Raw genomic sequence first — 55624 nt, forward strand, 5'->3', positions numbered from 1 at the left:
CGCTTGATCAGTCGTACCTGGCTTCACCGGCAGGTCTTTTGCATTCAGCTTCACCGCTTGATCAGTTGTAGCTGGCTTCACGGGCTGGTCTTTTGCCTCCAGATCAGGCGTAACACTTTTTCCCAAAAGCATCTCCCGCATGGATTTGAAGAACTGCTCGAGCATGTCAAATACTCTGGTGAGCGCCGTCGCACTCACCATGACCTCACTGTTTTCATTGCGTGCAGATGCGGGGTTGAGGTTGAAATGGCTCGTCGGAGGTTTAGGTTGCATGTCGACTTTCAACGGGGTCGGCAACTGCCCGCTCAGAGGTGATGTATCAACTTTGACAAAGGGCGAATTATTGACAGATAGAGACATTCATAAACTCCTTAATCGGCGCCACCTGACTCCGTTAAATGGCCAGGGAAGCAATAGCCTTAATGAACTGCAAGCAACAACACTGCCTGACAGCTGCTAATTTGTGGGAGTTAACGCTGACCAGTTCCTAAAATCGCGCGTCATATAAAGAAACCAAACCAAATTTTCAGACTTTGCCTCGTGCTTTTTAAAGAACACCTCGATTTGCCGCCCCCGAATGTGTGCGTGGCAGAAATACAGATTAATAACTCACCTGAAACGCAACTTGTCGATACAATTCAAAACGCCGCGTAACCGCCCACTTTGATATTTCGCGCGAACATATAAGACACAACCAGAACCACGCACCGAAGACATATATTTATAAATAAACTTACACAGAGAAACTTTTGAATTTAAAAAACCTATAACGTGCCTGTTTATTACCGAGCAACATTCAACCTATGTGAGAACAAACTGCGAGCGCTCTATAAAGGGCGTCAAGTTCAGCCATAGATAATCCCAACAAACAAAAAAATGCCCCATATCTCTCAATATGGGGCATTTTTTGAAACAGGACGCCGACTCAAATAATGTTGCACCCACCATCAACGGACATTGAAGCGTTACAACTCATAACGTTGCCGGTTGTGGGTGAGGCATGCCAAGCAAGCGGCTAACCTGTTCCAATGCGGTTTCACGACGCAGGGCCGTAAACAGTTCGACCGCCTCCGGGTAATTACGCGTCAACATCGCCAGCCATTGCTTCAAACGGCCCGGCGCCTGCTTTTCAGTCAACTGGGCTACCGATTGACGCCAGAACTCGTGGAGCATGGGTTGCATCTGCGCCCAAGTCATCTCCACTACTTCTTCGCCAGCGCGCGCAGCAGCGATTTGCCGGGCCAGGTCAGGCCGCGCGACCAAGCCGCGTCCCAACATGATGTCTTCTACGCCGCTGATTTCCCGGCACCGCCGCCAATCTTCAACACTCCATATATCACCATTGGCAAACACTGGCACCTTCACCACGTCTTGCACACGCGGGATCCACTCCCAATGGGCGGGGGGCTTATAGCCATCGGTTTTGGTACGCGCATGTACCACGATATGCGCCGCACCACCTTCTGCCAGGGCCGTTGCACACACCAACGCGCCATCCGGGCTGTCGAAGCCCAGACGCATCTTGGCGGTCACCGGGATATGGGCAGGTACGGCACGGCGCACATGTTCGACGATCTGGTTGAGCAGCTCCGGCTCCTTGAGCAGCACCGCACCGCCGCGGGACTTGTTGACGGTCTTGGCTGGGCAGCCGAAGTTCAGGTCGATGACTTGCGAACCCAGCTCGCAGGCCAAGGCGGCGTTCTCCGCCAGGCAAACCGGGTCGGAGCCCAGCAATTGCACACGCAACGGCACGCCCGCAGCGGTGTGCGCACCGTGCAGTAGTTCCGGGGCGAGCTTGTGGAAATAGGCAGGTGTGAGCAGGCGGTCGTTGACCCGGATGAACTCGGTCACGCACCAGTCGATACCGCCCACGTGGGTCAACACGTCCCGCAGGATGTTGTCGACCAACCCCTCCATGGGCGCCAAAGCAATTTGCATGGAAAACACTCAACAAAAATCGTGGCGCAGTTTACTGGGTTTCCTGCGGCAACCGTTAACCCCCTGTCAGGGCGGGGCCGTAACCTTCAATAAACTCGGCGGGCATACGCTTGGGCTTGCCGCTGGACAACTCAATACATACGAAGGTTGTTTGCGCACGCAGCAGGGTCGCGCCGTCACGGGGGCGCACAAGCTGGAAACGACGGGTCATTTTCAGGCGTTGGTCCCAATCGACGATCCAGGTGGCAAGTTGTAACTCATCGCCCTCATAGCCTGCGGCCAGGTAGTCGATCTCATGGCGCACCACGGCCATGGCGCGGTCGAGGCGGCGGTATTCGGTGAGGTCCAGACCCAGGCGCTGCGAATGGCGCCAGGCGCAACGCTCCAGCCATGAGACGTACACCGCATTATTGGCGTGCCCCAGGCCGTCGATGTCCTCAGCCGTAACCTGCAGATCAATGATGAACGGCGTTGCCAAATCCCAGCCCATGCCTTGCTCCAGTCGATTGATGTCGGCGGGGCAGTGTATCAGGCGCTTTGGCGCTCCTGTAGACGGCAGCCGGCCAATAGGGCGAGTACAGCGTCGATGACCTGCGGGTCGGCGAGCACTTTCTGGTGGCCACCCTGCTCCAGGCGCAGCAGGCGGCTGTCGAACCAGGCTTCGTGAATGGCTTGAGCCGCCCTGACCGGAACGAAGGTGTCGTCTTCGGCGTGCACGATCAGGCCGGGAATGTTCAGTTGGTAGTGGGCCACGTCCAGATGCTTGAGCGGCATGCCCATGCTCAACTCCACCTCTTGGATAAAGGCTGAGCGCGCCCGTGGCGGCAAGCCGACCATGCGGGTGAACCCGCGTAGCACATCCAGAAAGCGCGACGGTGCGGCAATGCTGACCAATGCCTGCGTACGCAACCCCAACTGCACCGCCAACATCGCACTGGCGCCGCCCATGGAATGGCCGACCACCGCATACAGCGGTGGCAGCTCGGCCGCCGCCTCAAGCATGGCGCGGGCAAACAGCAGCACATGGGCTTCACGCCCTGGCGAACGACCGTGGGCGGGACCGTCCAGGGCTATCACCGAATAGCCGTTGTCGACCAACGCCGTAATCAAACTGGCGAATTGAGTCGGGCGGCCTTCCCAGCCATGCATCAGCAGCACCGCCGGGCCATGCCCCCAACGCAATGCCGACAGGCCGAAACGCAGAGTGATGCGCTCCGACTGGGCCAACAGCGGCAACTCCCAGTCACGCGGCGGCAGATCGCGCGGGGTCATGAAGGTGCGACGCATCTTGCTGGCGACAGCATGCGGCGCAAGGCGCCCCACCGTGCCATTGAAACCACGAACCCAGGTCAATGCGCCCATCTTGCATCCCCTTTTTCAGCGTACCGCCGACTTGGCCGCACGTATCACCCGATCCGATAACTCGCCGGGCCCGAGTGCCCGCGCCAGGGTCAGCCCCCCTACCATCAAGGCCATGTCCGCCAGGGCCTTGTCGATGTCTTCGGGGCTGCCGGCCAATTGCGCGGCCATCAACTCGACGTGCTCGTTCAAAACCTCGCGAAAAGCGTCCGGCAAGCGCCCCATCTCCCCCACCGTCGCGGGCAACGGGCAGGCCTGGGTCGTGGAGTCGCGGTGCTTGCGCGACAGATAAAACGCTGCGACCAACGTGCGGCGCTCTTCGCCGGTCAGTTGTTCGTCCAAGTCATCGATGGAGGCGCGACGCTGCGCCAGCAACTGGCTGAACGCTTCCAGCATCAGCGCGTCCTTGCTTTCAAAGTGCGCGTAGAAGCCGCCGACTGTCAGCCCCGCCGCCCCCATTACTTCGCCCACACTGGGCTCAGCCGGGCCACGCTGGATCAATGCCGCGCTGGCAGCCTGCAAAATACGTTCGCGGGTTTGCGCTTTTTTATCGCTCATCGAAGCCTCCGTCTTTCATGGGTTGAATATTATTACCATAATAATATTTGGCAAGCGATAAGCACGACCGCCGGTCAGAACAGAAAATGGGTGATAAAGGAGGGAATTGGCCAAACGCCAGACAAACAAAAGGGCCATTCAATAATTGAATGACCCTTAAAAATCCCGCAGAGCGGGTAATCGTGGCGTCCCCTAGGGGACTCGAACCCCTGTTACCGCCGTGAAAGGGCGGTGTCCTAGGCCACTAGACGAAGGGGACACAAACCTTCTATACAACAGATCAGCGCTGAGAACTGATCGATCCAAGGACGGTGTGGCCGGAACCTTGAACCTGTAAAATTGGTGGAGCTAAACGGGATCGAACCGTTGACCTCTTGCATGCCATGCAAGCGCTCTCCCAGCTGAGCTATAGCCCCGGATTTTTCGTCTCGCGACGCAGCAGACCTTTCGAGCTGCTTGTTGAAACTGGCGTCCCCTAGGGGACTCGAACCCCTGTTACCGCCGTGAAAGGGCGGTGTCCTAGGCCACTAGACGAAGGGGACAAAACCTTCTGTACATCTGATCAGAGCTGAGACCTGATCAATTCAAGGACGGTGTGGCCGGAACCTTGAACCTGTAAATTGGTGGAGCTAAACGGGATCGAACCGTTGACCTCTTGCATGCCATGCAAGCGCTCTCCCAGCTGAGCTATAGCCCCTCATCGGTGAGGACGGGGCGAATCTTAATGGTGGTTTGGAAACGTGTCAAATTTATTTTCAACAATTTCCAAAATTTTTTGCCGGGATAACAATCACTTACCGACGAAACCCCGGAAAACCGGGGTTTCGTGCCCTAAGCGGCCTGCTTAGGCGATAGCGCCCAGCAGCTTTTCCCATTCCTTGTTTTCTTTCTTCGACACACCACCAAGCAAATCAAGGGCTTGGCGCAGACGGAAACGGGTCAGGTCCGGGCCGAGAATTTCCATCGCATCGAGCACCGACACCGAACTGGCCTGCCCGGTGATGGCGGCAAACATCAGCGGCATGGCATCGCGCAGTTTAAGCTCCAGGGATTCCACCACCGCCTGGATGGTCGCGGTAATCGCATCCTTCTCCCACTGACGCAGGCTTTCAAGCTTCCACAGGATCAACTGCATCAGCTGGCGAACCTGGTCACCGGAGAGCTTCTTCGACTCGAACAGCTTGGGATCAGGATTCACGCCGCCAGCAAAGAAGAAACTGGCCAAGGGCGCGACCTGGCTGAACGTCTCTACCCTGCCCTGCACCAGTGGCGCTATCTTCATCATGTACTCGGGGTTCAACGCCCACTGCTGCACACGGCTGGCGAACTCTTGCACCGGCAGGTCACGCAGCCACTGGCCGTTGAGCCACGAAAGCTTCTCGATATCGAAGATCGGGCCGCCGAGGGAGACGCGGGACAGGTCGAAGTTATCGACCATTTCCTGCAACGAGAACTTCTCGCGCTCGTCAGGCATCGACCAGCCCATGCGGCCCAGGTAGTTGAGCATCGCCTCGGGCATGAAGCCCATGCGCTCGTAGAAGGTCACCGACGTGGGGTTCTTGCGCTTGGACAGCTTGCTCTTGTCCGGGTTACGCAGCAGCGGCATGTAGCACAGCTGCGGTTGCTCCCAGCCGAAGTATTCGTACAGCAGGATCAGTTTCGGCGCCGATGGCAGCCACTCTTCGCCGCGCAGCACATGGGTGATGCCCATCAGGTGGTCATCGACCACGTTCGCCAGGAAGTACGTCGGCAAGCCGTCGGTCTTCATCAGCACCTGCATGTCCATGCGGTCCCACGGGATCTCGACGTCACCGCGCAGCATGTCCGGCACCACGCAAACGCCTTCGCTTGGCACTTTCATACGAATGACGTGAGGCTCACCGGCGGCCAGGCGCGCAGCCACTTCTTCCTTGGACAACAGCAACGCACGACCATCGTAACGCGGGGTCTCGCCACGGGCCTGCTGCTCGGCGCGCATCTGGTCCAGTTCTTCGGCGGTGCAGAAGCACGGGAAGGCATGGCCCATGTCAACCAGTTGCTGGGTGTATTGCTTGTAGATGTCGCTGCGCTCGCTCTGGCGATACGGGCCATGCGGGCCGCCGACATCCGGGCCTTCAGCCCAGGTAATGCCCAACCAGCGCAAGGCATCGAAAATCTGCTGTTCCGACTCACGGGTGGAACGCAGTTGATCGGTATCTTCGATCCGCAGGATGAATTCACCACCATGCTGCTTGGCAAAGCAGTAGTTGAACAGGGCGATGTAAGCAGTACCGACGTGGGGATCCCCAGTAGGCGATGGCGCAATGCGCGTGCGGACGGTGGTCATGGCAGGTCTCGAATGGGCGATAAAACTGAAAATTGAAACAAGGGGCGAATGGTAACAGCCTGGGGGATATCTGGAAAACCGAGGCGCGGCCATCGCAGGCAAGCCAGCTCCCACATTTTGACCGCATTCACAGATCAATGTGGGAGCCGGGCTTACACGCGATGGGGCCAGCCCAATCAACGCAAATCAAACAGCCAGCAGGCGCTCACGCAACTTGCCAATCTCATCACGCGTCTGCGCCGCCGCTTCAAACTCCAGATCCCGCGCCAACTGGTACATCTTCTCTTCCAGCTGTCGAATCCGCTTGGTGATCTCACTCGGTGAGCGCAGTTCGTTCTCGTACTTGGCGCTCTCCTCGGCGGCCTTGGCCATGCCCTTGCGCTTCTTGCTGCGCGAGCCGGGCACGGTGGCGCCTTCCATGATGTCGGCAACGTCCTTGAACACACCTTTGGGGGTAATGCCGTGTTCCAGGTTGAACGCGATCTGCTTGTCGCGACGACGCTGGGTCTCGCCAATCGCACGCTCCATGGAACCGGTGATGCGGTCCGCATACAGGATCGCCCGTCCATTGAGGTTACGCGCCGCTCGGCCGATGGTCTGGATCAACGAGCGTTCGGAGCGCAGGAAGCCCTCCTTGTCTGCATCCAGGATCGCCACCAGCGATACTTCCGGCATGTCCAGGCCTTCACGCAGCAGGTTGATCCCCACCAGCACATCAAAGGTGCCCAGGCGCAGGTCGCGGATGATCTCCACCCGCTCCACGGTGTCGATATCCGAGTGCAGGTAGCGCACGCGCACGCCGTGGTCGGCCAGGTAATCAGTCAAGTCTTCGGACATGCGCTTGGTCAGGGTGGTGACCAGCACCCGCTCTTCCAGGGCCACGCGCTTGTTGATTTCCGAGAGCAAGTCGTCGACCTGGGTCAGCGCCGGGCGAATTTCGATTTCCGGGTCCACCAGGCCAGTGGGACGTACCAGTTGCTCGATGACGCGGCCCGCGTGCTCGGCTTCATAGTTGCCGGGCGTGGCAGAGACGAAGATGGTCTGCGGGCTGATGGCTTCCCACTCGTCAAAGCGCATTGGTCGGTTGTCCAGCGCCGACGGCAGGCGGAAACCGTATTCCACCAGGGTTTCCTTGCGCGAACGGTCACCCTTATACATGGCCCCCACCTGCGGCACGCTGACGTGGGATTCGTCGATCACCAGCAAGGCGTCCGGCGGCAGGTAGTCATAGAGGGTCGGTGGCGGCGCCCCGGATTCGCGGCCCGACAGGTAGCGCGAGTAGTTTTCGATGCCGTTGCAGTAGCCCAGTTCCAGGATCATCTCCAGGTCGAAGCGGGTGCGCTGCTCCAGGCGCTGGGCTTCCACAAGTTTATTGTTGGAGCGCAAGTATTCCAGGCGCTCGGCCAGCTCGACCTTGATGCCCTCGATGGCGCTCATCAGGGTTTCGCGTGGGGTCACGTAGTGGCTTTTCGGGTAGAAGGTAAAGCGCGGCAGCTTGCGGATCACCTCGCCGGTCAACGGGTCGAAGGCTGACAGGCTTTCGACCTCATCATCGAACAGCTCGATGCGGATCGCTTCCAGGTCGGATTCGGCCGGGTAGATGTCGATCACATCGCCGCGCACCCGGAAGGTGGCGCGGGCAAAATCCATGTCGTTACGGGTGTACTGCAGGCTCGCTAGGCGGCGCAACAGTTCGCGCTGGTCGAGTTTGTCGCCACGGTCGACGTGCAGCACCATCTTCAAATAGGTTTCCGGGCTGCCCAAGCCGTAGATGCACGACACCGTGGTGACGATGATCGCGTCTTTGCGCTCCAGCAGTGCCTTGGTGGCCGACAGCCGCATCTGCTCGATGTGGTCGTTGATCGACGCATCCTTCTCGATGAAGGTATCGGAGGATGGCACATAGGCTTCGGGCTGGTAGTAGTCGTAGTAGGAAACGAAGTACTCCACCGCGTTGTTGGGGAAGAACGCCTTGAACTCGCCGTAGAGCTGCGCCGCCAGGGTTTTGTTTGGCGCCAGCACCAGGGTCGGGCGGTTGGTCTGGGCGATCACATTGGCGATGCTGAAGGTCTTGCCGGAACCGGTCACCCCAAGCAGCGTCTGGTGCGCCAGGCCGGCCTCGATGCCTTCGACCATCTGACGAATGGCTTCCGGTTGATCGCCGGCGGGTTCAAAACGGGTAACGAGCTGGAAATCCGACATAACGTACCTCGTGAAGTCACCCCAGACTCGACACCGCCAGGGACGAAATAGCTCAGCAACCCGCGATTAGTCATCGCAGGTTGCAGGAAAAAACCATGATAGCTGTAGAAGTGGTGTCGAATGTGACGGGTTTCAAGGCCGTCTTCCTACACGACCTTTATCGTCAATGTTGCAATAAGACTAACGGTCAGCAAATAAACCGAAAAACTTGGCCGAAAAGCCGTTTCCGTTGTCGCTCTCAGCCGTGATGGCCTCTATACTAGCTCCCCGTTTGTGCACCGCTCTAGTGCATTCGGCTGGAGCGCGACACGTCCCTCCTACCCCCCATAGAGCTGCCGCAAAAATGAGCCTGTTCTCCGCTGTCGAAATGGCACCACGCGATCCAATCCTGGGCCTCAACGAAGCATTCAACGCCGACACACGAACCACCAAGGTGAACCTTGGCGTGGGCGTTTACTGCAACGAGGAGGGGAAGATTCCACTCTTGCGTGCCGTTGCCGAAGCGGAAGCCATTCGTGTGGCGCAACATGCCGCCCGTGGCTACTTGCCAATCGACGGCATCGTGGCGTACGACCAGGCCGTGCAAAAGCTGCTGTTTGGCGCTGAGTCGCCACTGTTGAGCGCAGGCCGTGTGATTACCGCCCAGGCCGTGGGCGGCACTGGCGCGCTGAAAATCGGCGCCGACTTCCTCAAGCAACTGCTGCCCAACGCCGTCGTCGCCATCAGCGACCCAAGCTGGGAAAACCACCAGGCGCTGTTTGAAAAAGCCGGTTTCCCGGTGCAGACCTACCGCTACTACGACGCCGCCACCCACGACGTGAACCGTGCCGGCCTGCTCGAAGACCTCAACGCCCTGCCGCCACAGTCCATCGTGGTGCTGCACGCTTGCTGCCATAACCCGACCGGCGTCGACCTCAGCCCGGCCGACTGGCAAAACGTGCTGGACGTGGTCAAGGCCAAGAACCTGGTGCCGTTCCTCGACATGGCCTACCAGGGCTTCGGCGATGGCATCCACGAAGACGCCGCCGCGGTGCGCCTGTTCGCTGAGTCGGGCCTGACCTTCTTTGTATCCAGCTCGTTCTCCAAGTCGTTCTCGCTGTATGGCGAACGCGTAGGCGCGCTGTCGATCGTCAGTGAGTCCAAGGAAGAAAGCGCGCGCATCCTGTCCCAGGTCAAGCGTGTGATCCGCACCAACTACTCCAACCCGCCGACCCACGGCGCAGCCATCGTCGCCGCCGTACTCAACAACCCGGAACTGCGCGCCCAGTGGGAAGCCGAACTGGCCGAGATGCGCCTGCGCATCCGTGGCATGCGCGAGCAGATGGTGGCCGAACTGGCCAAGGCTGCTCCAGGCCATGACTTCAGCTTCGTCGGCCGCCAGCGTGGGATGTTCTCCTACTCCGGCCTGACCGTTGAGCAAGTCACCCGCCTGCGCACCGAATTCGGGATCTATGCGCTGGATACCGGTCGCATCTGTGTGGCGGCGCTGAACCAGTCGAACATTGGTGCAGTGACCAAGGCGATTGTCCAAGTGCTGTAAGCGGACACACGTTATACGAAGGGGGAAGCCAATGGCTTCCCCCTTTTTATTGGCGAACGCACTAGACTGAACACCGACTGCCCCTTGCTGTGAGAGCTTTATGAGAAACGACGACCTGGATCTGCGCGCCGACCGCGACGAACTGCACGACTACGCCCCACGCGCACCGCAAGCCAAGCGGCAGAAGAGCTTGGTGCTGCAGGTAGCGCTGGGAGTATTCCTCGGTGGGTTGGCGTTATGGCTGGTACAACTGGGCGCCACGGCAATCATGGCCAAACTAGCCATGGGCACCCTGCAATTTGGTGGCTGACCCGCTCTCCTGTAGGAGCGAGCTTGCTCGCGAAAAACCCAAAGACACCGCGTTCATCCAGAATGCCCGCGTTATCGTTAACGGTCTTCGCGAGCAAGCTCGCTCCTACAAAACCCGCGTTCTTCCAGCAGTTTTACAAAGCTGTTCAAACTCTGCGACACCGTGCCCCGCCGCCAGATCAGCCAGGTATTCAAGATACGGAACGTGTCGGGCAGCGGCCACACGCTCACCGCCGCACACCCCGGCATACTCTCCAGCATACTGCGCGGCATCAGCGCCAGCCCGGCCCCGGCGCTGACACAGGCCAACATGCCATGGTACGACTCGATCTCGAAGATCCTGCCGGGCACCGCGCCATCCTGTGAGAACCAGCGTTCGAAGTGATGCCGGTACGAACAGTTGGAACGAAACGTATAGATGTTCTCGCCATTCACATCCTGGCCGCGGGTGATCGGCGCGTGATGCAGCGGCGCAATCACCACCATCTCTTCCTCGAACACCGCCACACCCTCCAGCGTGGAATGCAGCACCGGCCCGTCGACAAAGGCCGCCGTCAACCGACCCGACAGCACGCCTTCGATCATGGTGCCCGAGGGGCCAGTGCTCAGGTCCAGCTCGACTTTGGTGTACTGCTGGTTATAGGCCGCGAGCAACGCGGGGATGCGCACCGCCGCCGTGCTTTCCAGCGAGCCCAAGGCAAACGCGCCCTGGGGCTCCTCCCCCGCCACCGTGGCGCGGGCTTCCTGCACCAGGTCGAGAATACGCCGCGCATAACCGAGGAAATTCCACCCGGCCGGGGACAACCGCAAGCGGCTCTTCTCGCGGATAAACAACTCCACGCCCAAATCCTGCTCCAGTTGCTTGATGCGCGTGGTGAGGTTCGACGGCACCCGATGAATCAACTGGGCGGCAGCGCTGATGCTGCCTTGCTCGGCAACGGCCTTGAAGATTTCCAGCTGCACCAGATCCAAATCATTCTCCAATCATGCACATGATCGTTCCCACGCTCTGCGTGGGAACGCTGCCTCGGACGCTCCGCGTCCGATCGTTGGCGCGACGCGGAGCGTCATGGGATGCATTCCCACGCAGAGCGTGGGGACGATCTAACATTCTCGAATTGAGAACATATTACTTATTATTATTCAGTTTCCAGAAAACATACAACACCGTACGCTGGCCCTATTCCACTCATTCAGCCGGACGGTGCCATGAACAATGTTATCTCCCACCAGACCCACGCCCTGTCGTTCAACCCCGCCAACGGCGAAACAGTCGGCAGCTACCCCTACGAAAGCGCAGAACAACTGAACGCCGCCCTCGCCCGCTCGACCACTGCCTTCCGCACCTGGCGCCGCAGGCCTGTGAGCCAGCGCGCCGAATACCTGCTGGCCCTGGCTGCCGCCCTGCGTGAGCAAGCTGAAGACATGGCGCAAATGATCACCCTGGAAATGGGCAAACCCATCGCCCAGGCCCGGGCCGAAATCGAAAAATGCGCGCAACTGAGCGAATGGTACGCCGCCCACGGGCCGGCCATGCTCGCCCCGGAGCCCACCCTGGTGGACAACGGCAGCGCCCGGATCGAATACCGCCCACTGGGCCCGATCCTCGCGGTAATGCCGTGGAATTTCCCGGTGTGGCAAGTGCTGCGCGGCGCGGTGCCGACCCTGCTCGCCGGCAACACCTATGTGCTCAAACACGCGCCAAACGTGATGGGCAGCGCCTATCTGATCCAGCAAGCGCTGCGTAAAGCCGGTTTCGCTGAAGGCGTGTTCGAAGTGATCAACGTCACCCAGGAGGGCGTGTCCGCTGCCATCGCCGACCCACGCATCGCCGCTGTGACCCTCACCGGCAGCGTGCGCGCCGGCATCGCCATCGGCTCACAGGCCGGGGCCGCATTGAAGAAATGCGTGCTGGAACTGGGTGGCTCCGACCCCTTTATCGTGCTCAACGACGCCGACCTCGACGCCGCCGTGCAAGCCGCGGTCATCGGCCGCTTCCAGAACAGCGGCCAGGTCTGCGCCGCCGCCAAGCGCTTGATCATCGAAGCGGGCGTGGTTGAAGCCTTCACCGCCAAATTCCTTGAAGCCAGCCGCGCCCTGGTGATGGGCGAGCCCACCGCGGACGCCACCTATATCGGCCCCATGGCGCGCTTTGATCTGCGTGACGAACTGCACGGCCAGGTCCAGGCGACCCTGGAAGAAGGCGCCACGCTGCTGCTGGGCGGCCATAAAGTCGCGGGCGCGGGCAATTACTATGAACCGACCATCCTGGCCGACGTCACCGACCACATGACGTCGTTCAAACAGGAACTGTTCGGCCCCGTGGCATCGATCATCACCGCCCGCGACGCCGAGCACGCCGTGGCGCTGGCCAATGACAGCGAGTTTGGCCTGACCGCGAGCATCTTCACGGCCGATTCCGCAAAGGCGCGGGCGATTGCCGATCAGTTGGAAACCGGCGGGGTCTTTGTCAACGCGTTCAGCGTCTCAGACCCGCGGGTGGCATTTGGCGGCGTGAAGAAAAGCGGGTTCGGCCGCGAGCTGTCGCACTTCGGCGTACGCGAGTTCTGCAATGCGCAGACGGTATGGCTGGATCGTAAGTAGCCTGCCAGCATTGGCGCTTCAACAATTAATATGCCGTCGCACGCACTGCACCAAACCGTCCAGTGCCGGGGGATTCACCGGCGCGAGTACACAGACTGTGTGCTCGCGCTCGCCCTCCGCTACTGTCAGGGTGTAATGCACTCGGCCTGGGTTGCCAGGCTCGGGATCGGTGCTTTGCGGCAACTGGAAAAAATCGCACGCTTCAATCAGTTGCCGCAACTCCTGCTGGTCGGGCTCGGGCAACGCGTCCAACTCTACCGTGCGCGGCTTGGCCAACCCCGGAAAAAACGCCGGTCCGCCGCTTTCCTTGATTGAAATTCGCATGGCTGTTCCTCGCCGCGCAGGCGGCTTCGTCAAACGTTTATACCTACCGCTTTCCAGCCTTCCTTGACTGCCTTGTGCTCAGCTTTGTTCACACCATAAAGCTGACCGGCAATATCGTGGGTAATGCGCGCAAAACGCAAAAACCCGGAATTGGGCCGCAGCCGCGAATCGCGCAGTGCGTCATACCAGATACGCCCGGCACGCTCCCAGGCGAACCCGCCAATCCGGGTGGCCACCTGATAGAACGCGTGGTTGGGAATGCCGGAATTGATATGCACCCCGCCATTGTCCTCGTAAGTTTGCACAAAATCATCCATGTGCCCAGGCTGTGGGTCTTTGCCCAGCAGCTTGTCATCAAACGCAGTGCCTGGCGCCTTCATCGAGCGCAGCGCCGTGCCCTTGATCTTTTTGGTAAACAGCCCCTTGCCGATCAACCAGTCGGCGTCCTCGGCCGTTTGCTTCAGCGCGTACTGCTTGATCAACGAGCCAAACACATCCGACAACGACTCGTTCAGCGCACCGGACTGGTTGAAGTACATCAGCTTGGCCTCATCCTCGGTCACGCCATGGGCCAACTCATGGCCAATGACGTCGAGTGCCACGGTGAAGCGGTTGAACAGCTGCTGGTCGCCATCGCCGAATACCATCTGGGTCGAATTCCAGAAGGCATTGTTGTAGTCCTGGCCGAAGTGCACCGTGGCGTCCAGGGCCATGCCCGCATCGTCGATGGAATTGCGATCGAATACCTGGTCAAAAAAATCGAACGTCGCGCCCAGGCCGTCATAGGCTTCATCCACCGCGGCATCGCCACTGGCGGGCTGCCCTTCACCGCGAATCAGCTTGCCGGGCAGGCTGTCGGTGTTTTCGGCGCTGTAGATCGAGCGTTGCTTCTCGGCGCCCACGGCCAGTGCCATGCGGGCCGGGCCCTTGGCGGGTACCGCGACCATGCGCAATGAGCGAAACGTGCTGTCCTTGGCACGCGTGCGTAATGCGACTTCCCGTTGGGCTTTGTCGCCGTGGCGGGCGATCTGGTCGAGCATGTACGGCGGGATCAGGCAAAAAATCGGGTTGCGCGGTTGGCGAACACACATGAGCTGGCTCCTTTTTGGCGTGTGATGAACGTCCGGGTAACGGTTTTCAGGATAGTCCTGAGTTCGCCACCTGGGCCAAATTGTCATGGTTTTGTGTTTCAGTGGTGTTTATCCCAGGCCTATAAGGAACATGCCCATGCCCGCCCGCGCAGCCAACATCGACCTTTCCCACCGCCCAAGGCTTGCCGACCTGCGCCCATTGGTCGCGGCCAGCCCCACCCTGCTGGAAGCCAGAGCCGCGACGCCGCGCGTCACCGCGGCCAAGGACCTCAAAAACCGCGCGGGCTATGCCGACGACTTCCTCAGCGACTTCGTGGTGCCATGGCCCACGGTTGACCAGCCACTGGCGGGCGATGTGCAACCCAAGCGCCTGGACTACACGCATTTCTCCATCACCATGTCGCGCGCTCGACGACTGGCGCTGTACGTGGGGGTGAATATCGACGGCGCCAAGCATGTGGACATCAAGCGCAGCAACGACACCTGGGCCTACGATGGTCGCCTGCCTCTGGAGGCGCAGGTAGGTGAAGACCTTTATGCCGGCAATGGCCTGGACCGCGGCCACCTGGTGCGGCGCCAGGACCCCAACTGGGGCGACGAGGCCAACACCGCCAACTTCGACACCTTTCACTTCACCAACTGCTCGCCACAGATGAGCGGCTTCAACCAGAAGACCTGGCTGGAGCTCGAAGACTACATTCTCGACAACACCCAGCGCTGGAAAGCCCGAGCCACGGTGTTTACCGGGCCAGTGTTCGCCGATGACGACCGACTGTACCGTGGCGTGAAAATCCCCAAGGCGTTCTGGAAAGTAGTGGCCTACCTCAGCGACGATGGCAAGCCGTCCGCCAGCGCCTACATGATTGACCAGAGCCGCGAACTGGGCCAACTCGACCTGGTATTCGGCCCGCTTCGAACCTACCAGCGCAGTGTGATTGCGATCGAACAATTGACCGGTATCCGCTTCGCCAACCTGGCCGACTACGACGGCTTCAGCAACGAAGAGCGCGCCACAGGCACCCGGATCGAAGCGCTGATCCGCGGCCCCCAGGATATTCGGCTCTGACGCTTCTTTTGTAGGAGCGAGCTTGCTCGCGAAGCACCTGAGAACGCCGCGGCGCATCAGGCTCCCCGCGTTATCGTTAGCGACCTTCGCGAGCAAGCTCGCTCCTACAGGGGGTGATCGCTTACCATACCGCCGCCGGTTCCCGTATGGGACTAACAGGGAATTCGAAACGCCGCACGCGACGTGAACCGAAACTGCCCCCGCAACTGTAGATGCCGAGCCTGCCCTTGAATGCCACTGGACCACGTCCGGGAAGGCGGGGCATGGCGACGACGCATCAGTCAGGAGACCTGCCGGCCCAGCTAACTCACTAACCGGCGGGGTGTCCGGGAAGGACATCCTGGCCCTGCGCATCAGCAGCCTCCATGGGCGTATTTCCGAGCCGTACCTCCCCTGCTGCACCTACGGTTCACAAGGAGATCGCCTCATGCTGCCACGCGTTACCGCCCTGATCGCAGGCTTGGGTATGTGTGCCCTGGCGCAAGCCGCGCCCACTCAGTACCCGCTGACCCTGCAAAACTGCGGCAGCACCCTGACCTTCCAGCACGCCCCCGCCCGCAGCGTTACCATCGGCCAGGCCGCCACCGAGATGCTGTATGCCCTGGGCGTGGGCGACAAGGTGGTCGGCACTTCGCTGTGGTTCAACAACGTGGCAGCGCAGTACAAGGCCCAGGACGACCGCATCGAGCGCCTGGCCAACAACGAGCCCAGCTTCGAAGCCGTACTCGCCAAGCGCCCGCAACTGGTGGCCGCCGAGCTGGAATGGGTGGTGGGCCCCCAAGGCGTGGTCGGTACCCGTGAGCAGTTTCATGAACTGAAGATCCCCACCTACCTGTTGCCGTCCGATTGCGAAGGCAAGGACAACCTGGTCGGCGCCGACGGCACGCGATTGGAGCCCTTTCGCATCGAGACGATCTACCAGAGCCTCCAGCAACTGGCGCAGATTTTCGACGTGCAGGATCGCGGCCAACAACTGACCGACGAACTCAAGGCGCGCCTGGCCAAGTCCGTCGCCACGGCCCAGGGCAAGGGCTTGCAGCAAGCCAGCGCACTGGTGTGGTTTTCCAGCGCCGAAATGGCCAGCGACCCTTACGTAGCCGGCCACAAAGGCGTGCCGCAACTCATGCTGCAAACCCTTGGCTTGCGTAACGTGGTGCAGTCCGATGAGGAGTGGCCTGCCGTCGGCTGGGAAACCATCGCCAAGGCCAATCCCACCTTCCTGGTGATCGCACGCATGGATCGCCGTCGCTACCCGGCCGACGACCATGAAAAGAAACTCGCCTTCCTGCGCAGCGACCCCGTGACCCGCAACATGGACGCAGTGAAGAACAACCGCATCATCATCCTCGACGCTCTGGCCTTGCAGGCGAGCCTGCGCACCTTCGAGGGCCTTGAACAACTGGCGGCCGCCATTGACGGCTACCACCTGGGCCAATGATGCGCACCCTACTCGCCCTGGCGTTGCTGCTGCTCGCCCTGCTCGCTGGCGTCGCCATCGGTGAAACCGCCATCGAACCGCAGGTGGTGCTGCAGGTGCTCGCCAATAAACTCTGGGGCGCCAGCTATGCACTGGACCCCATCGACGAAGGCGTGGTGTGGAACTACCGCCTCACCCGTGCCCTGGTGGCCGCAGCTTGCGGCGCAGGGTTGGCGACGTGCGGCGTGATCCTGCAATCGCTGCTGCGTAACCCGCTGGCCGACCCGTACCTGCTGGGCATCAGCGCCGGCGCGTCAACCGGCGCGGTGCTCGTGGCCTTGATTGGCGTGGGCGGTGGCCTGGTGTCGTTGTCGGCGGGCGCGTTTGTGGGGGCGATGGCGGCCTTTGCGCTGGTGACGCTGCTCGCACGGGCCAGCGGATCGTCCAGCGGTACCGGGCAGATCATCCTCGCAGGTATCGCCGGCTCGCAGTTGTTCAATGCCCTGACCGCGTTCCTGATCACCAAGTCGGCCAGCTCCGAACAAGCCCGCGGCATTATGTTCTGGCTGCTGGGCAACCTCAGCGGCGTGCGCTGGCCTTCGGTGTGGTTGGCGGTGCCGGTGGCGGTCGTGGGGCTCGCGGTGTGCCTGTGGCACCGGCGTGCACTGGATGCGTTCACCTTCGGCAGCGACTCGGCAGCCTCCCTCGGCATCCCGGTGCGCCGCGTGCAATTTGTGCTGGTGGCCTGCGCCGCGCTGGTGACGGCGGTGATGGTGTCTATCGTCGGCTCCATCGGGTTTGTCGGCCTGGTGATTCCCCATGCGGTGCGCCTGTTGCTTGGCACCGGGCATTCGCGTTTGCTGCCAGCCAGTGCCTTGGGTGGCGCGCTGTTTTTGATCGCTGCAGACGTGCTGTCGCGCACCTTGATCAAGGGCCAGGTGATTCCGGTGGGTGTGGTCACCGCATTGGTGGGCGCGCCGGTGTTTGCGCTGATCCTGATCGGCCGGAGGAATGCCCGATGAGCGTACTCAGTTGCCGCGGCCTGGGCTTCAAAGTGCGTGACGCGCAGTTGCTGCGTGACATTGACCTCGACGTGCAGTTGGGTGAAACCCTCGGTATCGTCGGGCCCAATGGTTCAGGCAAATCCACCCTGCTCAAATTGCTGGCCGGCTTGCGTGTGCCGGCCAGCGGCGAAGTTCGCCTGGGTGGCAAGCGGCTCGGTGAGTTGTCGCGCCGCACCATCGCGCAACAGCTGGCGGTGGTGGAGCAACAGGCCGACACCGACGACGCCATCCGCGTGTTCGACGCCGTGGCCCTGGGCCGCACACCGTGGCTGTCGGCATTGAGCCCGTGGTCGCGTGAAGACGATGCCATCGTGCACCAGGCCCTGCATGACGTAGACGCCACCCACCTGAGCCAACGCGCCTGGCGCAGCCTCTCGGGTGGCGAACGCCAGCGCGTGCACATCGCCCGCGCCCTGGCGCAACGCCCGCAGATTTTGTTGCTGGATGAGCCGACCAACCACCTGGATATCCAGCATCAACTGGCAATTCTCAAAGGCGTGCAAGGCTTGCCCGTGACCACCTTGATTGCGCTGCATGATCTGAACCAGGCGTTGACCTGTGATCGCCTGGCCGTGCTGGATCGCGGGCAACTGGTGGCGCTGGGCGCGCCGCTAGAGGTGCTGACGCCACAGCGCTTGCAGGAGACATTCGGGGTGCAGGGGCATTACCTGACGGACCCGTTCGACGGCGCGCAAATCCTGCGCCTGCGCTCCAACTGAACCTGTAGGAGCGAGCTTGCTCGCGAAAAACTTCCAGGCGCCGCGTTCATCCAGAAAACACGCGTTATCGTTGACGTTTTTCGCGAGCAAGCTCGCTCCTACAGAAGTTGGTGCATATGGGTTGTCTGCCAGATCGGGTCAGCCTCGGCATCCACCACCTCGAACCCCTGCCGCTGCCAGAAATCAATCGCACCGGGCAGAAACGGATGGGTGTGCAGGTACATCACCTCTACGCCATCCGCCCGCGCCAGCGCTTGCAGCGAGCGGTATAACCGGCCCGCCAGGCCCAAGCGTCGCACAGCCGGGAGCACATACAGGCGCACCACTTCCACTGTCTTGCGCCCCTGGTAGTTCAACTGCGGGAAGCGGCCGTCGTAGGGCCGATAAGCCACCGAGGCAACGATCCTGCCTTCGGCACGAGCAATCAAAAACCGCCCGCCGCCCTCAAGGTAGATGGCTTCAAACTGCGCCAGATCGTGGGGGACACCGGTGGCACTGAGCGTGGGAAACAGTTCATCACGCGCCTGCAAAGCAAAGCTCAGCACCTGGGGAATGTCAGCGGCCTGCACCGCATCAATGCTAACGCTCATCGCCAAGGATCCGGCCCGTTATCCACTGGCGAGCGTAAGCCAACACGTGATCGGCCATCGCCACCGGAAAGTGAATAAACCCATGGGCCGCTTCCGGCAGCAAATGAGCCTCCGCCGTTGGCCATCGCTCGGCAATCAGCAGGGTGTCATCCTTGAGCGGATCCAGTTCGCCCACGAACATCAACGCTGGCGGCAGCCCCTCAAAGTCCCCATACAAGGGCGACAACGGTGGCTGTCGGCGCGTCTCGTCGCTGATCCCCGGCGTCAGCAGGCGCAGCGCCTGAACCATGCCCGGCCCGTCCAGCAACAAGGTGTCCGGCCCGGCCGTGCGCACACTGGGGGTGCCGGTCAAATCGTAGACGCCGTAATACAACACCGCGCCGCTTACCCGCTGGAGCAACTCGGGCCATTGCTTGAGCGCCAACAAAGTGGCCGCCGCCAGGTGCCCGCCGGCCGACTCCCCGACAAAAAACACCGGCAGGTCGGCAAATTCCGGGCAGTCCGCCAACAGCCAGCGCACAGCCGTCAGGCAGTCATCCAGCAGCCCTTCGATCGGCGTATCCACCGCCAGCCGATAATCCACCGACACCACCGCCACATCGCACGCGTTGACCATGCCAAGGTTAAGGTCGTCATCCATTTGCGCATTACCGATCACCCAGCCACCGCCGTGGATATCCAGCACCACGCCTCTTGGCGGGCCAGCGGGGCGCAGGATGCGCAAGGGGATCGCCCCGAGCATTTTGCGTTCCGCCAGGGGCGCCTTCTTGAAGGTCTGGCTGGCACGCAGCAGCGCCTGGATCAGGCGCGGCATCACGCGGTTGCGGACCTTGAAGCGCGGCATCCACGCCAGTTTGCGATTGAAGCGGCGCATCTGGGCCAGTTCGGGCTCGCTGGCGGGCCAATGCTGGTAGGCCATCAGCGATTATTACGCAGGATCGAGAAGTTCAACGCCGCGGCCACGCACAGCCATGCCAGGTACGGGAACAGGATCAGGCCGGTGATCAAATCCAGGCGCACGGCCAGCACCACCATCGCTGCCACGGTGAGCCACAAGAGCACGATAATCACCATCCCGGCGAACAACCGATGGGCACCAAAGAACACCGGCGTCCACAGGGTATTCAACGCAATCTGCGCCGCCCACAGGGCCAACACCATTTCGCTGCCGGGGATCAGGGTCAAGCGGTAACCGGCCCAGGCCAACAGCAGGTAGATGATCGTCCATGCCACCGGGAACAGCCAATTAGGCGGGGTGAAGCTGGGCTTGACCAGGGATTCGTACCAGGCGCCGGGTTTGAAGATCACGCCAGTGCTGGCGGCGGCGGCGCAGGCGAGCAGGAAGATGAAAAAGGTCATGGTCGGTCCTTGAGGTCCAGTGGATGGAAAACAGTACACTGCTTTTAAGTGACTCGAACAACCGCGGATAAATTCAATGGGGCGGCAAAATACCCGCGCTTCTACGCGTCATGAAAATTGGTTATGGTCGGCAACATCCAGCACCGTTGCCCGAGACATCCCCTTGCCCCAGCTTGCCGATCACCGCAGCCGCCCCTGGTCAGTGTTCCTGATTTTCCTGCGCCTGGGCCTTACCTCCTTCGGCGGGCCGATTGCACACCTGGGTTATTTTCGCCAAGAGTTCGTCACCCGCCGCCGCTGGCTCAGCGAGCGCAGCTATGCCGAACTGGTCGCGCTGTGCCAGTTCCTCCCAGGCCCGGCCAGCAGCCAGGTCGGTATCGCGTTGGGCCTGTCCCGCGCAGGTTACCGGGGCGCGGCGGCAGCCTGGGCCGGGTTCACCTTGCCGTCGGCCATCGCCCTGATCCTGTTTGCCCTGGGGCTGGCCCACTACGGCAGCGCCCTGCCCCCTGGCGCGCTGCACGGCCTTAAGGTGGTCGCCGTAGCCGTGGTGGCCCAGGCCGTGTGGGGCATGGCGCGTAACCTGTGCCGAGGTGTTTTACGGGTGGCGTTGATGTTGATCGCCGCCTGCGTGGTGGTGCTGCAACCCTCCGCCTGGGCTCAGGTCGGGGTCATGGTGGTCGCAGGCGTGGCTGGCCTGCTGTTGTTCAAGCCCGAGAGCAGTGCCGAGCCCGACGCCCTGCCCATCGCCATCAGCCGCCGTGCCGGAGCCCTGTGGTTGATGCTGTTTTTGCTGTTGCTGGTGGGTTTGCCGATCCTCGCCGCATGGGCGCTCAACCCCACACTGGCGCTGGTGGACGCCTTCTACCGCACCGGCGCACTGGTATTCGGCGGCGGCCACGTAGTGTTGCCGCTACTGCAAGCCGAAGTGGTGCCCAGCCAATGGGTCAACAACGATGTGTTCCTCGCCGGTTACGGCGCCACCCAGGCCGTGCCCGGCCCGCTGTTCACCTTCGCCGCCTTCCTCGGCGCCTCGATGACCCACGCCCCGAGCGGTTGGCTTGGCGGAGTAATCGCGCTGCTGGCGATCTTCGCCCCGTCGTTCCTGCTGATATTCGGCGCTTTGCCCTTCTGGGCCAACCTGCGCAGAAGCCCACGTACCCAGGCCGCACTCGCCGGGGTGAACGCGGCGGTGGTTGGCCTGTTGTTGGCGGCGCTGTACCAGCCGGTGTGGACCAGCGCGATCTTCAACGGCTACGACCTCGCCCTGGCGTTGCTGGCACTGGTCGCGTTGATGGTGTGGAAACTGCCGCCATGGCTGGTAGTGATAAGTTGCGGCCTACTCGGCACGTTACTGTAGGAGCGAGCTTGCTCGCGAAAAACTCACGGGCGCCGCGTTTAATCTGAAGGCACGCGTTATCGTTAACGATTTTCGCGAGCAAGCTCGCTCCTACAGCATTGGGGCTCAGCCCGGCTCGACTATCTTGAGCCACGGCCAACGCGCCTGATAACTCCTGGCCTTGTGCAAAAACAGCTCCGGCTCCGGATGCAAAGGGTTGATACGCAACACCCCCTGCTCCACATCTTCCAATCCATAAGGCGCATACACCTCACCGCAAGCGATATCCAGCGCAACGCACGTACCCGCCACCAGGTAACGGTCAACCCCCTGCCGAGCCGAATGCAACTGCGGGTAAGGACGGCCAAACCGCTGACCATACCAAAGGTGCACCCGCGCCTGATTCCTGACCTCCACATTCACCCCCAGGTCTTGGAACAGCCCCTGCGCCGCACGAATTACCGCGTCTTCCGCCTCGTAGGACAGGTCCTCGTCAAAGTAAAAAACGTCGTAATCCTTCACGCCCTGAGCCGCCGGCAGATTCGCCTGATGGTTCCACACCGCCTGGAACAAACAGCCCGCCGTGAGCATGCACTGCTGCACACCCAGATCCGGCAAGCGCGCGGTGAGTTGCGCATTGATAGGGTTGGCCATGGCCAATTCGAGCAGGGTGTCGACCGTCAATGTCATGTTCAGTCCTCCATAATCTGGCGCAACAATACCACCCCAACATGTCACTTCTGTAGGCGCGGGCTTTTAACACCGAAACGAATCAGAAGTTTGACGAAATCACCTCGCGCCCTGCGCACAACTCGGCGCGAAGCCGAACAAATGAAACCAACATGAAGAATGCCCCCACTTGCTTGTAAAGCAACTTTACGCAGCACTACCCTTACACGCCCTACCTCAGCTGCCCCCGCTGAAATTGATCAGGACACCGGCTAAATGGAGTTCGCCCCTTGCACGCCCCACCGCTCACTCTTAAAGGTGCGTATCGCGATACCTGCAACGCCTTCTCGCGCCAAAAGTATGAAGGCCGAGAGCGCTGCATAAATGTGTCTAACTTTAACGCCGAGCATCTAAACCCACGTCGTTGATGACACCGGCGTAGTGCCGTCATCGTTTTCGGCGCAGATAGAGCGTAAAGGTCAATTCAAGGAGAATGACAGTGAAGTGGATGGATGATGTGCTGGACACGATCGACAATGCCCGAACCGAAGCTGAATTGTTGGCTCGGATCGTCAGCACGGCAAAACACCTGGGGTTCGACTATTGCGCCTATGGAATCCGAATCCCTATCCCCGTCACCCGCCCTAAAATCGTGATGAGCAATAATTTTTTGCCTTCATGGCGACAACGCTACGCCCACTGCAAATACATCGCCGTGGACCCGACGGTACAGCACTGCACGAAATCGACGATACCGATTGTCTGGGACGAGCAAATGACCCGGCAAAACCCGCAGATGTGGGAAGAAGCCCGTGGCGCCGGGCTGGCCCATGGTTGGGCGCAATCCTGCCTGGACGGCCGCGGCAGCGGCGGCATGCTGACACTGGCGCGCTCCAATGACCCTATTACGGCCCAAGAGCTTGCCGCCAATCAAAAATACATGCGGTTTTTGGTGCATGTCGCTCATCAGGGGTTCTTGCGCGTGCTGACGCCGCACTGGCAGTTACCGCAGGAAAAAACCCTGTCGCAGCGTGAATGTGAAGTGCTCAAGTGGGCAGCCGACGGCAAGACCGCCCACGAGATCGGTTTGATCCTCTCGCTATCGCGGGAAACCATCAAATTTCACCTGCGCAATGCAGGCTCGAAACTGGGCGTGCATAACTGCACCGCTACCGTCGTGCGCGCCACTTCACTGGGCTTGCTTGTCTGACACATACCTGATTGGCGCACCCCTGATGCGTTAATGCCGCTCAGTGTGAACAACAACAATAATACGCGCACCCTCACGACACACCTGCCCAAAAGAGCAGTACCTAAGTGTTCGATTATTCTGCCGAATGGCCCCTCGATTTTTTGCCGAGGGTTCCTCATGTATATAACCACGGGTACGCGCCTGACATTACCGACCGAACTGTGGCAGGCCCTGTTGCTGTATCGCTATCGCGTATTTGTCGAAAAACTTGGGTGGCATCTGGACTGTGCGGTCGGTGAGGAACTGGACCAATTTGACCGCGACGACACGGTGTACGTAATCGCCCGTCAAGGCCCGCACATCGTCGGTGTGGCGCGGCTGCTGCCCACGCACAAGCCCTATCTGCTCAAGGAAGTGTTCCCCCAGGTGCTGGGTGGCCAGGCACTCCCTCATTCTGCGCACATCTGGGAAATTTCCCGGTTTGCCGCCGTCGACCTGCAACAACAGACCTTCACGGGCCACTCCCTGTCATCGCCCAACGCCGTGGCGCTGCTGCATGAAGTGCTCAAGGTCGCCGCTTGCCACAAGGTTCGCCAATTGATCACGGTATCGCCGCCGGGAATTACCCGCTTGTTGCGCAACGCGGGTTTCGACGCTCATTGCGAGGGCAAGCTGACCGTGATCGACGGGCACAAGATCATGGCCAACTGGATCAGTGTGCCGCCCTGCCTGGCTGATCGAGAAGTGGCCTGAAGCAGCGCAAATGGCCTGCCGCTGCGGGCAAGTCGGCCGAGCCGACTCCCCAAAAGGTTAGGTTACAACCTCAGGCGCCTGCTCTTAAATAACGCTGCATCGGCATTCCAACCGACTATAAATGGGACACACGATCTACATGAAAAAAGTCATTGTCATTTCTGGCCATCCTGATCTTTCGGTTTCCCGCGTCAATACCGCGATCATGGGCAAGATCAGCCAGCGTGGCGTCAAGGTCCATAGTCTGGCCAGCGCGGTGACGCCCACCGGGTTCGATATGGGTGCAGAGCAGGCATTGCTCAATGCCCATGACCGCATCGTGTTGCTGTTTCCGTTGTACTGGTATTCCTGCCCGGCAATCATGAAACAGTGGATCGATGAAGTCTTCACCCCCGGCTATGCCTACGCACGCGGCGGCGACAAGCTCAAAGACAAGGAATTCATGATCATCACCACGGTGGGTGCGCCCTCCACCGGCTACCGCGCTGGCGGGTTCAACCGTTACACCCTGGATGAATTGCTCAGGCCGTTGCAGCAGACGGTGGCGTACGTCAAAGGCATCTACCTGCCTGTAGTCGGGATTTACGAATCGGTGTTCATCGATGACGAATCAATCGACGTCACCGCTCGGAATGTCGCCGCACAAGTGATTGAGGACCAGGCCAGCGCCGACCAACTCTACGAGAACATGCTGTTGCAGGCCGAGCAGGCACAAATTGCGCTGCTGCAATAAGGTGCCCTCACCCATGAAGACGTCAAATAACCAGATCCCACCGTGCGCCAGCCTGGTGGCCGCGCGCAACGAGCTGGGTTTTCTGCACTCTGCCAGCGCACTCATCGACACCCAAGCCACGCCCCTGGAACTGTACTGCCAGATGACCGCCGCGACGCCCGCCTGGCTCAAAGGCGCGTTCAGGTTGCGCGACAGCATCTCACAGCACTTTCACGTCGAGCGGATCGGCGGGTTCTCGGGTGCCACACCCCAGTGCGCCCCGGTGGTCGGCGAAAAGCTCGATTTCTTCACCATCGAAGCCATCAGCGCACAGAAGCTGGTACTGACCTCACGCGATACCCACCTGGCGGTCATGGTCTCGATCGATACCACACTCACGCAACCGCGTTGCCTGCATATCACCACCTCCGTCAAGACCTTCAACACGTTCGGCCGCCTGTACATGCTGCCGGTGGCGCCGGTACATGGGCTCATCATCAAGCGTTTGCTGTCCCGTCTCCCCCTACATTCCCCAACTCGCTCACTTGGAGATCGCAACTCATGAACAGCGCAGACTCAATTGACCCTCATCTGTTGCACAAAGACACACCCAGGGATGTATTGATCGGACGACCCAGGCTGATTCTGCCCAGCTTTCTCAGTGCTTCGATCGGTGCCGACATACTGGCTGGCAACCCCCCGGATCAGGACCTGTTCAAACAGCTGTACCGTGCCCAAGACGGCCGGTATGTGCTGCGCCATCTGCCCCTGACCCTCAGCGCGGAACAGGCCGGCACTCTCTCCACCTTCGAGATCCGCCTGACTGACTTCTATACCGAGTGCGACGACCACTTCATCCTCACGGCTGAATTCATCCCCCACCAGGCCCAACGCTACCTGGCCCAGCATTTTCAAGGCGGTGATGCCCACATACCGCCCGACCAAGTAATGCGCATGATCGAATGCCTTGAGGCGCTCGCGCAGTGGGACAAGGCCAGGCAGGGCTCTTACTTGTTGATCAACGACACCAAGAATTACTACTTCTACAACAAGCAGCACGAACATGTACCGGGCCTGATGTTGATCGAAGTGGCCAGGCAAGCCATGTACCACTACGTCTACAACTACTTGGGCCATCAGCGCGGCGCGGTTTCCATTTCCATCGAAGACTTGCGCATTTCCTTCAACGCCTACACCGAATCGGCTTACGAGGTCGAAGTCGTGGTGCAACAGACCCACGGCCTGAAGCGATCGCAACCCAAGTCCATCGACAAGTGCGCTAACTTCTATCAGAACGGCCGGCTGGTATCGCGTCTCTGGCTGCAAGGCGCAGTGATCAAGTTACCGCTGTTCAAACGCATGCGTTCGTTGAACTACCCTCAGGATCACTGGTTCACCCCTTCCGATCGCTTGCCCAAGAACATCCTCGTGCATCACGCCGACAGTGCACTGCAAGCCAGGCTGAGCCTGCTCTCGGTACTGGGCGTGCTGGTGACTCACCAGGCCGAGGGCATCAATTGGAGCACGGTCACGACCGTATCGCTGTATATCGAAGGGGGCGGCTTCCTCAGCCTGCCCGTTGCTTCGACTTGCTCCACTGGCGAACCCGACCAGCGCGTGCTGGTGTTCGACAAACTGTCCAAGAGCCAGGCCAGCGAACTGCGTGAAACGATCAAGTGCCACTGCTTCTTTGCCGGGCAGATGCAATGGAACGCTGGCTCTTCACCTGACCCTCTGGCCCCCGAGCAAATCGTGGCATGAGGATCCTGCGCCCATGAGCTATGAGTTATCACAACGCCCACTGATGATCGGTCAGGGCGTTTCGCTGAAAAACCGCGTGTACTTCGCGCCGATGGGCATCGACCTGGCCACCTCGGACGGTTCTCTGTCCGAGGAAATGCTCAGTTTCTATCACCATGTGATCGACGGTGGCTGCGCCATGGTGGTGCTGGGCAACTCCTCCATAGCGCCCTCCACGCGCCTGCATGCGCGTGGCCTGTGCCTGCACAGCCATGCCAACGTGGAAAAGCTCGCGCCGCTGGTGGAGTACGGTCGCCAGCGGGACTGTCCAGTGGTGGTGCAACTTCAGCATTACGGCGCCCAAGGTGGCACACAGATCAGCGGCCAACCGCTGCTTTGCCCGAGCCGCAGTGCGTTATCCGGCAGCCGCAGCGCCGAGGCATTGGAGATGAGTGTCGAGGACATCGACGCCGTTTGCGATCAGTTTGCTCAAGCGGCTCTGCGAGCCAGACAGGCCGGCGCCAGGATGGTCCAGCTTCAGGCCTCCAATGGCTACCTGCTGAGCAGTTTTCTATCGCCCTGGACCAACCATCGCCATGACGCTTACGGCGGCAGCCCGCTCAAGCGAGCACGGTTTCTGTTGGAAGTCATCGACCGCATTCACAGGGTTACCGCAGGAGAGCTGGAGGTTTCCGTGCGCCTGGGCATTGATGATTGCGTAGGCGCCAACGGGCAGCAACCGGAACTGCTCCAGGATGTGGTGGCGGCCCTGGAAAACGCCGGGACCTCGGCAATCATGTGCTCGATCACCATCAAGGAAACCTTCCGCTACATGCTGTCTGCCCATCCGACGATTCAGCAACAGTTCGTCGAAGGGGTACGCCTGATCAAGTCATTCACCTCGCTGCCGGTCGGCTATGCCGGTTTCATTGGCTCCCTGCAGGAAGCAGAAAATCAACTGCAGCTGGGTCACTGTGACCTGATCGGTATGAGCCGAGCCCTTTTTGCCGATAACGACCTGATCAGCAAATCGCTCGCCGGCCATGAAGACAAGGTTCAGCAATGCCGGTTTGACGGTAACTGCTTTCGGGACAAGAGCAACCCGCAACTCGACCGGGTGTATTGCTGCGTGAATGAGCACTACAAGCGTCCCGCTCACATCCACTACGGAAATCAATAACATGGAATTTCAAGACAAGAACATCGTCATTACCGGCGGTGCCAGCGGCATCGGCCTGGCGGTGGCAAAACAACTGGCCAAAGCGGGCGCACGCCTGTTCCTGATGAGCAGGAACCAGCAAAAGGCCGACGCCGCTCTAGAGATACTGGGGGCTTCGGCGCAGTTCATCTTTTGCGATGTGGCGTCGCACACGTCGGTAGCCGCGGCATTCGCGACGGTGGCTGGCGAGGTGGATCAGTTGCACTTTGCAATTAACAACGCCGGCATTACCGCCCCCTACGCACCGATCGCGACCAGCGCACCGCAGGATTGGGACAGGGTCATCCACACCAACCTGAACGGCCCCTTTTACTGCCTGCAAAAAGAACTGGAACTGATCAGCCGGTACCCCGATGGAGCGATCGTCAATGTGTCTTCGTGCGCGGGCGTGATGCCTATGGCCAATCAGGCCGCCTACGTCGCCAGCAAGACCGCGCTCAATGCCTTGACGCAGGTCGCCGCGATGGAGAATGCCTGCGACAGCGAATCCGGTTTTGCCGTACGCGTCAACGCCGTAGCGCCCGGGCCGACACTGGGCGGTATGAACTCTGCGGAACGGCTGGCGGCCCATCCGGAAAACACCCAGCGCAAGCGTGACGTGACCGCCATGAAACGCTTTGCCCATCCAGAGGAAATCGCCGACGCGATCGTGTTTTTGTTGAGCCGCAGATCCAGCTACATCACCGGCTCGGTGCTCAGTGCCGATGGCGGCTATCACATCGGCAAATTCTAGGGGCAATCATGGCTAGCATATTGATCACCGGTGTGAGCACCGGTATCGGCAACGCTCTGGCGCGTTATCACTTGGCCAGGGGCGACGAGGTGCTCGCGGTATCACGCAATCCTGCGGCCAATATCCCGTCACAGGAGCGCTTTCACTTCCTCAGGTGCGATTTGACCGATATCGACCGCGCCCCGGCAATCTTGCAGGCGTTGCTATCGCGCTCCCCTGCTCCGGTAGACACCGTCTACCTGAATGCGGGTCGGTTCGGCAGCCCTCCACAACTGGCCACGCAAACCTCGATGCAGGAGTTCAACAACGTCCTGGCACTTAACCTGGGCGCGGTGAAAATGGTCCTGGATATCCTGTTGAGTGCGACGCAGCCTCCCAGCACCGTGGTGTTTTCATCATCGATTTCGGCCGTGCGCCAACGGGCCGGGATGCTCTCATATTCGGTCTCCAAGGCGGCGCTGAACGCTCTGGCAAAGATCTATCACCTGGAAAACCCACACACATTCTTTGCCGTGCTGGGGCTCTGCAACGTCCAGACGACGGTGGCGAAGACCATCATGGCGGCGGATGAACGCTTCGGTGATCTTGTCGCACTCCGCCAACGGGCGGCAGTGCCCGGCTACATCGTCGACGCAGAATCCCGCGCTGCGCATATCGTTCAGGTCTTGGCCGAGCGCCATCATCTTGGACTGAAATCGGGTGAGTTCCAGGAAATCCGCGACTTGTTGACCCAGCCACTCCAGGAGGAGACCCGCAATGACCCAATCCACCCATGAAAAAATCGTACGTGTCGGCGCTGCATACGACATTCTCGCGATGGCTCCCTTCGCCTTGCCGATCGTGTCCGTCTGGGCCTATGCACTGATCCAATGGGTTGATTTGCAACTGGGCTTCGACAGCCACTTCTCGGCGCTCGACCCCACCGCCATGTTCCTGCTCAACATCGGCGCCTGGGCATACCTTGTATGGGGCGTTGTACGTTGGCGAGCCCCTACCCGCGAACATGCCCGTCTCAGCGCCCTGCTACGCGTAATCGTAGTGGTAGTGCAGGTAGTGGCCGTCAGCAGTGGCGCTTCACCTTTCCTGCTGGTGCTGGGTGCCGTTCAATTGTTGCTGGCGGTGCTGGAGTTTTCGCATAGATTATTCGAGCGCAGCGGTGCCCCATCCAGCCGAGAAGAGGCACGCGCTTACTGATGCCGCCGGAGGCCAACCTGGCGCTTGATGAAGGCCCGCCCTCTTCTCCTCGACATCGCCCCGGACCATCCACCCACTGAGCGTTCCTGCTTACCCCTAGCTTTTTCTAGGGGTTCAAGCGCGACGGCTAACAACCCCACAATGCCGCGGTAGTGTGGGGTTCTTCTCTGTCGGCAAGTTGGCTTTGGATGATGTTGGGCGGGTGGTTACCGTGCGGTTGCCGGCAGCTCCTGGCACCACTTGATAGAACGCAGCGCTTCCTCGGCAGGCACAAGCGCGTAGCGCGAGTAAAACATTGTTCCGCTGAAACGACGGCCGTCGACTTCACCCAAGGTCTGCCCATCCTTGTAGTCAGAAGTGCTGAGTTGATCGGCGATGTAATACACCTTGCCATTCTCGACGGTGATATCGAAACGCTGGTTAACCATACCGCTGATGATCGGTGGCGAGGTGGAGGCAACGCTGTGCTTGCCGGCGGGAATGCCGGCCTTGAAAAAACTACCGGAAGGCAAGCTGCCGATGGTGCGGCCATCGACCTGAATAGTCGGGGCGACCCCGCCACCGATGCTCGCCGCCGTGCGATAAAAGTAAACCGTGGCCTCATCCGCACGAGGTTCCGCCGGTGACGTGAAGAACGGTTGGCCTTTGAGGTCCGGACCGCTGATGCAACCGGTCAGTGAGACCAAGCCTGCGAACAGGCTGGCCCAGAGTAGCGTAGAGCGCTTCATGCATGAATTCCTTGAACGTGGATCAATGGGCGTCGGGGTCGATGACTGTCACCGGTACCGGCTTCAAATCGTGCACAGCCCTTTACCGAAGTCAGTGGCATCAGAACTCGGCCAAGGCGCAAAACCGCTCTTCGGCGTCAGATTCACGATGTTCCGGTCCTTGAGCATCGGGTACTTGCGCTTGAGCGCCTGCACCGTGTCATCGGCATTGTTCACGTTGGACAGGCAAAAGCGCAGGGCATCGACGCGCAGATCACCGATATAGAGAGTTTCCCCGGCCTTCACAGAGAAAACCGCAGGCACCGGGCGCGGCATCGACTTACCCGCGTAATACACGTAATGCCACTGCGTGTACTCATACTCACCCGGTGGCACTTCATACATGAAGTAATGGCCCAGCACAGAGGGGGATGGCTGATCATCTTCATTGCCCAGCGTCGTCAGCCGTAATACGGTGCCCGGGGCTCCCTGTTGCTTGATCTCAACCACCAGCCCATGGGGCTGCATCATCGGAAAGCTCTCACCAACCGAACCCACGATGATCGCCTTACTCGGGTCCGGTGCGTGCTTGCCGTCGTAGCGTGACGTCGCGCACCCGGATAGAAGCGTCGCGCAAAGTGCGACTGCGGCCCAGACAAGATGTTTACTGCTGACTTTCCCTAGCATTGGTTTTTTTCCGATCAGTAATCTTGCAGTTCGTAGAGCCCAGCCGAGCGAACCAAACGTTCGCACATCTGGTGCTTCGTTGCTGGCTCGTCGGCCTCTATTGTCCAGCTACCCGCACCTTGATAACAACCCACGCTTGACCCACTCCTGTAGGAGCGAGCTTGCTCGCGAAAAACCCAAACGATAACGCAGCGCCTGAAGGCAAAATCCGATTCCCCTGCCGCACCTTGCGCCATCGTGCCAGCTTGTGCGCTGGGGTGGCCGCCCCTAAGGTGGCTCGGGCGCTGAATTGTTCAGTGATCGGGTTTAGTAGCCTGAGGGTTTGTCCACGCCATTTGCACAAGCGTCATCGACCAGCAGCTATCGGTCGACTGACTGGAGTGGGACGGTTACGCTGAAGTTGCTTTCAGTCCCTATTCAGTTAGTTACGGTAGGCAGCAAACGATACAGAGCGCTTTACACAGTCTCGACCAGCACAAGACGCTCATTAGCACTCAAGGCAAAATATCGATTTGTGTCATTTCAAGGAAGGCAAGAGTGTCCATCATTAAAATGAAATCACGGGCCGATTGTCGGCTCATTGCCATGCTGCTGTTATTGGCAGGTTCAGTGCCCCTCTCTGGTTGCCATCGGTTGACACCCGAGCAGCGAGTGAATGCCTGGGTTGATAGCGGTGGTAAGTCCGCTCCAACTTATCTCACCTCAGAAGAAATCAAGCGCATAGAAGAGAGGCGTTATGGCAGGGTTTTAGGCACTACCTTGGCTCAAAATGTGTTCTGGGCGAATGGCGAGGGACTGCGAGGCAGCGTGAAGCTACGTATGAAGCTTGATCGACAGGGCGACGTATTGCGCTGCGAGGCGCAGCCAATGGACGCTGGAAGTCCACCAGGCTTTACGAATGTCGTCACGGATGTGTGCTGGAGCAGTATCTGGGAGAGCGTTCCGGAAGGTCTTCGGAATCCAGTTGATGGCACCTTTGAGGTCACCGTGCCTTTGATAGCTTCTGGTAATACCTCACCCATTTCTGATTACGAACGCAGACACCAGAGGTCTGCTGTTGAAAGCCGTTTTTTCTGGGACAACGTGGTGGCCAAGCAATCAATAAATGCGTTCGGCCAAGCACGCTTCGAATTCACTGCCAACGCAAAGGGCCAAGTCGCACGTTGCGATGTCACGTTGAAAAAAAACTATCTGCGCCCTGAACATTTCCACCCGGATCCGGCGTTACAAAAGGCACTTGCAACTCAATGCTTGCAACTCGATCTGCAACAAATGTCAGGGTTTCGTGTAAGGGAAGATGGAGTAGCCCACCGCGTCGTTTTTGTGGAGTACTTGCCTTGGAAAAAACAGGTGGGGAGATATTCAGAGTAAGGCCCGCACTTTATGCGCGATCCTGCTTATCCATACCTTTAGTCGGATATTTCTGGCGGTTCAAGCGCAACGGCTAGCCTTCAGCCTAGCGTAAGGGATAACGCTGAACTATCGGTCCATGAAGGGCCAGTACGCCTCGTCGTCCCGACGCTTTATCTGCTGAGGAGACGATAATGAAAATAACCTTGAAACGGTTGGCGTGCCTGGGTGCAAGCTTCACCAGCGTGCTCGCCATGGCCGATGCGGCCAGCCCGCCGCCGCTGTCACCTGCGATTCCCTTCGACGTCACCGCCAATGCCCCCTTCACCCTGGACAACCTGCAACACGATTTCGACGTGCTGTCGTGGCAGACCTTCGTCGCGCTGAACTGGCCCGCCAACGCCGACGGCAGCGCCAATACCTCGGCGCAGATCGGCGCGCCGGGGCAGACGGTGTGGGAGTCGTGGAAGGAGAGCTACGAGATTTTCCTGCCCCAAGGCCAGAAGCCTGTCGCCTGGAACCAGAAGGCGCCGCTACCCCCGGCCTGCCAAGGCAAGGGTGACCTGCCCGTGCTGCAGCAGATGGGTAAGGTTGCTGGTGTGCTCGACGAGACCATCCAGCCGTTCAAGACCGGCCCACTGGTGGACCAGAACGGCACTTACACGCGCAACGCGATCATGGTCAACCAGCCGATGTTCGACGACATCGTTAATAAGGGTCTCTACAGCAAGGAAGGCCAACAGGCTTTCTTCACCAAGGCCGACAACCGCATCGCCTTCTCCTGCGGCTCGCAGCAAGACAAGCATGTCGGCGCGATCATGGTCAAATCGGCCTGGAAGGTGCTCGGCGGCAACGACAACCCACAGGAATTCCATGCCATCAATGCCCTGGTCTATACCCCCGGCAACGCCGACACGAACAAGGGCGCGGTGATCCCCGAATCGTGCAACGTGCAGAAGGTCGGGCTGGTCGGCCTGCACATCGTGCACAAGACCAAAGATGCGCCGCAGTGGGTGTGGTCAAGCTTCGAGCACGTGCGCAACGTACCGGAAAAGACCACCCCCATGAACGAGCGCAAGGGCCCCTACCTCTTCTACAACGCCCAGGCCAGCAACCTCCCGGTGAACGAGCCGCCCGCGCAGCCGTGGGACCCGTCGAAGAAAGCCACACCCTCGCAGATCGTGCGGGAAATTCCGCTCACCGCCGCGACCCACCAGCTCAACGCGCAGTGGCAAGGCGCGCTCAAGGGCACGGTGTGGGCCAACTACCAGTTGATCAGCACCCAATGGCCAACCGCCCCCGCCGATGACTGCCAGGTGCCGTCGCCAACCAACCCGCTGGGCACGCCTGCGCCGAACTTCCTGGCCAACGCCACGCTGGAAACCTACAACCAGGGCACTACGCCGCAGGCTTCATCCAGTTGCATGGAATGCCACAACAACGCGACCAGCCGGGTGACCCAGTCACCGCGCACCAGCTTCGCCGATTTCACCTTTCTGCTTGAACGTGCCCAATCCACCGGTGCCAAGGAGTGATGCCATGAGCGACCCGAACCTGCAAGACTTCATCGACCTGTCTGCCGAGCTCACTGGCCTGTCAGCCAAGCTGCTGGCGCCTGCCGTCGACCCGATCAACCTGCCTCCGGTGTTCTTCGACACCGCCCAGCAAGGCATGGGCACCGAAGCGTTCAGCAAACTGCTGAACCTGTACGTTTCTATTAAAGGCCAACCCCATGAGCAGATCGCCAGCGCCATACTCGGCAGTTCGGACCCGCAGATCGCCAAAGGCGCCCGCTCGATCATGAAGCTGTGGCTGCTTGGCAGCTGGTACCAGCCTTATGACCAGGGCACCGCCAAAGAGCATGACATCCGCGTAGTCTCCGACCAGGCTTACAAGGAAAGCTGGGCGTGGAAAATCGCCCAATCCCACCCCATGGGCTACAGCGAGTACCACTTCGGCTACTGGGCCGAGCAGCCACCGACCCTCAAGCAATTCACCGGTGTCGACGCCAAGGAAGGGCAGCAGCCATGAGCACTCTAAACACCCAGAACATCGAAACCGCCGACGTGATCGTCGTGGGCGCCGGCATGGCCGGCAGCGTCATGGCCTACCAGCTGGGCCTGGCCGGCTTGAAAGTGCTGGTGCTTGAGTCGGGCCCGGCGATACCGCCTAACCGCAGCGAGTACCTGGAGCGTTTCTACACCGCCGTGCTCAAGGCGCCCGAGTCGCCCTACCCACCGGAGCAGACCGAGCAGACCCCGGCCAAACAGTTCGCCCCGCGAGCGACTATCCAGGACTTGATCACCGCCGGCAGCGACGACAAGGACAAGGTGCAGAAGAGCTACCTGGTACAGAACGGGCCGCAACTGTTCGCCAGCACCTACGAGCGGGTGGGCGGCGGTACCATGTGGCACTGGATGGGCACGGCTCTGCGCCTGTTGCCCAACGACTTTCGTATGCAGACCAAGTACAAGGTCGGGGTCGACTGGCCGATCAGCTACGACGACCTGCAAACCGCTTACTGCCGCGCCGAGGAAGAGATGTGCGTGTCCGCCGATGTGGCGTCGCAGAGCTACCTGGGCGTGACCTTCCCCCAGGGCCACCAATACAGCATGCACGGCATTCCTCCATCGTTGGTCGACCAGGGCGTGGGCAAGGCCATCAATGGCACGCAGTACCAGGGCTTCACCCTCAACGTGCGGCAAACTCCAGCCGGGCGTAACTCGCAGAACGACAACGGCCGCCGGGTATGCGCCGGCAACACCAGCTGCACGCCGATCTGCCCGATCCAGGCCAAATACGACGCCACCGTGACCATGGCCAAGGCGCTGGATACCGGCAACGTGCGTATTCTTTACCAGTGTGTGGCGAGCAAGGTGCAGGTCGATGCCAATGGGGTCACGGGTATCGATTTCATCCAGTACCAGAACAACGGCACGCAACAGAACGGCACGGCCCAGGGCAAGCGCTACGTGATCGCCGCCCACGCGATCGAAACGCCCAAGCTGCTGCTCAACTCCATCAGCCCGCACAGCCCCAACGGCGTGGCCAACAGCAGCGGCCAGGTCGGCAAGTCATTGGCCGACCACCCGGTGTACCTGGCCTGGGGCCTGATGCCTGAAGGCAAGCCGTTGTTCCCGTTCCGTGGGCCATTGTCCACCTCGGGGATCGAAGACATGCGCGATGGCCCGTTCCGCAGCGAGCGTGCCGCCTGGCGTATCGAGATCGGCAACGAGGGCTGGAATTGGTCGGCGAATGATCCGTACGCCACGGTCTGCGATTTCATCGACGCCGACAACAATGGCGGCGCCAACCCCGAGAAAAGGGCGTTGTCCGGCGTGGCGCTGGTGCGGCAGCTCAACAGCGTGCTGACCCGTCAGTTCCGTCTGGCCTTCTTGATCGAGCAGGTGGAGGAAGACCCTGAGCATGCGCAGTGCCGGGTGGAGAGTAGCAAGCATTTCACCGACGGCTTGGGCCTGCCTCGGCCAGAGATCGCCTACGAACTCTCCGAATACACCATGAAGGGCTTCAAGCAGGCGCGCCTGGCCGCCACGCATATCATCACCAAACTGATGGGCGCCACCGAGCTGACCGACCTGAAGCCCAAGCTCAAGCCCGGCTCGCAAACCGTGTTCGAGTACGACGGTCAGAACTACGCCTTCTACGGCGCTGGCCACCTGATGGGCACCTACCGCATGGGCTCGGACCGCAGATATTCAGTGGTGGACAAGGACCAACGCAGTTGGGACCACCCCAACCTGTTCCTGGTGGGCGACGGCGTGTTCCCCTCCACCGGCACCGCCAACCCGACCTTGACCATCACCGCGCTGACCTTCCAGGCCGCCGACGTGGTCGCCAGCGACCTGCTCAAGCGTACCGTGCAGGTGCAGGCCAGAGACCCCTGGCAGGGCACCGGCGTGCAGGTCAACGGACAGAGCTGGCAACTGGCGGTGTGCACCGGTGGGCAGTGGACGGCCAACCCGGGCACCGGCATGGTCGGCGCGGCGGGCCACCCAGGCCTGACCGCCAAGCCCGGCTATACCTTGCCCGGTCAAGCGGAAGGCGCGTTGATCGGGCGTATCGGCACCAGCGGCGCGCCGTTCCTGGTCGGCAACCAGGCGCAATTGCCGCGTGGCCAGCAGGGAGAGTTGCAGTTGTGCATCAATGACGACCTGGCCGGGCGTTACGGGGCTGGCCTGAGCGATAACCAGGGCAGCCTGTCGGTGGAGGTGCGTTTCGGGACGGTGTAGGTGCAGGCATAGCAACCCCACAGTGCTGCGGTGATGCTGCAGTGCTGTGGGGTTGCTCTCTCAATCCCGTCACTTACAAGCTATCGGCCACGCCCAACGCAGTGAGCCATTGCCATTGCAGCCATCGCCTCAAAAACCGCCAAGCCGCATGATATGAGTCGCCTGAGCCTCATCTGTCCGCTTGAAGCCACAGCGCTCATAAAAGGCGCTTCCTTCAGCCGTATCCGTGAAAAGACGCACGACCTGAAACCTGAGAGCGGCGCGTTCAACAAGCGCCTTTACCAGCGCCTGCCCGACGTGTTGTCCCCTTGCCGAAGCTGCGACGTAAACCCGCCGCAGTCTGGCCACGTTATTGTCAGCATAGGGATCAACTGAAAGACCGCCGATGCCTATCAGTTGCTGATTAAAATAGGCCGCCATCAGACACTCGCGGGGTGCATCAAAGCGGTTTGCCCCGGAGTGCCATTCGTTAATCAGACGCGTGAGGAACCTGAAACCCTCGCCAACGGCTTCCTTTTCCAGCGCTTGTATCTGGCGCGGAAGGTGGGTGATCGGTTGAACCTCATATCGTTCATCCATCCCTGCCTCCAATATGAAACGTGTTCAATGCTAACAATTTCGTTTGAGGTGACGAACACGCCTGTAGGAGCGAGCTTGCTCGCGAAAACCCCAAACGATAACGCAGCGCCTGAAGGCAAAATCCGATTCCCCTGCTGCACCTTGCTCCATTGCCTACGCCTGCGTCAGAATCCGCCGGCTTGTGCGCTGAGGTGGCCGTCTCTAAGGTGGCTCGGTCGCTGAATTGTTCAGTGATTCGGGTTTAGTAGCCTGAGCTTGGGTATCTATTAGTGCATGAGTTTCATCAGTCAGACAGTGCGTCTGTGCTTGATGGTGGCTGTGCGTAGGGCGTCTTCGGGCGCGCCGGCTTTAGATATCCACCGGTCTACTAACCTGCGTACAGCTGCCACCCACTGTTTAGTAGCGGAAAGGTGGTGGCATCACTCAGGATGTCTACTCATGTCAAAAGCAGATTCAACAACGCTCTTCAACGTCGCCCCCAACGCCAGCAACGAAACCCTCATCACCAACAGCTACGAAACCTTCACCAGCGTCAGCACCCTGCTGCTCGACCTGTCCGAAGACCTCAACGGCAAACACCGCGACATCGCCCTCGCCATCCACCAACTGAGCGAACTGGGCGTACTCCTCACCGCCAGACTCCTTGACCGCGAAGCGCCCTGCCCTGGCTGATGATCATCTCGTCAACTCGTTAGCCTGATGACTCGTCGCGTCGTTGTAAGTCACATACAACGACTCGGCAATTTGGCGCTTGATGGCTTTGGTGGATTCAGCCTCGGCACAAAGCCCTCTGCGATGACGAGAGCGACGGTCTGACTTCGACCGTCGCTATGCATGGTCAAACCTCAGTCTGTTCCGCCATCTCCTGGGCGTCATCGACCTCAATCCCCAGGTATCGAACAGTGCTCTCCAGCTTCGTATGGCCGAGCAGCACCTGAACCGCCCGCAGGTACTTCGTCCTGCGATAGATCAGTGATGCCTTCGTACGTCTCATTGTGTGTGTGCCATACATGGCTGGATCAAGGCCAACGGCTTTCACCCAGCCTTTGACGATGCGTAGTGACGAGTAGATAGATGGTCTGAAGTATGCAGCCAGCTAGGAAAAAGGTAGCCCTCGCTGCGTAGCTGGGCCCGATGTATCCAGGCCACAAGAGCAGATCGTGTTTGATCAGTGATCTCAAACTGCACAGGCCGCTGCGTTTTCTGCTGCATCACTATGGCTCGTGATGATAAGTGCTCGCCATGAGCAACATCGCGCACGCGGAGCTTGGTTAAGTCGCAGGCTCGAAGCTTGCTGTCGATGGCCAGATCGAAGGGAGCCAGATCTCGGGGTTTTTCCGCAATTTGAAGCCTTACTCGGATGGCCCAGATATCTCTCAGTCGGAGTGGGGTTTTCTGCCCGACCAGTTTTCCTTTGTTCCAGGGCTGACGTCTGCAGGTAGCGATGATGTTCATGATAAGTCCTCCATGTGTGAAAGGACAATGATGGGCAATCGGAGCAATGGTCGCTAACAGGCCAAAAGCGGGCAGTGATCCCGATATAAAACTGTCCGCTTTTCTGTTAAAGGTACAGCTCAAACCTTACTTAAAAGCCAGTGAAGTGCATGCCGTCAATTTTGATTGCAAGAGACCCAAGGCTACTCACACGTGAATCAGAAGAAAAACATGGGCCGCACGATACGGTTAATGGGCAGGTAAATAACGGTTAAATAGCGTGGCGAAATCTATGTCTTCGAGCTCCCGCCCAATGAAATAGCCTTTATCCCGAGCGAGATTGAGCGCTGCTCCCCCTGGGGCGGCAACTGGCAGAATGAAAGCCTTAGGATTGAGCCGCCTGAAGATATCGTATTCGACCTCAACACCGTCCATCCCGCCAATGAAAACTGCACCGACCAGATCTTCCCTAGAGAACATCTGTTCACGCATCAGTTGCAAGCTACCTTGGATATCCTCGAGCACGGGATCGGTATAAATTACGTTGCCAAACCGTTGGTTCTCTTCCGGATAACGACCTTCGAAAAAGCGGCTTTGATACAGGATCACAGAGCTTGCGTAATCAACCCCGAGATCTTCGCAGATGCTCCAAATCATTGGGGTAATTGCAGGATGGCCGCCCCATACAATCTTGTGCCGGCGAACGGTCGCGATAGCTAGTTCACGAACGGCACACTGGATTAGAAACGGGTCAGCGGTCTCGTAGTACGTCCCTCGCCCGATCACGGGGATGCTTGCAGAGAGGAAAATTGCCCCCATTTCTACGCCCTCCAGTCTGCAAATTGCCAGCCAGCCTCGCAAGCCTTAACCCAGTGCGTCGCTTGGATGTATTGGCCCAGCCAATCCAAGTGACTCAGCCATTGGGGATGCAGACCTATATGGTCATAGAGTATGGCCACAGATTCGTCAGGAGAGTTCATTGAAGCTTCGTGCATTGTTGTCGAGGTCGGCACGCCCACCGTAGGGTAAACCACAACCATCCGGTCGTCGGGAAGACGTACTCGAATCCCGCGGCCGGTGCCCATGCCAATCACTTCGCCACCTATGGCCTCAATGCCTATTCGCAGATTGCTCACTAAGTTAACGGTTCGCACCGCATGGCTCTTGCTGCGAACTTCTTCAAGCTGAAGACAGATCCGGTCAATCGCGTGATCACTAATCCGTCCAGATATGACATCTATTTCACTCGCATCAAGTTCAGCGAGGCTTGCAGTTGCCAAGCGCGCGGACCGCTGGGCTTCAGGCCACCCTACTCGAAGAACGCTAATGCCCTTAGCAAGCGCCCTTCCAAACTCGGCTGCCGTCCATCGACTGTTGAAGTAGTCAGGCGTGTCGAGCATCAACAGCACGTCAGAGTCGCAAAGCCGATGCCACAGCATGGTCTGAAAATCTTCTGCCGGCGCGATGCTATGGGTATCCAGGAAAACGTCGAAATGCCTGGCAGAGAGCGCCTCGAACATCTGCAGCGCGGTCTGCCTGGCCTCGTCTCGTCGATAACTGACAAAGACCCGACGTTGCTTCGGAAGCAGGCCTGCACATTCTAAAAGCGCAGTGGCGACACGTTTCGCCCCACCATTGGCGTAAGACAAACAATTTAATGGGTGCAGAATTTCCGGGACTTCCGTCACAACTCGATCTAGGTCAGACACGACCGGGACAACAGGAACGCCACCTCGAAGCAAGCTTGGTAGGCTGGGGTGGTCCGCGCCTACTCCGCCAAAAAATACAACGGCAGCGGATCGTTGCTGATGAGGAGTAAAAGCAGCAGGAACTATCTCCCAGCTGATATCTTGGCCCAACCTCAAGCCAAACATGGAAACCGCATCTGCTACGGTGGTTTCAAGCTCAGAGATTTGCGCGGCCGTGGGTGCCCCCAAGACAGCTAGCTGATAGATGAATGACATGACAGCCTCGCTATCGGAGTTGATTAAGCGCCAATAATCAAACGGACGCCGAGAGACCATCTCCCGAGCGCCCGCGCCTACTCAGAACCGCTCCCACACATCAACATGTTGGCCGTCAAAGAATCTGGAGCGCACCTCGGCAAAGTGTTCTTTGCCAGCCTCATTGCCACGTTGCGCCATGTCCTGAATAGCCTCGGCGTCATCCATTTTGATTTCGACAGGGGTCTGCTGGTTAACGCGCACGTGACGTGTCGGGCCCAGGAAGCTCTCTGCGAGTACCAGAGCACCATGCTCTTGGGCGGCGAAAAAAAGATCGACACTGTGAGGTGCCCAACCTGCCTTGCCCTTTCCGAGCTGATCGGTGAAGTCGCTTTCGCTACTGAGTGTGCCGATGCTCAGTACATCAATCCTATCTAGAGGGATTTTCAAGTATCGAACCGCTTCCGCGAGAGCCGGGAGGATGGGGTTATTGGCCCAGACGCCTCCATCCAGGAACATCTCCAGTGCGATAGGCCCGTCGAAGGCAACTTCATCAAAATAGGTAGGTGCAGCGGATGAAGCCAATGCGGCGTCGACGGCTGAAATATCTCGATAAGCGGTGCGATCTGGGCTATGTGGCGTGACAATTGCCTCTGCTTGACCTTGCTTAGCCCGAACAGTGGGAATCACCAGACGGCAGCGAGAATCTGCAGCCAACGTTTTGTCCCCGTACACATCAGTCAACAGGTCGCGAAGTGTGGCTGAGTCGTGCTTGGATTTGAGCCAGTGCCGCAGTTTCCGATCCTTCGGAAAAATCTGAGGTCCCTTTTTCTCGTAAAACTCAAGGATGTCACGCGGCTTCAGGCCCATGGCGAGCCCAATAGCGAGAATTGCACCAGTGGATGTGCCAGCGACCAAGTCGAAGTGCGAAATCAGGTCATTTCCACCACCGGCCTTGAGCATGTCGTCCCACTTGGCTAAGACCGCTGCAGTGAAGGTACCTCTGAGCCCTCCTCCGTCGAGCGCCAAGATGCGGAAGTTACGGCCCCGCGAGATGTTCCGGCGGGCAAGTGGTAGGTTCTTCAGTTGCTCAACAATCAGCCCTACGACCTGGTCAACCGATGTGCTGTTGGCAATGGTCGCATTCGCCTCGTGAGGTAGCCCGTTTCGCAGGCGAGATAACAACGAAGGGTCGTCTTTGAGATAACCCGCGATTGCTCCGCCAAAGCCAGCGACGACAAAGGCTGGCTTTCCGAGCTCAAGCATCGTATCCAGCTCATTGGGAACACCTGCTTTTGCTTTGTTCACGTCCCACCACGCACCACCCACGCAGATGACGGCGTCGGAACGATCAGCCATCCAATCACGCATCGGCGTCAGGCCGTCTGCGGCTGGACCATCGCTGTTATCTGCAGGCACGATCTCTACAGAAGCGAATGCTCTCTGCTCTTCAATTTCAGAAATGTACTGGTCGGTTGAGTAGCTCCTCGCCCGCACCAGGGTAAGTGCCCCCTTGCTCCCACCTGCCTGGATGAAGCCCGCTGCGGCTTTGCGCAGTGGTTCAGTGAATGAAGGATGGCTCCCATGGACAATAGATCCCCCTTCACTAAAGACTTTCGCTGCGAATTTTTGTACGAAATCAGCGATGTCTGCTTGCATTTCTTTGTTCGACCCGGATAGGTGAATCCTAATGCCGGCCAGGCGCTGTGTGACTGCCATGTGTGATACCTGAGTGATCTGAAATGTCGAGTTTTGAGGGCCACTACGGCTAGGATCGTATTTCTAGCGGCCGGCCAAGCCCGCTGCGGTTTCGATCCAGCCAGCGATGTTTTCCCTGCCGTTTTGAGCGACGAAGTCGTATCTCATGCAGCGCTCGGACAGCTTGACAACCTTGTTGTCGCAGGTAGGGGCATCAAACCACAGATCAGAGGCAGGGATGGCGGCGGCGTAGTCCGAGTACTTCACCCATTTACCGTCCTTGAGCTCCGCGAAATAAATCTTTCCGCTGGAGAGATAGACACCCACTTCAGCCAGTGGGTCTTTGCCTTTCACTCCCAGCTCCTTCGCGTTGTTTTTTAGGCCATGGATATCGACGGTGAGCAGCCCATTGCCCTTCAAAACGCTGCGCACGATCTCATAACGTACCCACCGCCTGGCAGCGGTGTACTGACCGGCAAGCACGCACGTCACGGAAGTGCTCTTGAGGCCATTACGGAGGAAGGTCTTGAGCGCCTCATCGCCTTCCTTCTGGGAAGCTTCGAATACACTGCCGTCGAAGAACCCATCCGCTGCTTGATCGTTGCTGACAACCAAGCAATTCCTGACATTAAAGACTCGCCAAACGTCTTCTTGATAATGGAATGAAAAAAATGTTTTGCGTGCCATCCCTTGCCTCCGTTCGTTGACAACCCGCCGCCATTATTTCGGAGCGACTGCAGTTCACTCTGGCATGTGTCGTCTGTGGTCGCCCTGTTAAGTGAGACCTTCAAACCTCGAGCGGGTTAGAAGCAAGCAAGATTACACCAAGCAATCGCCAGCGACATCACTATGATGGCCAGGTCGAAATTATGGAGTGGTTCACTGCTTAGACATATTGATTTGAGACAATGTAGGCAGCTTGAACAACGCATCAAAAGATGGCACTTTGCTTGCAAAATGTTAGGAAAGCTTGCATATGCCAATTCGCCAGTCAGATCTCCTTAACGCAGGCCAACGCCGCTCCATGCAAGGGCGATTCAGTAAGCGTTTCAGTCAACCCACAGCTTTTTTGAGCCATAGCCACAAGGACGTAACACTCGCTCTAGGCTTGCAGGAACTGCTCAACAGTCAAGGATGGGACGTCTACATCGACTGGCAGGATCAGACAATGCCCGACAAGCCGGATGCTGAAACGGCCTTCAATATCAAAGCCGCAATTATCCGCGCCGACTGGTTCCTCTTTCTTGCAACGCAGAACTCGATGACGTCGCGCTGGTGCCCCTGGGAAATCGGCTTTGCGGACGGTAAAAAGCCCCATGATCGCATCGCGATTGTCCCCACGGTGGACAACCTTGGCCATTTTTATGGCAACGAGTACCTCAACCTCTATAACAAAATCGATGTGCCCAGTGGCGCTGCTGGTCTTGCCTTCTACGACACTCGAGGCAATGGCAGGTGGGTCAACACTCTTTAATTCCAACCTACCTGTAGTGCCTACAACATGAAAAGGGAACATCTACGATCTGTATAGCTTTTTGGCCGGGGGCTGTGACTATGCCGTAATGGACAGGCATTAAAGCCTAGAAAAGTACCATCTATGTACAAGGACTGGAGATGACCGATGGCGGAGAAAAGGAATGTATTTATCAGCCACGTCCACAAGGACGACCATGGGCTGCAGAAGCTCAAGGATTTGCTAGCCCCTAAAGGGCTGGAGGTAAGAGATTCATCCATTCATACAGGGAAATTCAACGACGCCACTGATGAACACTACATAAAGACACAGATCCTTGCGCCAGCTATCAACTGGGCTGGCGTTTTTATTTGCTACGTTTCCCCCCAGACCAAGGACAGTGATTGGGTTAACTGGGAAATTGAATATGCAGCCAAACAGGGAAAACGCATTGTTGGTGTGTGGGAGCATGGCGAGAAGGAATGTGACCTCCCAAGCGCCCTAAGAGAGTATGCCGACGCTTTGGTTGGATGGAGTGGTAGTGCAATCGTTGATGCGATCAACGGGAAGGATTCCTGGGAGAAGCCTGATGGTGATGCCTGTGATCAGGTGCCATTGAAGAGGCATCCGTGCTAATGACTCGTATTCATTCTTATGTCGTGCGTTATGACAGCGGTTTCGCGCCTAACCCATTCTACGGTTACTGTTCACTTGCAACCTGCAAACCCAGAATCCGTCAAACAGCTCATATCGGGGATTGGGTAGTGGGTAGTGGTAGTAATGATCGAAGTATTCGACTTGGCGGACATCTCGTTTATGCAATGCGTGTAACTGAAACGATGACATTTGATCAATATGGTTTAGATCCTAGGTTTGAATCCAAGAAACCGTACCGTAGTGGTAGTCGAAAACAAAGCTGTGGAGACAATATCTACTTCAGGGCTGAAGTTGGGGCCGATTGGCAGCAGCGCGACTCATTTCACTCTCATCCAGATGGTTCATCCAACCCGGATCATGTGGCACGTGATACAGGTGTTAACAGAGTTCTAATTAGCGACGATTTTGTGTATTTCGGAGGCGAAGGTCCTGAATTTCCCGATGAGTTGAAAGACCAGCAAGGCCGCCACCTATGTAAAACAGGAATTGGGCAAACTACCTTTTCTGATGTGCAACTGATCGCAAGCTTTGAAAAGTGGATTCGTAGTATTGGTGCGCGCGGTTACCAGAGCGCGCCATTCGAATGGTTGACTCTTCGCAGGTGATCTATGAAAAAAGAAGGCTCACTCTTACTGTCAGATTACGCTACGGAAATCGCAGCTACGGACGTACTTGATTCACACGACTTCAATCCAGTCCTTCAAGGGCTATACGGAGAAGTTGGTGGGATAATGGCTACGGCCAAAAAAAATGTTCGAGAGAGAACGGCATACCCAGGTTTTAGGAAGGCGGCAGAAGAAGAATTTGGCGACACTCTTTGGTATTTAGCGGCAATCTGCAGACGCTTGCAGATCCCTCTTGAAGATATCTTCGCCGAAGCTGCGAATCACGGAAACTTCAGAAATGTAGGGGCTGCAAGTGATGTAACCGCAGGTGCGTTAGCTTATATCGCTGTGCCCGTAGACTCGACTACTACCTTGGACGCCACATTGGTCCTTCTTGGGCAATCAGCGGCGGCTTTGCTGGGAAACACTCCTACCCGTACTAATTTAGTTTCTTTCGCACGAGCATACTTGGATGCAATGCACGCAGCCAAGCTAGCGTTTTCGGAGGTGGCTCGCGGAAATCTTCGGAAAGCTCGTGGCGCGTTTTTGGTGCCTCAAGTAGACGATTTAGCAGGCCTTGATTTCGACTGTGAATTTGGAATTGAAGAGCAGCTTCCTAGGGACTTTAGAATACGGGTAAATCAACGAGGAAGCGGCAAGAGTTATCTCCAATGGAAGGGGGTATTCATTGGAGACCCGCTGACTGACAACATTGCCGATAATGATGGCTATCGGTTCCATGATGTCTTTCACTTTGCTTACGCAGCAATCCTGCACTGGTCGCCTGTGATGCGGTCATTGATCAGACACAAACGGAAGAGTCATCCGAGGTATGATGAAGAACAGGATAGTGGTCGGGCCATCGTCGTGGAAGAAGGGGTTTCTGCGTGGATATTCTCCAGAGCCAAAGAATTGAATTTCTTCGAGGAACAAGAAAAAATTTCACTTGGGCTTCTCAAGACCATTGGCGAGTTCGTGGCTGGTTACGAAGTCGAGAAATGCCCGCTGAAGCTCTGGGAGAGAGCGATTCTGGATGGCTATGCTGTCTTTCGCCAGCTTAAGGCGAACCAAGGTGGTTGGATCATTGGAAACCGAGAACAACGCACCATCACATACATGCCGCTTGAGTCTGAAAAATGAAGATACACCCATTTGTTGATGCAGTTGCTTCGCTGCAGTTTGAAGACTGCTTCAATCCGTATTCGGATCGTTGTGAAATTCATGACCGACGCGATGCACCGCGTCGCCGTGCTGCCGCGCTGTCCGCCATGTTGCGTCGTGCAACTGAGGAACCCGTAGATGCGATATGGATCGGACGAGACCTCGGATACCGCGGAGGACGCCGTACAGGCTTAGCCCTGACTGACGATGTTCACATAAGCCAGCACACTAGACGTTGGAATCTTGACCTAGCCTCCGAGCGACCGACGATAGGCAGTTCTGTGGCCGAACGAACCGCTACGGTCATATGGGGGATGCTGGAAAACATTGATGCTCGCATCTTCTTGTGGAACGTCTTTCCTCTTCATCCGCATGAATCAGGAGATCCGTTCACAAACCGGCAGCACAACGCGAGTGAGAGACGAGCAGGTGAAGCGCTTCTCCAGCAGCTCATTGACTTACTACGGCCCTCTCGCATCGTGGCCATTGGCAACGATGCTGCCGCTTCGGCACATCGCGTCACAGATTCTGTACCTGTGGTTTGCGTGAGACATCCTAGCTACGGGGGGCAGACCCAGTTCCAGAAGCAGATATCGGAGCTCTATGGGCGTCGTATGAGCACTGGATCGTTGTTTTGACGGGCTTCGCTTCTTAGCGAACGGTGGTTGCCGTTTCAATCCTGCATGACAGTTGTCTATGATGTAGTTGTAGGCCTGCGCTAATGTTGACGCCCGGTAGGGCGTGGAGCTTTTCGTCTAGCATCGCGCTTCTCTGCTAGATATCCTCAAAAAACAGCTCCCGAATCTGATCAAATAGACCGATTATGCTATTCGACCTCCTCCATTAAGCAGATTGACCTTTGGAATGAACAGCGTCGATTGGACTGCAGTAGCCAAACGTGAGTGACCGCTTTTGGCCGACTTCTGTCGTTCGAGAAGGTCAGCATCCGGCCAACCTGATACCCGGAGTCAAACCACCGCTATCCAGTACACAACCGAATCATATTTCTCCGCCATCCGCCTTTCGATGACCACTCCCCCCAAAGCTTCAGCAATACGTCGACTCGCACGATTCTGCGTCGCAACAGGGTAGATAAAGTACTTTGCCACCACCCACTGGCTAGCCCACTGAACAACCGCCTGCACCGCTTCACCACCAAACCCCAACCCATGTTTATCTTCACGAACCCAGATACCCAACTCCGGTGTTTCACTGCCGGTATGGTGCAGCCCGACCAAGCCGATAAAATGAGCACCTGCCCGCTCCCTGACCGTGAACACAATGTCGCTGCCATCCGCTATCGCAGGCAGCCACCGCCCCCAGACTTGCGCGTACTCTTCCAGCGAGGCAGGCGGTTCCCACGACATGTAGCGAGTCAGTGCCGGAGTGATACAAGCGAACGACTCAACAGCGTCCTGCTCGCAGAAGGGCTCGATGCTCAGGCGTTGCGAGAGAATGCGGATTGCGTGGGTGTCCACTGGCATGGCCATTTCGTTCCTGGGGTCCGTTACTCCATGTATGCCGTGAACAAACCATGCGGGTCGCTTCATCAGTATCAGGCTCTCTATACTGAGCCCCCAGGATGGTAGTTGGAGCACACAATATGCCCGTCGCACCCAATCAAAATTCCCCCGTCATTTTGGTCCCGGTTCAACAAAGCGACTTGGATAATCTGGTAGCCATTCGAATCGAGGCCATGCGCGAAAGTCTGGAGCGTGTTGGGCGATTTGACCCAGTGCGTGCGCGGGAGCGGTTTCTTGGCGGCTTTGAAGCTCGCGACACACGCTATATCGAGGCGTCTGGAGAGAGGGTGGGTTTCGTAGTGGTGAAACATCACCCCAATGAACTTTTGCTCGATCACTTGTATGTAAGGCCGAGCGCGCAAGGGTCAGGGGTGGGGTCTGCTGTTCTCATGCAGATTTTCAAAGAGTCGGATGCGGCTGCGCTTCCTATTAAAGTAGGGGCTCTCAAAGAAAGCGCTTCGAATCGCTTTTATACCCGCCATGGCTTCCAGTTCATCGAAAGCAGTGAGTTCGACAATTATTATGTTCGTCAGCCTATTCCGGCGATTGGCGCTCATTCCGGAACCATGGGCTGACGTGGACTAGCTCTTCAGTTCACCAGCTCGATTGCTCGCCGCGTCGTCATACGCCACATACAGCGACTCTGCAATTTGGCTTTTGATCGCCTTGGTGGCCTCCAGCCCCAGCACAAAACCCTCGGCTTTACCGCCAGCACGGTTGAGTTCTTCATGGGTGGAGGCGCCAGTAATAGCGTCAAGGAGCTTGGCGGCGTGGGGGCCGACGCCTTTGGGGAGGGAGATCTGGTCGATGGACATTATCGCTACCTTGAAAAATTGAGTTCGGGAGCGAGTGGAACCACTGCCGGGGCTGGCATGGTAGACCTGTTTGCCATGAAAGGGGTCGCTTTACGCGCAGCGGCGCTATTCTTTGCGGCTACGCAGTCAGATTGGGGCATTGGTAAATCTGGAGGGGCTTATGGAGTATTGCGTTGAGGGCTACTGCCTTCGGCCATTATGGGCCGACGATTTCGAGAGGATCAGCCGTTACGAACGCGTCAATCGCAGGCATCTGCAACCCTGGGAGCCGCTCAGGGACGAGGAATATTTCACCACGGGCAACGCAAAGGCCAGGGTCGAGCAACAGGTCAACAATATGCACGCTGGCAACGCGCTGTGTTTCCTCTTGCTTGAACCCGAGAGCAGAGAAGTTCTAGCGCGGTGTAACTACACGAACATTGTGAGGGGCGTTTTTCAGGCCTGTCATCTCGGCTTCTCGCTGGCGGAATCAGCCCAAGGCCGTGGCCTGATGAAAAGAACGCTTCAGGTCACTAACCAACACTGCTTTGAGCAGTTGGGTCTTCATCGGATCATGGCCAATCATTTGCCTCGCAATGTGCGAAGTGAACGCCTTCTGGAATCGCTGGGGTTTGAAAAGGAAGGGCATGCGCGAGCCTATCTGAAAATCGGTGGCATCTGGGAGGACCATACGTTGAGATCGTTGATCAACCCTGAACAATAAGCGCCCCCTGCCACTGAGGCAGACGCACGCATGCGCGAGCTGACTGCCGCCGATCGGTCCTCGACGACAGGCGCAGGCTGCGCCGATCAAGCCTGGGTGCTGAACCCCTGGGCGGCACGCCGCTCCAACATCGCCCGCTCAGTCTCTTGCGTCGCGCGCTCGCCGTTGGAAGACAATTGGTTTATGAAAAACTGGTTTCTGCCCGCTTTAATATCCGACGGGTCATGCGTTCTGAACAAGGGCGCCAGATCAATAGTGCTGGCGAAGTTTTCATTGGTCAGGCTGTAGTAGCCCAGGGTGCTTCCAGACCAGGGTGAACCTGCGTCTACCATGTCGATGGCGGCGTTGCGGTAGGCCACGGCTGTGGCTTTCAGCTCAACGGATTGATTGAGCAGAACCGTCAGCCTCTCGGTCGCCTCACGGCTGAGTTGGCCAGCCGTATCGAGCACTTTCAGCCGGCCGTCAGCCTCAACGGTAAAACCGTACCCGGTGCTGGCCAGGTCGGGCGCAGTGGCTGCCAGGTTCGCTTCGAATGTCTGGAAGGAAGCTTTCAGCGCACTTTGCGCGCCATTGAACATGTCGACGAAACGAGGAAAGTGCGGCGATTCGGAGCGACCGACCCAGGTATCAACGGCCTCCGGGGCTTGTGCCGTGGTTGTCGCCGCTTCACTGGGATGGTAAATGGCCGCGGGGCCGGCGTTTGCCAGGGCTTGCTTGGCGGGGTCCGTCGACGCCTGGGGTACCAGCTTCTGCTCAGAAGGCGTGAGGTTGAGATTGGCCGGTGGAATATAGGCAGGGCTAACGGAAAGTGCCATTTAATCGGTCCTTGATTAGCGGGTTCATACGGGTTATCGACCATAAACGCGTCAGCTTTAGGCCGTCACGGGAGCAAGCTCCCTCGCCACAGCTTTTGATCGTTCCACGCCCTGCGCAAGAACGAACACGCGCCCGAAGCATTCCTGATGCTCGAAGGCTCGCCACGGGGCATTTTGAATACCGGGCATGAAGGTGGGGAGCGTACGGCTGAAAATACTCGGTGGATTTGAACAGGCTACGCCCATGCCGTCAGGCATCCAGATCACACCCTGAGGGATGCATGTTTTCTTGATGTTTCGACACGACCGCTGCCTGTGTCTCCTTGTATATGATCTGGTCACCGCCAGATTCATTCTGGCCGCTTATCATCTGTCGCCTCAATGCGCTTGAAAAAGAACGCAAGGCGACTCGCCAGAAGGATACGACAATGACGACTTGCGCACCCCCTGCTGGGTCACGTGAACACTACGACTCGGTAAGCCGAGCAGTGCATTGGCTGATGTTCCTGTTGTTTGCGTGGATCTATTGCTCAGCCATAACCCATTACCTGGCGTCAGACTCAGCGCTGGATAAATGGCTGTGGCCCTTTCACAAACCCGTAGGGTTGTTATTACTGGTGTTGCTGATCCTACGTGCCAGCTGGAGTCTGCTGAACCAACACCGGCGCCCACTCAGCATCAGCCGTTTCGCCGCCGCCGGGCACGGCATGCTGTATGCACTGATGTTCCTGATCCCGCTGATCGGGATGATCCGCCAGTACGGCTCCGGCCGGGCTTTTTCTGCGTTTGGCGTGCAGGTCATGGAGGGGTTCGAGGGGGAAAAAATCCAGTGGATGGTTGATCTGGGCAGCAACTTTCATAGCTTGCTGGGTTGGACAATGCTGGTGCTTATCCTCGGGCATGTCGGGGCGGTGGTCATGCACTATAGGCAGGGCGATAAGCAGGTACTGCGGCGTATGACAAGAGGGGTGCGCCAGCACTGAAGTGACGCGGCCCACAGGTAGGGCCGCGCTGTCAGGATTGCTCCAACACCACCGGCTTGATCGCCCGCCCATGCTGGCGCGCCGTGACCAGGCCGATGGTCGATGACACTTCGGTGCAATGACCAGGCCACTTGCATTGCGGTACCCTTCTCCACCGCGTTGGCGATGGAACACAAACGGGGATACCCGGATATCGTTGCCGAGGATTGCTTGAATGAGTGGCAACGCTTGCGCCCCGCGCTTCAATAACGCCCGCTCTGATCAGCCTATCGCCTGATGCCCCAACCCACTCCCAGGATTCACGGATTTCCTTTATGCCGCCTGCCTCACGCGACCACGCCCGTATCGAACGCCGTCTCATCGCGGCGCTGACCGACGCCTGCGAGATCGCAAAGACCGAAATGCCAGGCTTCGACTGGTTGACCCACACCGTCGACTACCACGCGTTTCCCCAAAGCCTGCGGGTGATCTGGGTGTTCGACAGCGTTGCGAGCAAGGCTCGCGCCCTTGCGACCGGCGCGGACGCCCGTATGCGCGAGCTGACTACCGCCGCGCTGGATGACGCTGACGTGCACGTCCCGAACATCGGCCGCTGCGTCAGTTTCGACTCCGAAGAGGAATGCCACCTTCGGCATGGCGGCGATTGGCGTCGGCGGTTGGCTACTCCCCGGGCGAACTGAATCGCGCCACGGCTCACTGAGCAACGGGAGACCTCGCTACCCCACCTTGCACGTCAACCAAGCCCCCCAGAAAAGGCTGCTGAAGAAACGCGTCGCGTCGCCGAAGCCAGCGTCATGCAACAGCTTCTGAACCGCGGCCTCGGAATGGGGCGGGTCAGCGCCTTGAAGGATTTTGCCGAGCTTGGCCTTCACTTCGTCCGGGGCGGCGCCATGCTGACGCCACCGTTGGCCCCATGCCGCCAGCAGCAACGGCTGGCTGGCATACGCGTAATGATTGCCCGCGACGATCAGCGGTGCCCCCGGTTTCAGGTGCGCCCGAATCGATCGCAGCATCCGGTCCTTGGCGTCATTCCCCTCCAGATGGTGGAGCACACCGATCAAGGTGGCGGCGTCGTATGACGCGTCTGCTGCCAGGTCTTCAAGCGTCCCGAGATGCAGGGTTGTTCTGTCAAGCAGGTGGTTGGCTTCCAACTGCTGCCTTGCCGCGTCCAGCATCGGCTGCGAGGGATCAACCGCCATGAAGCGCCAGCCCGGTTCAAGGTTGGCCATGGCGATGATCTCCTGCGCCGTACCGCCGGCGCCGACCACCAGTATCTTGGCCGAAGGGGCATCGCCAAGGCTCGCCGCGAGCATGCAGGCTGCCAGATCCTGGCACGCGTCATAGCCCGCCAACGCGATACGGCTTTGTCGCGCGTACTCGTTGGCTCTTGAGGTATCGAATTTGTCAGCAGGGTTGGATGAGGATGAGTTCAAGGCGGTTCTCCGTGGCCTTGACGCAAATTACGTTAACCGTGACAGTAAGAAAAATGCATTAATTTTATGCGCTGCATTCCCGTGGGGAATGCGGGGGTGTAGGAGTGGAAGGGTTGCAGGATCGTACAAGCCTATGACCTGTCGGCCCGGATAATCTGGCCTTCTCACCGACAGGAAGGCTCAGCATGACTCACCTACAGCAACCCGCCCAACCGATAAACCTCGCGCAAAAAGCCTCGCTCATCGACCAACAATGGAGCCCAAGAGTGGTTGCCGAAATGAACGACTACCAGTTCAAGGTGGTGCGTATCGAGGGTGAATTCATTTGGCATTCGCACCCCGAAACCGATGAAGCGTTCCTGGTGCTTGAAGGCACGCTGCGTATCGACCTGCCGGATGGCCCGGTGTATGTGAAGCCGGGTGAGTTGTATGTGGTGCCGCGTGGCATTGAGCACAGGACCGCGGCCGAAGGTGAAGCCAGGCTGATGATGATCGAGCCAAGGGGCATTCTGAATACCGGGCATGAAGGCGGTGAGCGCACCGCGTTGAATGACCAGTGGATTTGAGCGCCGAGGCTTATTGCCTTCTGTAGGAGCGAGCTTGCTCGCGAAAAACGCCAACGATAACGCGTGCTTCCTGAATGAGCGCGGCGCCTGTGAGTTTTTCGCGAGCGAGCTCGCTCCTACTGGCATTCGGGCAAGCCCCAAGCCCTATCGCCTTTGAATCTGCACCGTAGCAAACGTCGGCTCGTCGCGCGCCTGCTCCAGTGTATTCCTGGGCTGTTGCGGGGCCCGGGATTGCCCCTCTGGCCGTAACGCTGGCGGCGGATGCAGGCGCATGTCCGAGCGCTCATCGCTGGGCGCAACGCCGAAGAAATCCCGATAGCACTTGGAAAAATGCGGCGTGGACACAAAGCCGCAAATCACCGCCAGCTCAACAATCGAAATGGGCGTCTGCATCAGCAACTGGCGGGCACGGGTCAGGCGCAGCTTGAGGTAGTAACGCGATGGCGTGCAGTACAGGTGCTTCTGGAACATGCGCTCCAACTGGCGGCGGGACACGTGCACGTAGGCGGCCAGTTCGTCGAGGTCGATGGGTTCTTCCAGGTTGGATTCCATCAGGGCGACCACTTCTTGCAGCTTGGGCTGTTGCGTGCCGAGCAGGTGTTTGAGCGGCACGCGTTGGTGGTCGCGCTCGTTGCGAATGCGCTCGTACACGAACATCTGGGAAATCGCCGCCGACAGCGTGTGCCCGTGATCGCGGCCGATCAGGTGCAGCATCATGTCCAGCGGCGCAGTGCCGCCAGAGCTGGTAAAGCGGTTGCCATCGAGCGTGAATACGCTGGAGCTGACTTTGACGCGGGTAAACGCCTCCTGCATCGACGCCATCAGCTCCCAATGCACGCTGCACTGGAAGCCATCGAGCAACCCCGCCTGGGCCAGTGCCCAACTGCCGGTGCACACCGCGCCGAGACGTTTGCAGTACAGGCGCGCCTGGCTGCGCAACCAGGCGATGAGCGCAGGGCTGATAGCCTGTTGAATGCCCACGCCGCCGCACACGATCACCGCATCGAAGCCGCGCTGGTCCTGCGCGCAAGCATCCGGGGTCACCGACACGCCATCGCTGGCCCACACCGGCTGGCCGTCCAGGCTCAGGGTTTGCCAACGGTAGAGTTCTTCGCCCGCCAATTGGTTGGCCATGCGCAGCGGCTCGACCGCACACGACAGCGATATCAGGGTGAATTGGTCCAGCAGCAAAAAGCCGATGGTCTGGCAAACAGGTGCCTCGGTTTCCATCACCGCTACCCCACAGGCGTGATCAGGAATGTTCCAGCGCCACCGGCTTGGGTGCCCGGTTGTGCTGGCGCGATGTGACCAGGCCGATGAAGGAAATCACCAACGCCAGGCCAATGGTCGAGGACACTTCGGTGCGATGTTCCGGCGTCACCATCATCACCCCCAGGGCCAGGCAGATGAATACGATCACCAGGTAAGTCAGCCACGGAAACAGCCACATGCGAAAGGTCAGTTCGACGTTCTGCCGAAGCAGCAAGCGACGCATACGCAGTTGCGAGATAGCGATGACCAGGTACACCAACAACGCGATGGCCCCGGAGCTGGCGAGCAGGAACTGGAACAGACCGGCCGGCAGGAAGTAGCTCAGCAACGTAACGCCCGCACCGATGATGGTGCTGGCGATCACCGCCGCCCTGGGCACGCCCGCCTTCGAGGTGATTTTAAGCGCCGGCGGCGCATCGCCGCGTTTGCCCAGGGAAAACAGCATGCGCGAAGAAATGTAGATCGAGGAGTTCATGCAACTGGCTACCGCGATCAACACCACCACATCGACCATGAATTTGGCGTTGGGGATGTTCATAATTTCCAGTGCGCGCTGATAGGAACCCACGGAGGCCAACAGCGGATCGTTCCAGGGCACCACGGAAATCACGACGGAGATCGACAACAGGTAGAACACGCCAATGCGCCAGATCACCGAGCGCGTGGCCTTGGCGATGTTCTGCGCCGGGTTGCTCGATTCTGCTGCAGCGATGGTCACCGCTTCGGTGCCGATGAAACTGAACATGATGGTAATGAACGCGCCCACCACCGCCGACAGGCCGTTGGGAGCAAACCCGCCGTGTTCCTCCATCAAGCGGCTCAAGCCGCTGGCTTCGCGATCCGGGATCCAGCCCATGAGGACGCTGAAGCCCAGGCCGATAAAGCCGACGATGGCAATCACCTTGGCCATGGCGAACCAGAATTCGAATTCGCCGTATTTGGCCACGCTGAACAGATTGGTGATCACCAGCAAAAC

General features: G+C 58.8%; 58 protein-coding genes, 4 tRNA genes, 2 pseudogenes and 1 riboswitch (1 of these 65 cut by a window edge). Of the genes and pseudogenes, 32 read left to right on the forward strand and 32 right to left on the reverse strand.

What is annotated here, in order from left to right; all coding sequences use genetic code 11:
• The 11 genes and pseudogenes from BT204_RS19030 to uvrB form a co-directional block, all read right to left on the reverse strand.
• Positions 1-360 (reverse strand): annotated as a pseudogene (locus BT204_RS19030) (hypothetical protein); the annotation flags it as partial.
• A 612-nt stretch (positions 361-972) separates the two neighbouring features.
• Positions 973-1938: a tRNA dihydrouridine synthase gene (locus BT204_RS19035; protein WP_054898571.1), complete on the reverse strand. Its 966-nt coding sequence runs from the start codon at positions 1936-1938 to the stop codon at positions 973-975.
• Between the two features lie 55 nt (positions 1939-1993).
• On the reverse strand, positions 1994-2428 hold the full coding sequence (locus BT204_RS19040) for an acyl-CoA thioesterase (RefSeq protein WP_054921656.1): 435 nt from the start codon (positions 2426-2428) through the stop codon (positions 1994-1996).
• A gap of 38 nt (positions 2429-2466) precedes the next feature.
• On the reverse strand, positions 2467-3300 hold the full coding sequence (locus tag BT204_RS19045) for an alpha/beta hydrolase (protein ID WP_054921654.1): 834 nt from the start codon (positions 3298-3300) through the stop codon (positions 2467-2469).
• A gap of 15 nt (positions 3301-3315) precedes the next feature.
• Positions 3316-3855 (reverse strand): TetR/AcrR family transcriptional regulator, encoded by a 540-nt coding sequence (locus BT204_RS19050; protein WP_054898574.1) that lies wholly within the window; start codon positions 3853-3855, stop codon positions 3316-3318.
• A 183-nt stretch (positions 3856-4038) separates the two neighbouring features.
• Positions 4039-4114: transfer RNA gene (locus BT204_RS19055), tRNA-Glu, on the reverse strand.
• Positions 4115-4195: 81 nt separating this feature from the next.
• Positions 4196-4271 (reverse strand) — tRNA-Ala (locus tag BT204_RS19060).
• Positions 4272-4321: 50 nt separating this feature from the next.
• Positions 4322-4397, reverse strand: a tRNA-Glu gene (locus BT204_RS19065).
• 79 nt (positions 4398-4476) lie between these two features.
• Positions 4477-4552: transfer RNA gene (locus BT204_RS19070), tRNA-Ala, on the reverse strand.
• Between the two features lie 147 nt (positions 4553-4699).
• The gene (gltX, locus tag BT204_RS19075) at positions 4700-6181 is read right to left on the reverse strand and encodes a glutamate--tRNA ligase (RefSeq protein WP_032896132.1); all 1482 of its coding nucleotides are present in this window, start codon (positions 6179-6181) and stop codon (positions 4700-4702) included.
• A 186-nt stretch (positions 6182-6367) separates the two neighbouring features.
• A complete protein-coding gene (gene uvrB, locus BT204_RS19080; RefSeq protein ID WP_072447895.1) occupies positions 6368-8383 on the reverse strand; it encodes an excinuclease ABC subunit UvrB in 2016 nt (671 codons plus the stop codon).
• Positions 8384-8726: 343 nt separating this feature from the next.
• Here uvrB and BT204_RS19085 point away from each other — a divergent pair, with 343 nt between their 5' ends.
• Both BT204_RS19085 and BT204_RS19090 read left to right on the forward strand, forming a co-directional pair.
• Positions 8727-9923: an amino acid aminotransferase gene (locus BT204_RS19085; protein ID WP_034116881.1), complete on the forward strand. Its 1197-nt coding sequence runs from the start codon at positions 8727-8729 to the stop codon at positions 9921-9923.
• 100 nt (positions 9924-10023) lie between these two features.
• Positions 10024-10233 carry a hypothetical protein gene (locus BT204_RS19090; RefSeq protein WP_005789784.1) on the forward strand — a complete coding sequence of 70 codons (210 nt, stop codon included), beginning with the start codon at positions 10024-10026 and terminating at the stop codon, positions 10231-10233.
• A 77-nt stretch (positions 10234-10310) separates the two neighbouring features.
• Here the strand turns inward: BT204_RS19090 and BT204_RS19095 are convergent, their stop codons facing one another.
• A complete protein-coding gene (locus BT204_RS19095) occupies positions 10311-11204 on the reverse strand; it encodes a putrescine utilization regulator PtrR (protein ID WP_072447897.1) in 894 nt (297 codons plus the stop codon).
• Between the two features lie 237 nt (positions 11205-11441).
• Between BT204_RS19095 and BT204_RS19100 the strand changes: the two genes are divergently transcribed.
• On the forward strand, positions 11442-12836 hold the full coding sequence (locus BT204_RS19100; RefSeq protein ID WP_072447899.1) for an aldehyde dehydrogenase family protein: 1395 nt from the start codon (positions 11442-11444) through the stop codon (positions 12834-12836).
• 18 nt (positions 12837-12854) lie between these two features.
• On the opposite strand, the gene BT204_RS19105 is transcribed toward BT204_RS19100, so the two are convergent.
• Both BT204_RS19105 and BT204_RS19110 read right to left on the reverse strand, forming a co-directional pair.
• A complete protein-coding gene (locus tag BT204_RS19105) occupies positions 12855-13160 on the reverse strand; it encodes a protealysin inhibitor emfourin (protein WP_034126226.1) in 306 nt (101 codons plus the stop codon).
• A gap of 29 nt (positions 13161-13189) precedes the next feature.
• Positions 13190-14251, reverse strand: a complete 1062-nt coding sequence (locus BT204_RS19110; RefSeq protein ID WP_054898578.1) for a M4 family metallopeptidase — start codon at positions 14249-14251, stop codon at positions 13190-13192.
• 136 nt (positions 14252-14387) lie between these two features.
• On the opposite strand from BT204_RS19110, the gene BT204_RS19115 reads away from it, so the two are divergent.
• The 4 genes from BT204_RS19115 to BT204_RS19130 all read left to right on the forward strand — a co-directional run bounded on the left by BT204_RS19115 (position 14388) and on the right by BT204_RS19130 (position 18517).
• Positions 14388-15317, forward strand: a complete 930-nt coding sequence (locus tag BT204_RS19115; protein WP_072447902.1) for a DNA/RNA non-specific endonuclease — start codon at positions 14388-14390, stop codon at positions 15315-15317.
• A 119-nt stretch (positions 15318-15436) separates the two neighbouring features.
• Positions 15437-15630: riboswitch (cobalamin riboswitch) on the forward strand.
• A gap of 114 nt (positions 15631-15744) precedes the next feature.
• The gene (locus tag BT204_RS19120) at positions 15745-16755 is read left to right on the forward strand and encodes an ABC transporter substrate-binding protein (RefSeq protein ID WP_072447904.1); all 1011 of its coding nucleotides are present in this window, start codon (positions 15745-15747) and stop codon (positions 16753-16755) included.
• On the forward strand, positions 16752-17756 hold the full coding sequence (locus BT204_RS19125) for a FecCD family ABC transporter permease (RefSeq protein ID WP_034126222.1): 1005 nt from the start codon (positions 16752-16754) through the stop codon (positions 17754-17756). Before BT204_RS19120 ends, BT204_RS19125 begins: the two co-directional genes overlap by 4 nt.
• Positions 17753-18517: an ABC transporter ATP-binding protein gene (locus BT204_RS19130; RefSeq protein WP_054898581.1), complete on the forward strand. Its 765-nt coding sequence runs from the start codon at positions 17753-17755 to the stop codon at positions 18515-18517. The genes BT204_RS19125 and BT204_RS19130 overlap by 4 nt, the downstream gene beginning before the upstream one ends.
• Before the next feature lie 98 nt (positions 18518-18615).
• Here BT204_RS19130 and BT204_RS19135 read toward each other — a convergent pair whose 3' ends face one another.
• Genes BT204_RS19135 through BT204_RS19145 form a run of 3 tightly spaced genes read right to left on the reverse strand, consistent with a single transcriptional unit; the run spans position 18616 to position 20466 of the window.
• Complete coding sequence (locus BT204_RS19135) at positions 18616-19107, reverse strand: GNAT family N-acetyltransferase (RefSeq protein ID WP_072447906.1); 492 nt, start codon at positions 19105-19107, stop codon at positions 18616-18618.
• Complete coding sequence (locus tag BT204_RS19140; protein WP_072447908.1) at positions 19097-20026, reverse strand: alpha/beta hydrolase fold domain-containing protein; 930 nt, start codon at positions 20024-20026, stop codon at positions 19097-19099. Before BT204_RS19140 ends, BT204_RS19135 begins: the two co-directional genes overlap by 11 nt.
• Positions 20026-20466 (reverse strand): tryptophan-rich sensory protein TspO, encoded by a 441-nt coding sequence (locus tag BT204_RS19145; protein ID WP_003192600.1) that lies wholly within the window; start codon positions 20464-20466, stop codon positions 20026-20028. Before BT204_RS19145 ends, BT204_RS19140 begins: the two co-directional genes overlap by 1 nt.
• Positions 20467-20629: 163 nt before the next feature.
• Here BT204_RS19145 and chrA point away from each other — a divergent pair, with 163 nt between their 5' ends.
• Positions 20630-21823: a chromate efflux transporter gene (gene chrA / locus BT204_RS19150; protein WP_072447910.1), complete on the forward strand. Its 1194-nt coding sequence runs from the start codon at positions 20630-20632 to the stop codon at positions 21821-21823.
• A 105-nt stretch (positions 21824-21928) separates the two neighbouring features.
• On the opposite strand, the gene BT204_RS19160 is transcribed toward chrA, so the two are convergent.
• Positions 21929-22492 (reverse strand): nucleotidyltransferase family protein, encoded by a 564-nt coding sequence (locus BT204_RS19160; RefSeq protein ID WP_072447914.1) that lies wholly within the window; start codon positions 22490-22492, stop codon positions 21929-21931.
• Positions 22493-22979: 487 nt separating this feature from the next.
• Between BT204_RS19160 and BT204_RS19165 the strand changes: the two genes are divergently transcribed.
• The 9 genes from BT204_RS19165 to BT204_RS19205 all read left to right on the forward strand — a co-directional run bounded on the left by BT204_RS19165 (position 22980) and on the right by BT204_RS19205 (position 30014).
• Positions 22980-23681 (forward strand): LuxR family transcriptional regulator, encoded by a 702-nt coding sequence (locus BT204_RS19165; protein WP_230960017.1) that lies wholly within the window; start codon positions 22980-22982, stop codon positions 23679-23681.
• Positions 23682-23840: 159 nt separating this feature from the next.
• Entirely contained in the window at positions 23841-24416 is a 576-nt protein-coding gene (locus BT204_RS19170) for an acyl-homoserine-lactone synthase (RefSeq protein WP_034126215.1), read from the forward strand.
• Positions 24417-24555: 139 nt separating this feature from the next.
• Entirely contained in the window at positions 24556-25149 is a 594-nt protein-coding gene (locus BT204_RS19175; RefSeq protein ID WP_052199940.1) for an NAD(P)H-dependent oxidoreductase, read from the forward strand.
• Between the two features lie 13 nt (positions 25150-25162).
• Entirely contained in the window at positions 25163-25693 is a 531-nt protein-coding gene (locus tag BT204_RS19180; RefSeq protein WP_072447916.1) for a DUF2867 domain-containing protein, read from the forward strand.
• Positions 25690-26889: an AfsA-related hotdog domain-containing protein gene (locus tag BT204_RS19185; protein WP_072447918.1), complete on the forward strand. Its 1200-nt coding sequence runs from the start codon at positions 25690-25692 to the stop codon at positions 26887-26889. The genes BT204_RS19180 and BT204_RS19185 overlap by 4 nt, the downstream gene beginning before the upstream one ends.
• A gap of 13 nt (positions 26890-26902) precedes the next feature.
• The gene (locus tag BT204_RS19190; protein ID WP_072447920.1) at positions 26903-28048 is read left to right on the forward strand and encodes an oxidoreductase; all 1146 of its coding nucleotides are present in this window, start codon (positions 26903-26905) and stop codon (positions 28046-28048) included.
• 1 nt (position 28049) lies between these two features.
• Entirely contained in the window at positions 28050-28820 is a 771-nt protein-coding gene (locus BT204_RS19195) for an SDR family NAD(P)-dependent oxidoreductase (protein ID WP_072447922.1), read from the forward strand.
• Positions 28821-28828: 8 nt separating this feature from the next.
• Entirely contained in the window at positions 28829-29596 is a 768-nt protein-coding gene (locus tag BT204_RS19200) for an SDR family NAD(P)-dependent oxidoreductase (protein ID WP_072447923.1), read from the forward strand.
• The gene (locus tag BT204_RS19205) at positions 29577-30014 is read left to right on the forward strand and encodes a hypothetical protein (RefSeq protein ID WP_072447925.1); all 438 of its coding nucleotides are present in this window, start codon (positions 29577-29579) and stop codon (positions 30012-30014) included. Before BT204_RS19200 ends, BT204_RS19205 begins: the two co-directional genes overlap by 20 nt.
• A gap of 206 nt (positions 30015-30220) precedes the next feature.
• Here the strand turns inward: BT204_RS19205 and BT204_RS19210 are convergent, their stop codons facing one another.
• Together BT204_RS19210 and BT204_RS19215 are read right to left on the reverse strand one after the other, a co-directional pair.
• Positions 30221-30742: a DUF2846 domain-containing protein gene (locus tag BT204_RS19210; RefSeq protein ID WP_014719182.1), complete on the reverse strand. Its 522-nt coding sequence runs from the start codon at positions 30740-30742 to the stop codon at positions 30221-30223.
• A gap of 63 nt (positions 30743-30805) precedes the next feature.
• Positions 30806-31408, reverse strand: a complete 603-nt coding sequence (locus tag BT204_RS19215; RefSeq protein ID WP_034126209.1) for a hypothetical protein — start codon at positions 31406-31408, stop codon at positions 30806-30808.
• Between the two features lie 537 nt (positions 31409-31945).
• On the opposite strand from BT204_RS19215, the gene BT204_RS19220 reads away from it, so the two are divergent.
• The 4 genes from BT204_RS19220 to BT204_RS19235 all read left to right on the forward strand — a co-directional run bounded on the left by BT204_RS19220 (position 31946) and on the right by BT204_RS19235 (position 37008).
• On the forward strand, positions 31946-32779 hold the full coding sequence (locus BT204_RS19220) for a hypothetical protein (RefSeq protein WP_072447927.1): 834 nt from the start codon (positions 31946-31948) through the stop codon (positions 32777-32779).
• 173 nt (positions 32780-32952) lie between these two features.
• Positions 32953-34293 carry a cytochrome C gene (locus BT204_RS19225; protein WP_072447928.1) on the forward strand — a complete coding sequence of 447 codons (1341 nt, stop codon included), beginning with the start codon at positions 32953-32955 and terminating at the stop codon, positions 34291-34293.
• A gap of 4 nt (positions 34294-34297) precedes the next feature.
• Positions 34298-34789 carry a sorbitol dehydrogenase gene (locus BT204_RS19230; RefSeq protein ID WP_072447930.1) on the forward strand — a complete coding sequence of 164 codons (492 nt, stop codon included), beginning with the start codon at positions 34298-34300 and terminating at the stop codon, positions 34787-34789.
• Positions 34786-37008: a GMC oxidoreductase gene (locus BT204_RS19235; protein ID WP_072447932.1), complete on the forward strand. Its 2223-nt coding sequence runs from the start codon at positions 34786-34788 to the stop codon at positions 37006-37008. Before BT204_RS19230 ends, BT204_RS19235 begins: the two co-directional genes overlap by 4 nt.
• A 129-nt stretch (positions 37009-37137) precedes the next feature.
• Here BT204_RS19235 and BT204_RS19240 read toward each other — a convergent pair whose 3' ends face one another.
• A complete protein-coding gene (locus BT204_RS19240; RefSeq protein ID WP_072447934.1) occupies positions 37138-37587 on the reverse strand; it encodes a GNAT family N-acetyltransferase in 450 nt (149 codons plus the stop codon).
• Between the two features lie 438 nt (positions 37588-38025).
• Between BT204_RS19240 and BT204_RS19245 the strand changes: the two genes are divergently transcribed.
• Entirely contained in the window at positions 38026-38259 is a 234-nt protein-coding gene (locus tag BT204_RS19245; protein ID WP_072447936.1) for a DUF6124 family protein, read from the forward strand.
• A 166-nt stretch (positions 38260-38425) separates the two neighbouring features.
• On the opposite strand, the pseudogene BT204_RS19250 reads toward BT204_RS19245, so the two are convergent.
• The 5 genes and pseudogenes from BT204_RS19250 to BT204_RS19270 form a co-directional block, all read right to left on the reverse strand.
• Positions 38426-39042: pseudogene (locus tag BT204_RS19250) on the reverse strand (tyrosine-type recombinase/integrase).
• 228 nt (positions 39043-39270) lie between these two features.
• On the reverse strand, positions 39271-39840 hold the full coding sequence (locus BT204_RS19255; RefSeq protein WP_072447938.1) for an SLOG domain-containing protein: 570 nt from the start codon (positions 39838-39840) through the stop codon (positions 39271-39273).
• A 2-nt stretch (positions 39841-39842) separates the two neighbouring features.
• Positions 39843-40985 (reverse strand): toll/interleukin-1 receptor domain-containing protein, encoded by a 1143-nt coding sequence (locus tag BT204_RS19260; protein ID WP_072448068.1) that lies wholly within the window; start codon positions 40983-40985, stop codon positions 39843-39845.
• Between the two features lie 81 nt (positions 40986-41066).
• Positions 41067-42683, reverse strand: coding sequence for a CBASS cGAMP-activated phospholipase (locus BT204_RS19265; protein WP_072447939.1), 1617 nt, complete (start codon positions 42681-42683; stop codon positions 41067-41069).
• A gap of 63 nt (positions 42684-42746) precedes the next feature.
• Positions 42747-43349 carry a TIR domain-containing protein gene (locus tag BT204_RS19270; RefSeq protein ID WP_072447941.1) on the reverse strand — a complete coding sequence of 201 codons (603 nt, stop codon included), beginning with the start codon at positions 43347-43349 and terminating at the stop codon, positions 42747-42749.
• Positions 43350-43638: 289 nt separating this feature from the next.
• Here BT204_RS19270 and BT204_RS19275 point away from each other — a divergent pair, with 289 nt between their 5' ends.
• The 5 genes from BT204_RS19275 to BT204_RS19295 all read left to right on the forward strand — a co-directional run bounded on the left by BT204_RS19275 (position 43639) and on the right by BT204_RS19295 (position 47176).
• Complete coding sequence (locus BT204_RS19275; RefSeq protein ID WP_072447943.1) at positions 43639-44136, forward strand: toll/interleukin-1 receptor domain-containing protein; 498 nt, start codon at positions 43639-43641, stop codon at positions 44134-44136.
• Between the two features lie 147 nt (positions 44137-44283).
• Positions 44284-44751 (forward strand): TIR domain-containing protein, encoded by a 468-nt coding sequence (locus tag BT204_RS19280; protein WP_072447945.1) that lies wholly within the window; start codon positions 44284-44286, stop codon positions 44749-44751.
• Positions 44751-45377 carry an Nmad2 family putative nucleotide modification protein gene (locus BT204_RS19285; RefSeq protein WP_072447947.1) on the forward strand — a complete coding sequence of 209 codons (627 nt, stop codon included), beginning with the start codon at positions 44751-44753 and terminating at the stop codon, positions 45375-45377. Before BT204_RS19280 ends, BT204_RS19285 begins: the two co-directional genes overlap by 1 nt.
• A 3-nt stretch (positions 45378-45380) precedes the next feature.
• Positions 45381-46517 (forward strand): nucleoside triphosphate pyrophosphohydrolase family protein, encoded by a 1137-nt coding sequence (locus tag BT204_RS19290; protein WP_072447949.1) that lies wholly within the window; start codon positions 45381-45383, stop codon positions 46515-46517.
• Between the two features lie 128 nt (positions 46518-46645).
• Entirely contained in the window at positions 46646-47176 is a 531-nt protein-coding gene (locus tag BT204_RS19295) for a uracil-DNA glycosylase (RefSeq protein WP_239695922.1), read from the forward strand.
• Positions 47177-47506: 330 nt separating this feature from the next.
• On the opposite strand, the gene BT204_RS19300 is transcribed toward BT204_RS19295, so the two are convergent.
• On the reverse strand, positions 47507-48022 hold the full coding sequence (locus BT204_RS19300; RefSeq protein WP_072448070.1) for a GNAT family N-acetyltransferase: 516 nt from the start codon (positions 48020-48022) through the stop codon (positions 47507-47509).
• Between the two features lie 119 nt (positions 48023-48141).
• Here BT204_RS19300 and BT204_RS19305 point away from each other — a divergent pair, with 119 nt between their 5' ends.
• On the forward strand, positions 48142-48636 hold the full coding sequence (locus tag BT204_RS19305; RefSeq protein ID WP_072447953.1) for a GNAT family N-acetyltransferase: 495 nt from the start codon (positions 48142-48144) through the stop codon (positions 48634-48636).
• A gap of 6 nt (positions 48637-48642) precedes the next feature.
• Here BT204_RS19305 and BT204_RS19310 read toward each other — a convergent pair whose 3' ends face one another.
• Entirely contained in the window at positions 48643-48876 is a 234-nt protein-coding gene (locus tag BT204_RS19310; protein ID WP_072447955.1) for a hypothetical protein, read from the reverse strand.
• Between the two features lie 160 nt (positions 48877-49036).
• Between BT204_RS19310 and BT204_RS19315 the strand changes: the two genes are divergently transcribed.
• Positions 49037-49579 (forward strand): GNAT family N-acetyltransferase, encoded by a 543-nt coding sequence (locus BT204_RS19315; RefSeq protein WP_072447957.1) that lies wholly within the window; start codon positions 49037-49039, stop codon positions 49577-49579.
• An 86-nt stretch (positions 49580-49665) separates the two neighbouring features.
• Here BT204_RS19315 and BT204_RS19320 read toward each other — a convergent pair whose 3' ends face one another.
• Positions 49666-50394, reverse strand: coding sequence for a hypothetical protein (locus BT204_RS19320; protein ID WP_072447959.1), 729 nt, complete (start codon positions 50392-50394; stop codon positions 49666-49668).
• 329 nt (positions 50395-50723) lie between these two features.
• Here BT204_RS19320 and BT204_RS19325 point away from each other — a divergent pair, with 329 nt between their 5' ends.
• Positions 50724-51377, forward strand: coding sequence for a cytochrome b (locus BT204_RS19325; protein ID WP_232458787.1), 654 nt, complete (start codon positions 50724-50726; stop codon positions 51375-51377).
• Positions 51378-51691: 314 nt separating this feature from the next.
• On the forward strand, positions 51692-52057 hold the full coding sequence (locus tag BT204_RS19330; protein ID WP_072447961.1) for a hypothetical protein: 366 nt from the start codon (positions 51692-51694) through the stop codon (positions 52055-52057).
• A gap of 36 nt (positions 52058-52093) precedes the next feature.
• Here the strand turns inward: BT204_RS19330 and BT204_RS19335 are convergent, their stop codons facing one another.
• On the reverse strand, positions 52094-52810 hold the full coding sequence (locus tag BT204_RS19335; protein WP_072447963.1) for a class I SAM-dependent methyltransferase: 717 nt from the start codon (positions 52808-52810) through the stop codon (positions 52094-52096).
• A gap of 185 nt (positions 52811-52995) precedes the next feature.
• On the opposite strand from BT204_RS19335, the gene BT204_RS19340 reads away from it, so the two are divergent.
• Positions 52996-53376, forward strand: coding sequence for a cupin domain-containing protein (locus BT204_RS19340; protein ID WP_072447965.1), 381 nt, complete (start codon positions 52996-52998; stop codon positions 53374-53376).
• Between the two features lie 144 nt (positions 53377-53520).
• Here BT204_RS19340 and BT204_RS19345 read toward each other — a convergent pair whose 3' ends face one another.
• Together BT204_RS19345 and BT204_RS19350 are read right to left on the reverse strand one after the other, a co-directional pair.
• Entirely contained in the window at positions 53521-54606 is a 1086-nt protein-coding gene (locus BT204_RS19345) for a choline metabolism transcriptional regulator GbdR (RefSeq protein WP_054896289.1), read from the reverse strand.
• 22 nt (positions 54607-54628) lie between these two features.
• Positions 54629-55624, reverse strand: the 3' portion of a protein-coding gene (locus BT204_RS19350; protein ID WP_072447967.1) for an amino acid permease. 411 nt of this gene lie beyond the right edge of the window; the window shows 996 of its 1407 coding nt (coding positions 412-1407); its start codon lies beyond the right edge, outside the window; the stop codon is at positions 54629-54631.

Source organism: Pseudomonas sp. NFPP02 (assembly GCF_900119355.1).
Lineage (GTDB): Bacteria > Pseudomonadota > Gammaproteobacteria > Pseudomonadales > Pseudomonadaceae > Aquipseudomonas > Aquipseudomonas paracarnis.

Excerpts from the sequence above, each read along its gene's own strand:
- BT204_RS19035 (WP_054898571.1), bottom strand. The coding sequence starts at position 1,938 with ATGCAAATTGCTTTGGCGCCCATGGAGGGGTTGGTCGACAACATCCTG.
- BT204_RS19040 (WP_054921656.1), bottom strand. The coding sequence starts at position 2,428 with ATGGGCTGGGATTTGGCAACGCCGTTCATCATTGATCTGCAGGTTACG.
- BT204_RS19045 (WP_054921654.1), bottom strand. The coding sequence starts at position 3,300 with ATGGGCGCATTGACCTGGGTTCGTGGTTTCAATGGCACGGTGGGGCGC.
- BT204_RS19050 (WP_054898574.1), bottom strand. The coding sequence starts at position 3,855 with ATGAGCGATAAAAAAGCGCAAACCCGCGAACGTATTTTGCAGGCTGCC.
- gltX (WP_032896132.1), bottom strand. The coding sequence starts at position 6,181 with ATGACCACCGTCCGCACGCGCATTGCGCCATCGCCTACTGGGGATCCC.
- uvrB (WP_072447895.1), bottom strand. The coding sequence starts at position 8,383 with ATGTCGGATTTCCAGCTCGTTACCCGTTTTGAACCCGCCGGCGATCAA.
- BT204_RS19085 (WP_034116881.1), top strand. The coding sequence starts at position 8,727 with ATGAGCCTGTTCTCCGCTGTCGAAATGGCACCACGCGATCCAATCCTG.
- BT204_RS19090 (WP_005789784.1), top strand. The coding sequence starts at position 10,024 with ATGAGAAACGACGACCTGGATCTGCGCGCCGACCGCGACGAACTGCAC.
- BT204_RS19100 (WP_072447899.1), top strand. The coding sequence starts at position 11,442 with ATGAACAATGTTATCTCCCACCAGACCCACGCCCTGTCGTTCAACCCC.
- BT204_RS19105 (WP_034126226.1), bottom strand. The coding sequence starts at position 13,160 with ATGCGAATTTCAATCAAGGAAAGCGGCGGACCGGCGTTTTTTCCGGGG.
- BT204_RS19110 (WP_054898578.1), bottom strand. The coding sequence starts at position 14,251 with ATGTGTGTTCGCCAACCGCGCAACCCGATTTTTTGCCTGATCCCGCCG.
- BT204_RS19115 (WP_072447902.1), top strand. The coding sequence starts at position 14,388 with ATGCCCGCCCGCGCAGCCAACATCGACCTTTCCCACCGCCCAAGGCTT.
- BT204_RS19120 (WP_072447904.1), top strand. The coding sequence starts at position 15,745 with ATGCTGCCACGCGTTACCGCCCTGATCGCAGGCTTGGGTATGTGTGCC.
- BT204_RS19125 (WP_034126222.1), top strand. The coding sequence starts at position 16,752 with ATGATGCGCACCCTACTCGCCCTGGCGTTGCTGCTGCTCGCCCTGCTC.
- BT204_RS19130 (WP_054898581.1), top strand. The coding sequence starts at position 17,753 with ATGAGCGTACTCAGTTGCCGCGGCCTGGGCTTCAAAGTGCGTGACGCG.
- BT204_RS19135 (WP_072447906.1), bottom strand. The coding sequence starts at position 19,107 with ATGAGCGTTAGCATTGATGCGGTGCAGGCCGCTGACATTCCCCAGGTG.
- BT204_RS19140 (WP_072447908.1), bottom strand. The coding sequence starts at position 20,026 with ATGGCCTACCAGCATTGGCCCGCCAGCGAGCCCGAACTGGCCCAGATG.
- BT204_RS19145 (WP_003192600.1), bottom strand. The coding sequence starts at position 20,466 with ATGACCTTTTTCATCTTCCTGCTCGCCTGCGCCGCCGCCGCCAGCACT.
- BT204_RS19160 (WP_072447914.1), bottom strand. The coding sequence starts at position 22,492 with ATGACATTGACGGTCGACACCCTGCTCGAATTGGCCATGGCCAACCCT.
- BT204_RS19165 (WP_230960017.1), top strand. The coding sequence starts at position 22,980 with ATGGATGATGTGCTGGACACGATCGACAATGCCCGAACCGAAGCTGAA.
- BT204_RS19170 (WP_034126215.1), top strand. The coding sequence starts at position 23,841 with ATGTATATAACCACGGGTACGCGCCTGACATTACCGACCGAACTGTGG.
- BT204_RS19175 (WP_052199940.1), top strand. The coding sequence starts at position 24,556 with ATGAAAAAAGTCATTGTCATTTCTGGCCATCCTGATCTTTCGGTTTCC.
- BT204_RS19180 (WP_072447916.1), top strand. The coding sequence starts at position 25,163 with ATGAAGACGTCAAATAACCAGATCCCACCGTGCGCCAGCCTGGTGGCC.
- BT204_RS19185 (WP_072447918.1), top strand. The coding sequence starts at position 25,690 with ATGAACAGCGCAGACTCAATTGACCCTCATCTGTTGCACAAAGACACA.
- BT204_RS19190 (WP_072447920.1), top strand. The coding sequence starts at position 26,903 with ATGAGCTATGAGTTATCACAACGCCCACTGATGATCGGTCAGGGCGTT.
- BT204_RS19195 (WP_072447922.1), top strand. The coding sequence starts at position 28,050 with ATGGAATTTCAAGACAAGAACATCGTCATTACCGGCGGTGCCAGCGGC.
- BT204_RS19200 (WP_072447923.1), top strand. The coding sequence starts at position 28,829 with ATGGCTAGCATATTGATCACCGGTGTGAGCACCGGTATCGGCAACGCT.
- BT204_RS19205 (WP_072447925.1), top strand. The coding sequence starts at position 29,577 with ATGACCCAATCCACCCATGAAAAAATCGTACGTGTCGGCGCTGCATAC.
- BT204_RS19210 (WP_014719182.1), bottom strand. The coding sequence starts at position 30,742 with ATGAAGCGCTCTACGCTACTCTGGGCCAGCCTGTTCGCAGGCTTGGTC.
- BT204_RS19215 (WP_034126209.1), bottom strand. The coding sequence starts at position 31,408 with ATGCTAGGGAAAGTCAGCAGTAAACATCTTGTCTGGGCCGCAGTCGCA.
- BT204_RS19225 (WP_072447928.1), top strand. The coding sequence starts at position 32,953 with ATGAAAATAACCTTGAAACGGTTGGCGTGCCTGGGTGCAAGCTTCACC.
- BT204_RS19230 (WP_072447930.1), top strand. The coding sequence starts at position 34,298 with ATGAGCGACCCGAACCTGCAAGACTTCATCGACCTGTCTGCCGAGCTC.
- BT204_RS19235 (WP_072447932.1), top strand. The coding sequence starts at position 34,786 with ATGAGCACTCTAAACACCCAGAACATCGAAACCGCCGACGTGATCGTC.
- BT204_RS19240 (WP_072447934.1), bottom strand. The coding sequence starts at position 37,587 with ATGGATGAACGATATGAGGTTCAACCGATCACCCACCTTCCGCGCCAG.
- BT204_RS19245 (WP_072447936.1), top strand. The coding sequence starts at position 38,026 with ATGTCAAAAGCAGATTCAACAACGCTCTTCAACGTCGCCCCCAACGCC.
- BT204_RS19255 (WP_072447938.1), bottom strand. The coding sequence starts at position 39,840 with ATGGGGGCAATTTTCCTCTCTGCAAGCATCCCCGTGATCGGGCGAGGG.
- BT204_RS19260 (WP_072448068.1), bottom strand. The coding sequence starts at position 40,985 with ATGTCATTCATCTATCAGCTAGCTGTCTTGGGGGCACCCACGGCCGCG.
- BT204_RS19265 (WP_072447939.1), bottom strand. The coding sequence starts at position 42,683 with ATGGCAGTCACACAGCGCCTGGCCGGCATTAGGATTCACCTATCCGGG.
- BT204_RS19270 (WP_072447941.1), bottom strand. The coding sequence starts at position 43,349 with ATGGCACGCAAAACATTTTTTTCATTCCATTATCAAGAAGACGTTTGG.
- BT204_RS19275 (WP_072447943.1), top strand. The coding sequence starts at position 43,639 with ATGCCAATTCGCCAGTCAGATCTCCTTAACGCAGGCCAACGCCGCTCC.
- BT204_RS19280 (WP_072447945.1), top strand. The coding sequence starts at position 44,284 with ATGGCGGAGAAAAGGAATGTATTTATCAGCCACGTCCACAAGGACGAC.
- BT204_RS19285 (WP_072447947.1), top strand. The coding sequence starts at position 44,751 with ATGACTCGTATTCATTCTTATGTCGTGCGTTATGACAGCGGTTTCGCG.
- BT204_RS19290 (WP_072447949.1), top strand. The coding sequence starts at position 45,381 with ATGAAAAAAGAAGGCTCACTCTTACTGTCAGATTACGCTACGGAAATC.
- BT204_RS19295 (WP_239695922.1), top strand. The coding sequence starts at position 46,646 with ATGTTGCGTCGTGCAACTGAGGAACCCGTAGATGCGATATGGATCGGA.
- BT204_RS19300 (WP_072448070.1), bottom strand. The coding sequence starts at position 48,022 with ATGCCAGTGGACACCCACGCAATCCGCATTCTCTCGCAACGCCTGAGC.
- BT204_RS19305 (WP_072447953.1), top strand. The coding sequence starts at position 48,142 with ATGCCCGTCGCACCCAATCAAAATTCCCCCGTCATTTTGGTCCCGGTT.
- BT204_RS19310 (WP_072447955.1), bottom strand. The coding sequence starts at position 48,876 with ATGTCCATCGACCAGATCTCCCTCCCCAAAGGCGTCGGCCCCCACGCC.
- BT204_RS19315 (WP_072447957.1), top strand. The coding sequence starts at position 49,037 with ATGGAGTATTGCGTTGAGGGCTACTGCCTTCGGCCATTATGGGCCGAC.
- BT204_RS19320 (WP_072447959.1), bottom strand. The coding sequence starts at position 50,394 with ATGGCACTTTCCGTTAGCCCTGCCTATATTCCACCGGCCAATCTCAAC.
- BT204_RS19325 (WP_232458787.1), top strand. The coding sequence starts at position 50,724 with ATGATCTGGTCACCGCCAGATTCATTCTGGCCGCTTATCATCTGTCGC.
- BT204_RS19330 (WP_072447961.1), top strand. The coding sequence starts at position 51,692 with ATGCCGCCTGCCTCACGCGACCACGCCCGTATCGAACGCCGTCTCATC.
- BT204_RS19340 (WP_072447965.1), top strand. The coding sequence starts at position 52,996 with ATGACTCACCTACAGCAACCCGCCCAACCGATAAACCTCGCGCAAAAA.
- BT204_RS19345 (WP_054896289.1), bottom strand. The coding sequence starts at position 54,606 with ATGGAAACCGAGGCACCTGTTTGCCAGACCATCGGCTTTTTGCTGCTG.